This window comes from Maritimibacter sp. HL-12 (assembly GCF_900177545.1).
Classification (GTDB): domain Bacteria; phylum Pseudomonadota; class Alphaproteobacteria; order Rhodobacterales; family Rhodobacteraceae; genus Sinisalibacter.
In genome coordinates, this window is sequence record NZ_FXBQ01000001.1 from 2991562 (window position 1) to 3046393 (window position 54832).

The 54832-nt window shown below is 67.3% G+C and carries 56 protein-coding genes (2 of these 56 running past the window's edge); 39 read left to right on the forward strand and 17 right to left on the reverse strand.

Features of this window, described 5'->3' with window-relative positions:
• Window positions 1-394, reverse strand: the start of a protein-coding gene (locus B9Y97_RS14800; RefSeq protein ID WP_085527467.1) for a M3 family oligoendopeptidase. Its footprint begins 1442 nt before the window's first position; the window shows 394 of its 1836 coding nt (coding positions 1-394); the start codon lies at window positions 392-394; its stop codon lies beyond the left edge, outside the window.
• Window positions 395-709: 315 nt separating this feature from the next.
• Between B9Y97_RS14800 and B9Y97_RS14805 the strand changes: the two genes are divergently transcribed.
• From B9Y97_RS14805 to B9Y97_RS14820, 4 genes are all read left to right on the forward strand, one after another.
• Window positions 710-2386 (forward strand): Tad domain-containing protein, encoded by a 1677-nt coding sequence (locus B9Y97_RS14805; protein WP_217809465.1) that lies wholly within the window; start codon window positions 710-712, stop codon window positions 2384-2386.
• Window positions 2387-2421: 35 nt separating this feature from the next.
• Window positions 2422-2940 carry a TadE/TadG family type IV pilus assembly protein gene (locus tag B9Y97_RS14810; protein WP_176224384.1) on the forward strand — a complete coding sequence of 173 codons (519 nt, stop codon included), beginning with the start codon at window positions 2422-2424 and terminating at the stop codon, window positions 2938-2940.
• Window positions 2941-2951: 11 nt separating this feature from the next.
• Window positions 2952-3569: a TadE/TadG family type IV pilus assembly protein gene (locus tag B9Y97_RS14815; protein ID WP_085527470.1), complete on the forward strand. Its 618-nt coding sequence runs from the start codon at window positions 2952-2954 to the stop codon at window positions 3567-3569.
• Between the two features lie 108 nt (window positions 3570-3677).
• A complete protein-coding gene (locus B9Y97_RS14820; RefSeq protein WP_085527471.1) occupies window positions 3678-4589 on the forward strand; it encodes a pirin family protein in 912 nt (303 codons plus the stop codon).
• A gap of 59 nt (window positions 4590-4648) precedes the next feature.
• Here B9Y97_RS14820 and B9Y97_RS14825 read toward each other — a convergent pair whose 3' ends face one another.
• Both B9Y97_RS14825 and B9Y97_RS14830 read right to left on the reverse strand, forming a co-directional pair.
• Window positions 4649-5593, reverse strand: coding sequence for an alpha/beta fold hydrolase (locus B9Y97_RS14825; RefSeq protein WP_085527472.1), 945 nt, complete (start codon window positions 5591-5593; stop codon window positions 4649-4651).
• 4 nt (window positions 5594-5597) lie between these two features.
• Entirely contained in the window at window positions 5598-5888 is a 291-nt protein-coding gene (locus B9Y97_RS14830; protein WP_085527473.1) for an SCP2 sterol-binding domain-containing protein, read from the reverse strand.
• Window positions 5889-6044: 156 nt separating this feature from the next.
• Between B9Y97_RS14830 and B9Y97_RS14835 the strand changes: the two genes are divergently transcribed.
• The 5 genes from B9Y97_RS14835 (at window position 6045) to B9Y97_RS14855 (ending at window position 11078) form a co-directional block, all read left to right on the forward strand.
• Window positions 6045-6581, forward strand: a complete 537-nt coding sequence (locus B9Y97_RS14835; protein ID WP_085527474.1) for a tetratricopeptide repeat protein — start codon at window positions 6045-6047, stop codon at window positions 6579-6581.
• A gap of 30 nt (window positions 6582-6611) precedes the next feature.
• Window positions 6612-9527: a helicase-related protein gene (locus tag B9Y97_RS14840; RefSeq protein WP_085527475.1), complete on the forward strand. Its 2916-nt coding sequence runs from the start codon at window positions 6612-6614 to the stop codon at window positions 9525-9527.
• Window positions 9528-9911, forward strand: a complete 384-nt coding sequence (locus tag B9Y97_RS14845) for an RNA-binding S4 domain-containing protein (RefSeq protein WP_085527476.1) — start codon at window positions 9528-9530, stop codon at window positions 9909-9911.
• 52 nt (window positions 9912-9963) lie between these two features.
• On the forward strand, window positions 9964-10296 hold the full coding sequence (gene fdxA / locus B9Y97_RS14850) for a ferredoxin FdxA (protein WP_085527477.1): 333 nt from the start codon (window positions 9964-9966) through the stop codon (window positions 10294-10296).
• A 272-nt stretch (window positions 10297-10568) separates the two neighbouring features.
• Window positions 10569-11078 (forward strand): CarD family transcriptional regulator, encoded by a 510-nt coding sequence (locus B9Y97_RS14855; RefSeq protein WP_085527478.1) that lies wholly within the window; start codon window positions 10569-10571, stop codon window positions 11076-11078.
• Window positions 11079-11142: 64 nt separating this feature from the next.
• On the opposite strand, the gene cobS is transcribed toward B9Y97_RS14855, so the two are convergent.
• Entirely contained in the window at window positions 11143-11901 is a 759-nt protein-coding gene (gene cobS, locus B9Y97_RS14860; RefSeq protein WP_085527479.1) for an adenosylcobinamide-GDP ribazoletransferase, read from the reverse strand.
• A gap of 77 nt (window positions 11902-11978) precedes the next feature.
• Here cobS and cobT point away from each other — a divergent pair, with 77 nt between their 5' ends.
• Window positions 11979-12998, forward strand: a complete 1020-nt coding sequence (gene cobT / locus B9Y97_RS14865) for a nicotinate-nucleotide--dimethylbenzimidazole phosphoribosyltransferase (RefSeq protein WP_085527480.1) — start codon at window positions 11979-11981, stop codon at window positions 12996-12998.
• A 72-nt stretch (window positions 12999-13070) separates the two neighbouring features.
• Here the strand turns inward: cobT and B9Y97_RS14870 are convergent, their stop codons facing one another.
• The gene (locus B9Y97_RS14870; protein WP_085527481.1) at window positions 13071-14291 is read right to left on the reverse strand and encodes a PAS domain-containing protein; all 1221 of its coding nucleotides are present in this window, start codon (window positions 14289-14291) and stop codon (window positions 13071-13073) included.
• A gap of 74 nt (window positions 14292-14365) precedes the next feature.
• Window positions 14366-14821: an Lrp/AsnC family transcriptional regulator gene (locus tag B9Y97_RS14875; RefSeq protein WP_085527482.1), complete on the reverse strand. Its 456-nt coding sequence runs from the start codon at window positions 14819-14821 to the stop codon at window positions 14366-14368.
• 132 nt (window positions 14822-14953) lie between these two features.
• Between B9Y97_RS14875 and hppD the strand changes: the two genes are divergently transcribed.
• On the forward strand, window positions 14954-16051 hold the full coding sequence (gene hppD, locus B9Y97_RS14880; protein WP_085527483.1) for a 4-hydroxyphenylpyruvate dioxygenase: 1098 nt from the start codon (window positions 14954-14956) through the stop codon (window positions 16049-16051).
• 11 nt (window positions 16052-16062) lie between these two features.
• Here hppD and B9Y97_RS14885 read toward each other — a convergent pair whose 3' ends face one another.
• Window positions 16063-19173 (reverse strand): hypothetical protein, encoded by a 3111-nt coding sequence (locus B9Y97_RS14885; RefSeq protein ID WP_085527484.1) that lies wholly within the window; start codon window positions 19171-19173, stop codon window positions 16063-16065.
• A gap of 413 nt (window positions 19174-19586) precedes the next feature.
• On the opposite strand from B9Y97_RS14885, the gene B9Y97_RS14890 reads away from it, so the two are divergent.
• The 17 genes from B9Y97_RS14890 (at window position 19587) to B9Y97_RS14970 (ending at window position 33763) form a co-directional block, all read left to right on the forward strand.
• Entirely contained in the window at window positions 19587-19940 is a 354-nt protein-coding gene (locus B9Y97_RS14890; RefSeq protein WP_139828337.1) for a hypothetical protein, read from the forward strand.
• Window positions 19906-21216 carry a DNA-packaging protein gene (locus tag B9Y97_RS14895; RefSeq protein ID WP_139828440.1) on the forward strand — a complete coding sequence of 437 codons (1311 nt, stop codon included), beginning with the start codon at window positions 19906-19908 and terminating at the stop codon, window positions 21214-21216. The genes B9Y97_RS14890 and B9Y97_RS14895 overlap by 35 nt, the downstream gene beginning before the upstream one ends.
• 190 nt (window positions 21217-21406) lie before the next feature.
• On the forward strand, window positions 21407-22591 hold the full coding sequence (locus B9Y97_RS14900) for a phage portal protein (RefSeq protein ID WP_085527486.1): 1185 nt from the start codon (window positions 21407-21409) through the stop codon (window positions 22589-22591).
• Between the two features lie 11 nt (window positions 22592-22602).
• On the forward strand, window positions 22603-23202 hold the full coding sequence (locus tag B9Y97_RS14905; protein WP_085527487.1) for an HK97 family phage prohead protease: 600 nt from the start codon (window positions 22603-22605) through the stop codon (window positions 23200-23202).
• Window positions 23199-24407, forward strand: coding sequence for a phage major capsid protein (locus B9Y97_RS14910; protein ID WP_085527488.1), 1209 nt, complete (start codon window positions 23199-23201; stop codon window positions 24405-24407). Before B9Y97_RS14905 ends, B9Y97_RS14910 begins: the two co-directional genes overlap by 4 nt.
• Window positions 24408-24564: 157 nt before the next feature.
• Window positions 24565-25161 carry a head-tail connector protein gene (locus B9Y97_RS14915; protein WP_085527489.1) on the forward strand — a complete coding sequence of 199 codons (597 nt, stop codon included), beginning with the start codon at window positions 24565-24567 and terminating at the stop codon, window positions 25159-25161.
• A complete protein-coding gene (locus B9Y97_RS14920) occupies window positions 25158-25496 on the forward strand; it encodes a head-tail adaptor protein (protein ID WP_085527490.1) in 339 nt (112 codons plus the stop codon). Before B9Y97_RS14915 ends, B9Y97_RS14920 begins: the two co-directional genes overlap by 4 nt.
• Window positions 25493-25903 carry a DUF3168 domain-containing protein gene (locus B9Y97_RS14925; protein ID WP_085527491.1) on the forward strand — a complete coding sequence of 137 codons (411 nt, stop codon included), beginning with the start codon at window positions 25493-25495 and terminating at the stop codon, window positions 25901-25903. The genes B9Y97_RS14920 and B9Y97_RS14925 overlap by 4 nt, the downstream gene beginning before the upstream one ends.
• Window positions 25904-25931: 28 nt before the next feature.
• A complete protein-coding gene (locus B9Y97_RS14930; protein WP_085527492.1) occupies window positions 25932-26345 on the forward strand; it encodes a phage major tail protein, TP901-1 family in 414 nt (137 codons plus the stop codon).
• Between the two features lie 2 nt (window positions 26346-26347).
• A complete protein-coding gene (locus tag B9Y97_RS14935; RefSeq protein ID WP_085527493.1) occupies window positions 26348-26683 on the forward strand; it encodes a gene transfer agent family protein in 336 nt (111 codons plus the stop codon).
• Complete coding sequence (locus B9Y97_RS14940; RefSeq protein WP_085527494.1) at window positions 26673-26873, forward strand: rcc01693 family protein; 201 nt, start codon at window positions 26673-26675, stop codon at window positions 26871-26873. The genes B9Y97_RS14935 and B9Y97_RS14940 overlap by 11 nt, the downstream gene beginning before the upstream one ends.
• A 6-nt stretch (window positions 26874-26879) precedes the next feature.
• Window positions 26880-27542, forward strand: coding sequence for a phage tail tape measure protein (locus B9Y97_RS14945; RefSeq protein ID WP_085527495.1), 663 nt, complete (start codon window positions 26880-26882; stop codon window positions 27540-27542).
• A gap of 13 nt (window positions 27543-27555) precedes the next feature.
• On the forward strand, window positions 27556-28188 hold the full coding sequence (locus B9Y97_RS14950; protein ID WP_085527496.1) for a DUF2460 domain-containing protein: 633 nt from the start codon (window positions 27556-27558) through the stop codon (window positions 28186-28188).
• Window positions 28188-29078, forward strand: coding sequence for a DUF2163 domain-containing protein (locus B9Y97_RS14955; protein WP_085527497.1), 891 nt, complete (start codon window positions 28188-28190; stop codon window positions 29076-29078). Before B9Y97_RS14950 ends, B9Y97_RS14955 begins: the two co-directional genes overlap by 1 nt.
• The gene (locus B9Y97_RS14960) at window positions 29075-29527 is read left to right on the forward strand and encodes an NlpC/P60 family protein (protein WP_085527498.1); all 453 of its coding nucleotides are present in this window, start codon (window positions 29075-29077) and stop codon (window positions 29525-29527) included. Before B9Y97_RS14955 ends, B9Y97_RS14960 begins: the two co-directional genes overlap by 4 nt.
• A 2-nt stretch (window positions 29528-29529) precedes the next feature.
• A complete protein-coding gene (locus tag B9Y97_RS14965; RefSeq protein WP_085527499.1) occupies window positions 29530-33477 on the forward strand; it encodes a baseplate multidomain protein megatron in 3948 nt (1315 codons plus the stop codon).
• 1 nt (window position 33478) lies between these two features.
• Window positions 33479-33763 (forward strand): DUF7742 family protein, encoded by a 285-nt coding sequence (locus B9Y97_RS14970; protein WP_085527500.1) that lies wholly within the window; start codon window positions 33479-33481, stop codon window positions 33761-33763.
• Window positions 33764-33792: 29 nt separating this feature from the next.
• On the opposite strand, the gene B9Y97_RS18190 is transcribed toward B9Y97_RS14970, so the two are convergent.
• From B9Y97_RS18190 to B9Y97_RS14985, 4 genes are all read right to left on the reverse strand, one after another.
• Window positions 33793-33954 carry a hypothetical protein gene (locus B9Y97_RS18190; RefSeq protein ID WP_176224385.1) on the reverse strand — a complete coding sequence of 54 codons (162 nt, stop codon included), beginning with the start codon at window positions 33952-33954 and terminating at the stop codon, window positions 33793-33795.
• A 38-nt stretch (window positions 33955-33992) separates the two neighbouring features.
• Window positions 33993-35384, reverse strand: coding sequence for a DUF2927 domain-containing protein (locus tag B9Y97_RS14975; RefSeq protein WP_254900934.1), 1392 nt, complete (start codon window positions 35382-35384; stop codon window positions 33993-33995).
• The gene (locus B9Y97_RS14980) at window positions 35381-35776 is read right to left on the reverse strand and encodes a GNAT family N-acetyltransferase (protein ID WP_254900935.1); all 396 of its coding nucleotides are present in this window, start codon (window positions 35774-35776) and stop codon (window positions 35381-35383) included. The genes B9Y97_RS14975 and B9Y97_RS14980 overlap by 4 nt, the downstream gene beginning before the upstream one ends.
• Window positions 35777-36044: 268 nt before the next feature.
• The gene (locus B9Y97_RS14985) at window positions 36045-37355 is read right to left on the reverse strand and encodes an HlyC/CorC family transporter (RefSeq protein ID WP_085527502.1); all 1311 of its coding nucleotides are present in this window, start codon (window positions 37353-37355) and stop codon (window positions 36045-36047) included.
• 68 nt (window positions 37356-37423) lie between these two features.
• Between B9Y97_RS14985 and B9Y97_RS14990 the strand changes: the two genes are divergently transcribed.
• On the forward strand, window positions 37424-38230 hold the full coding sequence (locus B9Y97_RS14990) for a metallophosphoesterase family protein (protein WP_176224386.1): 807 nt from the start codon (window positions 37424-37426) through the stop codon (window positions 38228-38230).
• 68 nt (window positions 38231-38298) lie between these two features.
• The gene (locus B9Y97_RS14995) at window positions 38299-38661 is read left to right on the forward strand and encodes an SH3 domain-containing protein (RefSeq protein WP_176224387.1); all 363 of its coding nucleotides are present in this window, start codon (window positions 38299-38301) and stop codon (window positions 38659-38661) included.
• 96 nt (window positions 38662-38757) lie between these two features.
• Here B9Y97_RS14995 and B9Y97_RS15000 read toward each other — a convergent pair whose 3' ends face one another.
• Genes B9Y97_RS15000 through B9Y97_RS15010 form a run of 3 tightly spaced genes read right to left on the reverse strand, consistent with a single transcriptional unit; the run spans window position 38758 to window position 40867 of the window.
• Window positions 38758-39231, reverse strand: a complete 474-nt coding sequence (locus B9Y97_RS15000; RefSeq protein WP_085527505.1) for a CinA family protein — start codon at window positions 39229-39231, stop codon at window positions 38758-38760.
• Entirely contained in the window at window positions 39228-39740 is a 513-nt protein-coding gene (locus B9Y97_RS15005) for a phosphatidylglycerophosphatase A family protein (protein ID WP_085527506.1), read from the reverse strand. The genes B9Y97_RS15000 and B9Y97_RS15005 overlap by 4 nt, the downstream gene beginning before the upstream one ends.
• Entirely contained in the window at window positions 39737-40867 is a 1131-nt protein-coding gene (locus tag B9Y97_RS15010) for a bifunctional 2-C-methyl-D-erythritol 4-phosphate cytidylyltransferase/2-C-methyl-D-erythritol 2,4-cyclodiphosphate synthase (protein ID WP_085527507.1), read from the reverse strand. Before B9Y97_RS15010 ends, B9Y97_RS15005 begins: the two co-directional genes overlap by 4 nt.
• Window positions 40868-41035: 168 nt before the next feature.
• Between B9Y97_RS15010 and dusB the strand changes: the two genes are divergently transcribed.
• From dusB to B9Y97_RS15035, 5 genes are all read left to right on the forward strand, one after another.
• Window positions 41036-42016, forward strand: coding sequence for a tRNA dihydrouridine synthase DusB (gene dusB / locus B9Y97_RS15015; RefSeq protein WP_085527508.1), 981 nt, complete (start codon window positions 41036-41038; stop codon window positions 42014-42016).
• Complete coding sequence (locus B9Y97_RS15020) at window positions 42016-43089, forward strand: two-component system sensor histidine kinase NtrB (RefSeq protein ID WP_085527509.1); 1074 nt, start codon at window positions 42016-42018, stop codon at window positions 43087-43089. The genes dusB and B9Y97_RS15020 overlap by 1 nt, the downstream gene beginning before the upstream one ends.
• 6 nt (window positions 43090-43095) lie before the next feature.
• On the forward strand, window positions 43096-44469 hold the full coding sequence (locus tag B9Y97_RS15025; protein WP_085527510.1) for a response regulator: 1374 nt from the start codon (window positions 43096-43098) through the stop codon (window positions 44467-44469).
• Between the two features lie 127 nt (window positions 44470-44596).
• Window positions 44597-46813 carry a sensor histidine kinase NtrY-like gene (locus B9Y97_RS15030; protein ID WP_085528291.1) on the forward strand — a complete coding sequence of 739 codons (2217 nt, stop codon included), beginning with the start codon at window positions 44597-44599 and terminating at the stop codon, window positions 46811-46813.
• Window positions 46814-46845: 32 nt separating this feature from the next.
• The gene (locus B9Y97_RS15035; protein WP_085527511.1) at window positions 46846-48258 is read left to right on the forward strand and encodes a nitrogen assimilation response regulator NtrX; all 1413 of its coding nucleotides are present in this window, start codon (window positions 46846-46848) and stop codon (window positions 48256-48258) included.
• A 10-nt stretch (window positions 48259-48268) separates the two neighbouring features.
• Here the strand turns inward: B9Y97_RS15035 and B9Y97_RS15040 are convergent, their stop codons facing one another.
• Together B9Y97_RS15040 and B9Y97_RS15045 are read right to left on the reverse strand one after the other, a co-directional pair.
• Complete coding sequence (locus B9Y97_RS15040) at window positions 48269-49069, reverse strand: glutathione S-transferase family protein (protein ID WP_085527512.1); 801 nt, start codon at window positions 49067-49069, stop codon at window positions 48269-48271.
• A gap of 126 nt (window positions 49070-49195) precedes the next feature.
• Window positions 49196-49516: a hypothetical protein gene (locus B9Y97_RS15045; protein ID WP_085527513.1), complete on the reverse strand. Its 321-nt coding sequence runs from the start codon at window positions 49514-49516 to the stop codon at window positions 49196-49198.
• Window positions 49517-49759: 243 nt separating this feature from the next.
• Here B9Y97_RS15045 and trkA point away from each other — a divergent pair, with 243 nt between their 5' ends.
• The 4 genes from trkA to hflX all read left to right on the forward strand — a co-directional run bounded on the left by trkA (window position 49760) and on the right by hflX (window position 54458).
• Entirely contained in the window at window positions 49760-51136 is a 1377-nt protein-coding gene (gene trkA / locus B9Y97_RS15050; RefSeq protein ID WP_085527514.1) for a Trk system potassium transporter TrkA, read from the forward strand.
• A 15-nt stretch (window positions 51137-51151) separates the two neighbouring features.
• A complete protein-coding gene (locus B9Y97_RS15055; protein WP_085527515.1) occupies window positions 51152-52678 on the forward strand; it encodes a TrkH family potassium uptake protein in 1527 nt (508 codons plus the stop codon).
• Between the two features lie 118 nt (window positions 52679-52796).
• Entirely contained in the window at window positions 52797-53033 is a 237-nt protein-coding gene (gene hfq / locus B9Y97_RS15060; RefSeq protein ID WP_085527516.1) for an RNA chaperone Hfq, read from the forward strand.
• Between the two features lie 129 nt (window positions 53034-53162).
• The gene (gene hflX / locus B9Y97_RS15065) at window positions 53163-54458 is read left to right on the forward strand and encodes a GTPase HflX (protein ID WP_085527517.1); all 1296 of its coding nucleotides are present in this window, start codon (window positions 53163-53165) and stop codon (window positions 54456-54458) included.
• A gap of 162 nt (window positions 54459-54620) precedes the next feature.
• Here the strand turns inward: hflX and B9Y97_RS15070 are convergent, their stop codons facing one another.
• Window positions 54621-54832: the final stretch of a CNNM domain-containing protein gene (locus B9Y97_RS15070; RefSeq protein ID WP_085528292.1), read on the reverse strand. Its footprint extends 835 nt past the window's final position; only the last 212 of its 1047 coding nucleotides appear in the window; the start codon falls outside the window, past its right edge; it ends in the stop codon at window positions 54621-54623.

Genomic DNA, 54832 nt, shown 5'->3' on the forward strand with positions numbered 1-54832 from the left:
GTTCGAGTGTGAAAAAGACAAGATCATTTGTGAAAACCGTGACTTTCTCCTGCAAGTTTTGCAGGAATTGTGCACGTTCGGGGTCGGTCGTGATCTGGTAATAACGCAGGCCGGCGTAGCTCATCAACCGCCCCGCGACCAGGTCGATCTCCTCGTAGGCGCGGACGCAGGCGAGCAGGCCCTCGCTGTCAAGCTCGGAGAGTTTGCCCTCGTAGCGCGCCGCGAAGTCCTTGCAGGCGGTCTCGACGCGGTCCAGGTCGCGCGCCACTTCGGGGGCGTCCGGACTGGTGTAGAGATCGGCCAGATCCCATTCGGGCAGGTCTCCGAAGGCACCGGGGGCAGCGGCTTCGGCGTTGGCGTCACGGACGGGGAAGGGAAGGGCTTTGGCGCGCATGTCGTCTCCTGTTGATCACATCGTCCAGACATAGGCGCGCGGGCGGCAGGCCTCAATCCCCCTCGGCAAGCGGCAACACGCCGCCCGCGACCGGAGGCGACAAAATCTTAACACCTCGCGCGAATCCATGGCGCATTGTTCGCGGTATGGGGGTAATGCGTTGTCCGGGGGTCAACCGTTGGGCGCGCGCGGCCAATCCGCCTCAAATTCCCTTGTTTTGCCGTATTTTAGCCATGCTTTGCGTGTCTAAAAAAGGTTGGTTTTCGGGTTCGGATGCCCGAAGGCCGTCTGATTGCGAGGGAAGGTGTGATCGCCATGGTTCGGCTTGAACGGAAACTGACCAAGCCCTGCGAAGCCCGTCAAGCGGCGCGCACCGGGTTTTTGCGATCCGAGGACGGGTCTTTCATCATCTTCGGCCTGATCCTGTTCGTGATGATGCTCATGGTGGGCGGCATGGCGGTTGACTTCATGCGCTTCGAAGAGCAGCGCACCCGTCTGCAAAGCACGCTCGACCGCGCGGTGCTTGCCGCCGCCAGCCTCGAACAGGATCTCGACGGCAAGGATGTTGTGCTCGACTATTTCCAGAAGGCCGGGCTCGGCGCCCATATCCAGGCCGACGACATCGACGTGACCGAACGGCCGAATTCGCGCAAGGTCGAGGCCAGCGCGAGGATGAAGGTCGATTCGATCTTTCTGAATTTCCTCGGGATTTCCGAGCTTCACGCCCCGGCGGCAGGCGCCGCCGAGGAGGCCACGTCGCTCACCGAGATCTCGCTTGTGGTCGATGTGTCGGGCTCGATGGGCTGGAATTCGTCGTCCGGCAGATCACGGATCTGGGAACTGCGCCGCGCGGCGAAAAAATTCGTCAATATCGTGATGTGCGATCCGTCACGCCCCGATGCGACCACCGATTGCGTGGTCGCACCCGATACCGTCACGGTGTCGCTCGTGCCCTATGCCGAGCAGGCGCTGGTGGGCGAGGATTTTCTGTCGAAGTTCAACGTGAGCGACGAGCACACCTACTCGTCCTGTGTCACTTTCGACGAGGCGGATTTCTCCGATCCCGCGATCACCCCCGACACGCCATTGCAGCGCACCGGTCATTTCGACCCGTGGAATGGCTCCAACAGCACGCCGGGTGGGTGGACCTGTGCAACCAATTCCTGGCGCGCCTTCACGCCGATCAGCGGCAATATTGCCACCCTGCACAGCCGCATCGACGCGCTCGGGGCCTCGGGCAATACCTCTATCGACGTCGGCGCGAAGTGGGGCACAGCGCTTCTCAACCCGGCGCTTCAACCGATCACCGAAGAATTGGTTGTCGATGAAATCATCGAGGAAGCGTTCGAGGATCGCCCGATGCCACCGACGCGGCGCGGATTGCAGAAACTCATGGTTCTGATGACCGACGGCGAAAACACCTCTCAGCACTATCTCTATGACGAGTTCCGGGAAGGGCCCTCGCCGGTCTACCGCGACATCAAGACCGATGGCTCGCTGGGCAACAAGTATTCCGTCCACTACCTCTACAACGGTGTCGACTGGTACTACTGGGACCACGACGGCACCTGGAACGACCACCCTTACGGTGAAGGCACCTACGAGGAGTGCGGTTGGAAAAAGGTCAACGGAAGCTGGAAATACAACTGCAGCGATGTCCCCGAAGGCGACGGTGCTCAGCAGATCGACTACGTCGACCTGTGGCGCTGGAAAACCTGGAGCTGGTACGATCGCTTCTCCTGGCTGCCGTCGCAGGGCTCCTACATCAACCATTCGCCGAAGAACGATCGGCTTCACGCGATCTGCGATGCGGCGAAAGCCGAGGGGATCACGATCTACACGATCGGGTTCGAGACCAGCTACAACTCTGCGAATGTCATGCGCGCCTGTGCCTCAAGCCCGGCACACCACTTCGACGCAAATGGCCTCAACCTTACCGACGCCTTCTCGGCGATCGCCCGCGAAATCGCCAAACTTCGGCTGATTAACTAGAGACAATGGTCATGCTCAGGGCAGGAGCAGAAAAAATGAAAAGCCTGAAAAAGGCGTTCACACGGGAAGACGGGTCGGCGACGATCGAGTTTGTCATCCTGTTTCCGGCGATCATGACGCTGTTCCTGTCGGCGTTCGAGGTCGGGATCTACCTCACCCGGTCGGTGATGCTCGACCGTGCGGTTGATCTCAACGTCCGGCTCCTGCGCCTCGGTGCGCTGGAACCGGCGACGCAGGAAGAGTTGAAGCGTCGGATTTGCGACGATGCCTTGATCTTCAGGGGTTGTCCGGACGCGATCCTGGTGGAACTGCGGGAAATCTCGACCGAGGACTGGCAACTGCCGGAAGCCAACATCGCCTGCGTCGACCGTGATGCCGAGGTGCAACCTTCGGTGGACTTCAACTTCGGCCGTCGCAACGAGGTGATGCTGGTGCGGGCCTGCGCCGTGCTCGATCCGTTTTTTGGCTCGACGCCCTTTGTGATGGAACTGCCGCAGGACGCCACCGGCGCGCACATGATCACCGCGATGTCCACCTTCGTGAACGAACCGTGAGGGGGCGTGTGATGAGCCGTGCCACCGCCTCCGTGAACCACGCGCTGCGCCGGGCAAGCCGCGCCATTGGCCGCTTTGCGATCCGGGAGGATGCCAGCCTGTCGGTCGAGGCGGTTGTGGTGCTGCCGATCCTGCTTTGGGGTTTTCTCGCGATCTTCGTCTTTTTTGACGCTTTTCGGGTCAAGAACCTCGCGCTGAAAGCAAATTACGCGATCTCCGACCTGCTCTCGCGCGAGACCTCCGTGATCGACATGGATTACATCCGCGGCAGCGAGCAGCTCTATGAATTCCTCACCCGCGTGCAAACCGATGCCTGGTTGCGGGTTACGGTGGTGCATTGCACCGACAATTGCGCCGACGCGGATCGGACCCTTGAGGTTGACTGGTCGCGCGGCACCGATGAAGTGCTGAATCTGACGAGCGAAGACATCATGGATGACTACGAGCCGATCGTGCCGTGGATTCCGAATGGCGAACGGGTCATCATGGTGGAATCTTCCCTCCATTACGAGCCGCCGTTCTCCCAGGCGATCACCGGGCTCGCCGCGCGGTCACTCACCAATGTCGTGCTGACGCGGCCGCGCTTCGCACCGCAACTCTGCTTCGAAGGGGTGGGCTGCGGCAGTTGACCGGGGCACGGCTGTGCGCCAGTGCACAGCCCATGCGCCGCTGTTGACCGTTGGCGCGATTGCCCGGACCAGCCTGCGCCCCTACCTTTGGGGCAAAGGAGGCACATCATGTCTGTACGTCCCATCGTTTCCACCAATTCCGCACAACCCACGCTCGAAGGTGCGGGCGTGAAACTGCACCGCGCCTTCGGCTTTCACGAGCCCGAAGCCTACGATCCCTTCCTGCTGTTCGACGACTTTCGCGGCGACCGTCCCGACGATTACATTCGCGGGTTTCCCTGGCACCCGCACCGGGGGATCGAGACGATCACCTATGTGCTGGCCGGCGAGGTCGAGCATGGCGACAGTCTCGGCAACCAGGGCAGGCTCGGCGCGGGCGACGTGCAGTGGATGACTGCCGGGTCTGGCATCATGCACCAGGAAATGCCCACCGGGAATGCCAAGGGCCAGATGCACGGGTTCCAGCTCTGGGCCAACCTGCCGTCGAGCCTGAAGATGACCGCGCCGCGCTACCAGGACATCAAGGGCGGCGAGATCCCCGTGGTCGTCGATGACGACGGCACCGCGGTGCGGGTGATCGTCGGCGAGTTCTGGGGCAAGTCCGGCCCGGTCGACGGCATCGCCGCCGAGCCGCAGTATCTTGATATTTCGGTGCCCGCCGGGGTGCGCAAGACCTTCAAGGTCGATACCTACAAGCACACCTTCGCCTATGTCTTCGAAGGTGCCGCCGCCTTTGCCGATGCCAGCGCCCCCAGTGGCGTTCTTCTGGAAAAGGAAGTCATGGGCGAGGAGGTCAACATCCGCGACATGTCGGGCAACCGCACCATCATCCGCTTTGGCACCGGCGACGAGATCACCGTGCAGGCGGGCGAGGAGGGTGTGCGCTTCCTGCTCGTCTCGGGCGCGCCGATCCGCGAGCCGGTGGCCTGGCACGGGCCGATCGTGATGAACACTCGCCAGGAGATCATGGCGGCGGTGAACGAACTCAGGAACGGCACCTTCATCAAGCCCGCGCACTGACCGGGCGTCAAAGTGCGACAAGGCGGCGGCGGGCTTTTCAGCCGGCCGCCGCGACGCGTTCAGCCATGTTCCGCGAACAGCGCGAGGCTGTCGGCAAAGAAACGGTCGCGGATCTCGGGGCGCTCCATCATGATCTCGTGCTCGGCACCGGGCATCATCTGAAGCCTGCCCCCGGGCCAGTGGCTCATCAGCCGCCGGATCGGCCCGGGCAGCACGATGCGTTCGTGGGTGCCGAGCGCGGTGTAGGCTGGAACCGCGGGCGGTGGCAGGCGGCGCAACACGCGGGTTTCAAACAGCGCCGCGCGCAGCCATCGCAGGGTCGGCCCGCCCAGCGTGAGGTCGGGGTAGGCGTCGATCTGGCGGCGCATGAAGGCCCACATCTCGGGGTCGGTGGTGAGGTCGTTGCCCTCGAAACCGTCGACAAGGAGCGCGTGGTCGAGCGAGGTGCGCGGGGTGAGCCTGCCGCCGAGACCGGGCAGCGGGGCGGCAAGTGCGCTGGCCCAGGCCAGGGGCGGCTCCCACCATTCCATCTGCACCCCCCACATCGGGGCGGAAAAGGCCACCGCGCGCACGTCGAGCCTTTCGTGCAATGCCCGCAACCCGATACAGCCGCCCATTGAATGGGCGACGAGAAACATCGGCTCCGGCAGGTCGAGCCACCCGGCAAGATTGAGCGCGGCGGCAAGATCCTTCTGGTAATCGGCAAAATCGAGCACATGGCCGAGGCGACGGTCGGGAAAGGCGCGCGCCGTCAGCCCCTGGCCGCGCCAGTCGATGGTGAGCACGGCGTATCCCTCGGCGGCATAAACCGCGGCGGCGGGGCCATATTTCTCAACATATTCGGTGCGGCCGGGAAAGATCAGAACCGTGCCACGCACGGAAGTGCCGGTGGCGGCTGGCCAGACGCCCACGCGCACTTCCGCCCCGTCCGGGGTGGCAACCCACCAGGCCTCGCCGCCGGGCGGGGCCTTGGCCACGTCCTCATGGAGCGGCGCGCGCTTCACCGCTTCAGCCGATCAGCCCGCCGAGCCGCATCGCCGCGCCCATGTCGCCATCGACGGCGAGCTTGCCGGACATGAAGGCGGCGGTCGGGTTGAGATCGCCCGAGAGCATCGCCTCGAAGGTGTCGGGAGTGGCGGTGAGGGTGACGTCGGCTTCCTCGTCGCCGGCGCGTGCGCCGGAGCCATCGACCATGATGCTGCCCGCGCCTTCAAGCACGAATTTTGCCACGGCATCGAAGCCGGAACCCGACAGTTTCTCGTTCAGTGCCGCAACTGCCGTCTCGATCACATCGCTCATGTCCGTCTCCAATCTGGGCTGTTCCCTGTTCGCCGCGAGCTTAGCGAAAGCCGGCGCGCGGCAAAACCGGTTTTGCGCATCGTGACGCGGCGGAAATTCGCCCCGCCCACGCGAAGGTGATGGGCAGGGGCGGGCCGGATGGGCTAGATTTGGGTCATGACCCGCGCAGCCTTCCTTTTTGCCCTCCTGCTGGCCGCTTCGCCATTGCGCGCGCAATCGGACGGCCTCGACGATCTCTTCGATGCCCTGCGCCAGCCCGACAGCTCGGGTTGGGAGGCGGTGGAGGATCGGATTTGGGAGGAATGGTCGCAATCGGGGTCGGCGGCGATGGACCTGTTGCTCGAGCGCGGCCGCGAGGCGATCGGCGAGGGCGAGCACGCCACCGCGATCGAGCATCTGACCGCGCTGGTCGAGAATGCGCCGGATTTCGCCGAGGGTTGGAACGCCCGCGCAACGGCCTACTTTCACGTCGATCGCTACGGTCCGGCGCTTGCCGATATCGCGCGCGCGCTGACGCTGGAACCGCGCCATTTCGCGGCGCTGGCCGGTTTGGGGCGCATCTTCGAAGAAACCGGAGACATTGAGGGCGCGCTCGAAGCCTATCGCAGGGCCGCCGCTATACATCCGCGCCGCCCCGATCTAAGAGAGGCGGTGGAACGCCTCGAAGCCGAGCTTCAGGGCAAAAGCGTCTGACGCAGGCGCAGGTCGGGCAGGAGACAGCGCATGTCGCGGATCGCCGCGGTTCTTGGGCCCACCAACACGGGCAAGACCCACTATGCCATCGAGCGCATGCTGGCCTATCGCACCGGGGTGATCGGCCTGCCGCTGCGGCTGCTCGCGCGCGAGGTCTACGACAAGATCGTGGCGCTGCGCGGCCCCTCGGTGGTGGCCCTGGTCACCGGCGAAGAACGGATCGTGCCCGAGCGGGCGCAATACTGGGTCTGCACGGTTGAGGCGATGCCGGTGGGGTTGGGGGCCGATTTTGTCGCGGTCGACGAGATCCAGCTCTGCGCCGACCCCGAGCGCGGCCATGTTTTCACCGACCGTCTGCTGAACGCGCGCGGCCAGCACGAGACCCTGTTCATGGGCGCCGACACGATGCGCGGGGCGATCGCCGGGCTGGTGCCGGGGGTGAGCTTCCTGCACCGCGAGCGGTTCAGCGCGCTGACCTATTCAGGTTCGAAAAAGACAAGCCGGATGCCCCCAAGAAGTGCAATCGTGGGGTTTTCGGTTGAAAATCTCTATGCGATTGCAGAATTGATGCGTCGCCAGAAGGGCGGCGTGGCGGTGGTGATGGGGGCGCTTTCGCCGCGCACGCGCAACGCGCAGGTGGCGATGTACCAGAACGGCGACGTCGATTATCTCGTCGCCACCGATGCCATCGGCATGGGGCTCAACCTCGACGTGGACCACGTTGCCTTCTCGGCGCTGGCCAAGTTTGACGGCCGAAGGATGCGCCAGCTTGCCCCCAACGAACTGGCCCAGATCGCCGGGCGCGCCGGGCGCTATCGCAGCGACGGCACATTCGGCGTTACCGGCGAGGCGCGTCCGCTCGACGACGAGGTGGTGGCGGCGATCACCGAGCACCGCTTCACCCCGATCCGCAAACTCAACTGGCGCAACGCGCGGCTGACGTTCGGATCGGTCGACGCCTTGATCGCCTCGCTGGAAGCCGGCACCGATGACCCGTGGTTGACCCGCGCCCGCGAGGCCGACGACCAGATGGCGCTGAAGGCGCTGGCGGAGGATGCGGTGATCCGCGCCCGGGCCTCGGACGGGGCCTCGGTCAAGCTGTTGTGGGATGTCTGCCGGGTGCCGGATTTTCGCGGCATCAGCCATGCCGAGCACGAAGCGATGCTGTCGGCCATCTTCACCGACCTGCATGAGCACGGGCAGGTGCGCGAGGACTGGTTTGCCCGGCAGGTGGCGCGAATCGACAAGACCCATGGCGATATCGACGCGCTGTCGAAGCGGCTCGCCTTCATCCGAACCTGGACCTACGTGGCGCAGCGTCGCGGCTGGCTGGCTGATGAAGACCATTGGCGTGGCGAGACACGTGCGGTAGAAGATCGCCTGTCGGATGCGCTTCACGCCGCGCTGACACAAAGATTTGTTGACCGGCGCACCTCGGTGCTGTTGCGGCGGTTGAAACAGAAGGAGGGCCTGGTGGCCGAGGTGAACGACAAGGGTGAAGTGACGATCGAGGGCGAATTCGTCGGTCGTCTGGAGGGGTTCCGTTTCCGGCAGGACGCGTCGGCGAGCCCGGAAGAGGCCAAGACCCTGCGTGCCGCGGCGGTGGCCGCGTTGGCACCGCAGTTCTCGCTCAAGGCTGATCGGTTCTACAATGCGCCCGATACCGAGATCGACTACACCGAGCAGGGCGGCTTGATGTGGGGCGAGCATGCCGTCGGCAAGCTGGTGAAGGGTGATGACCCTCTCAAGCCACAGGTGCAGGCTTTCGTCGATGACGAGGCCGGGGCGGAGGTGGCCGAAAAGGTTGCCCGGCGTCTGCAGCACTTCGTCGATCGCAAGGTCGCGGCGCTGTTCGAGCCGCTGATCGGCATTCAGAAAGACGAAAAACTTGCCGGTCTGGCGCGTGGTTTCGGCTTCCGCCTGATCGAGGCGATGGGGATCATCCCGCGCGATCAGATTGCGCGGGAGGTCAAGGAGCTCGATCAGGAGGCGCGCGGGCTTCTGCGCAAGCATGGCGTGCGCTTCGGCCAGTTCACCATTTTCATGCCGGCATTGCTCAAGCCCGCGCCGACGCGGCTCAGGCTGGTGCTTTGGAGCCTCTTGCAGGGGCTTGACGAGTTTCCCGAGGCACCGCCGCCGGGGCTGGTCACGATCCCGGTGGTCGAGGGCGTGGGGCCGGAGGTTTACGCCTTGTCGGGCTACCGACCCGCCGGGGCACGGGCGATCCGCATCGACATGCTGGAGCGTCTTGCCGACCAGTTGCGCGCGCAGGACAGCCGCGGCGGCTTCGAGGCCAACCCGGACATGTTGTCGATCACCGGCATGACGCTGGAGCAGTTCGCCGACCTGATGCAGGGGCTCGGCTATGCCGCAGCGCGGGGCGAGCGGCCGAAAACCCGGCCCGCCGATCACGATGCCAAGTCGTCCGGTTATTCCGAGGTCGAGGCCCAGCCCTGGGCCGACCGTCCGCCCGAGCCGCATCCCGGCGATCACGGCGCAAGCGAGATCGAGGCCATCCCCGAAGCCGATGGCGCGGGCCACTCGCAACATCTGCACATCGACCATCTCGAAGGATCGGGATTTTCCTCGGTCGAGGCGCAACCGGACGTGGATGACGACGACGAGTTCGAGCCGCATCCCGGTGCGGCGGGCGCTTCGGAGACCGATGCGCGCGGGCCAGCCAGCGACGAACCGGACGTGTTCTACACCTTCACCTGGGCCGGTTTTGCCAAGCCTCGTGGTGGTGGCGGCGCCGCACGGCGTCCGAAGGGCGGTGGCGGAGGTGGCGGCAAGCCGAAGGGCGGCAAGCCGCGTGGCAAGGGGCCGAAGGACCAGCCGGATGGCAAGACTCGTTCCTTCGAGGCCAGGCCGCCGAAGAAGGACAAGCCGATCGACCCCGACAACCCCTTCGCCGCTGCGCTGATGGGGCTGCGGGACAAGACCTGAATGTCGGTGCCGGGGCAGCCGCGCGACACCATGCGCGCCGACAAGTGGCTCTGGCACGCGCGTTTCTTCAAAACCCGCGGCCTTGCGGCGAAGGTGATCGCGGGCGGGCACCTGCGAGTCAACGCCGGCAAGGTCCACAAGCCCGCGCAAGCCGTGGGCCCGGGCGACGTGCTCACCTTTCCGCAGGCGCGTCGGGTTCGGGTGGTGAAGATCGTGGCACTTTCGGAGCGCCGAGGCCCGGCCCCGGAAGCCCGCGCGCTCTACGACGACCTCACCCCGCCCGCCGATCCGACCCCGCCCGCACCGCGCTTCGATGGTGGCGGGCGACCAAGCGGGAAAGATCGTCGCAATGCACGGCTTTATGACCGGGGGCAACTTGATTGATCCGCCGAAGCCGGTTAGCTAGACCCGATCACACGGCATTCAGGGTGTACCCATGACCTATATCGTCAACGACAAATGCATCGCCTGCAAATACACCGATTGCGTCGAGGTATGCCCCGTGGACTGTTTCTACGAGGGTGAGAACATGCTGGTGATTCACCCCGACGAATGCATTGATTGCGGCGTCTGCGAGCCGGAATGCCCCGCCGACGCGATCCGCCCGGATACCGAGCCGGAAGCGGAAAAATGGGTCGAGTTCAACCGCAAGTACTCCGAACTCTGGCCGGTGATCGTCTCGAAGAAAGACCCGCTTCCCGAGGCCGAAGAGCGCGACGGCGAAGAGGGCAAGCTCGAGAAATACTTCTCGGAGAAGCCCGGCGGCTGACCCATCAGGGTTTGGCTGTTGCGGGGGTCCGGCCGGGGTAAGGGAAGCCGGGAACGGCCTGTTTCTGCCGTGCCGCATTGCGGCGCTTTGAAATTCGGTGATTCTGCGTTATATTCACGTCTTGGTATGAAACCTGAGGCCCGTGCGCGTTGGATGGGGCTGCATCATGCGCGCGTATGATTTTGTTCAAGGAGACAGCGACGGTGGGCACCTGCTGACCGCGCAAGTTCTTTGTATGTAGGCCAACGGAGACAAAAAGGAAGAAAAAACATATGAGCAAAGCGAAGAAGCCCGATTTCCGTCCGAATGATTTCGTGGTCTACCCGGCGCATGGTGTTGGCAAGATCATCTCGATCGAAGAGCAGGAAATAGCCGGGCTGAGCCTGGAGCTTTTCGTGATCTCCTTCGAAAAGGACAAGATGACGCTGCGGGTGCCGACCAACAAGGCGACCGAAGTCGGCATGCGCGGGTTGTCGAGCCCCGATATCGTCTCCAAGGCGATGGACACGCTCAAGGGCAAGGCCCGGGTGAAGCGGGCGATGTGGTCGCGGCGGGCACAGGAATATGAACAGAAGATCAATTCGGGCGATCTGATCTCGATCGCCGAGGTGGTGCGCGACCTGCACCGCAACGATGAGCAGCGCGAGCAAAGCTATTCCGAGCGCCAGCTCTACGAGGCGGCGCTCGAGCGGTTTACCCGCGAGGTTGCGGCGGTGTCGGACGGCGATGAGTCGGCGGCACAGAAGAAGGTTGACGAGGTGCTGACCTCGCGCGCCGCCTGAACCGCGACACCGGCTGGAATTGCCTCTGCCGCCGTCCTTCGGGGCGGCGGTTTGCGTTTGCGGGCTACAGGCTGGCCGCGAGGGCCGCGAGGGCCGCGATTTCGGCCAGTTGCTGCGCCGCACCGAGAATATCGCCGGTCTGGCCGCCGATCTTGGCCCGGGCAACGGCGGCCAGCGCGATCACGGCGAGCGTGGCCCAGAGGATCGGTGCCAATACGCCCCAGCCAAGCACCAGGGCGGCGACGCCAAGGGCGATGATCACACCGAGGGTGGCCGCATCCTGCCCCGGAGGGCCGATGTCTTGCGCAAGCCCCGTGCCGCGCGCGTTCGGCATCGCCGCCATCAGCACGGCCATCGGCGCGCGCGACAGCACCGCCACGGCGATCAGTGGCGCGAAGAGCCCACCTGCTTCCAGAATCGCGACGAGGGCCCCCCAGCGCAGCCCAAGCGCCAGCACCAGGGCAAGCACGCCGTAGCTGCCGATCCGGCTGTCCTTCATGATTTCGAGACGCCGGGCGCGGGTTTGACCGCCCCAGAAGCCATCGGCCGTGTCGGCCAGCCCATCCTCGTGCAGCGCGCCGGTGGCGGCGATCTGGGTGGCGAGAATCAACCCGGCGGCCAGCATGGTGGGCAGGCCGAGCGCGAGCGCGAGCCAGCCCGCGAGACTGGCGAGCAACGCCACCGCGAGGCCTGCAAGCGGCCAGGCCCAGGCCGCGCGCGCCCCCCGGTGCTCGGATTGCGCGGGCACTGGCAAGCGGGTGAGCAGGGCAAGCGCCTCGGCGATGTCGCCGGGGCGGGCGAGGGGGTCGGATTTGGGTGTCATGGCCGGTCCTCCGGGGCTTTTGCGCGGGTTCCTTCCTCGTTAAGCAGGTCTCCGAAACGTTTCAACAGGAGAGCCCGATGGCCGACGTCCCTTTTTCCACGCTTGACGAATTTCGTGCGCTGCTCGGCGGCCTGCCCGCAGCGGACGGTGCGGCGGCGGAAGCGGCGCGGGCGCGCAACGGCCAGCTCACCAAGCCGCCTGCCTCGCTCGGGCGGCTCGAAGACCTCGCGATTTGGTATGCCGGTTGGCGGGGCACCGCGCGGCCCCGGATCACGGCACCCCAGGTGATCGTGTTTGCCGGCAACCACGGGGTGACGGCGCGGGGGGTTTCGGCCTTTCCGGCGGAGGTGACGGTGCAGATGGTCGCGAACTTCGAGGCGGGCGGCGCGGCGATCAACCAGCTCGCGGCGGAATTCGGCGCACGGATGCGCGTCGTCGCGCTGGACCTCGACCGGCCGACCGCCGATTTCACCGAAGGCCCGGCGATGAGCGAGGCGGAGGCTGTGGCGGCGCTCGCCGCGGGGTGGGCCGCGGTCGATCCGGATGCCGATGTCCTGGTGACCGGGGAGATGGGCATCGGCAACACCACCTCCGCTGCTGCCCTGGCGCATGCGCTCCTTGGCGGCACGCCGCAGGACTGGGTCGGGCGCGGGACCGGGGTGGATGACGCCGGGCTCGCGCTCAAGGGTCAGGTGGTGGCCGCGGGGCTGACGGCCAACCCGGGCGCGACGGGCGATGCGCTGGAAGCCCTGCGCTGCCTTGGCGGGCGCGAGTTGGCAGCGATGGCGGGCGCGATTGCACGGGCAAGGGCCGAGGCGATCCCGGTGATCCTCGACGGATTTATCTGCACCGCCGCCGCGGCGGTGCTGGAACGGGCCGCGCCGGGGGCGCTCGACCACGCGGTGGCAGGGCATGTTTCGGCCGAACATGCGCATGGCCGCTTGCTTGCGGCGCTCGGAAAGGCACCGTTGCTGGCGCTTGACATGCGGCTGGGTGAAGGATCGGGCGCGGCGCTTGCCCTCGCTGTGCTGAAGGGGGCGATCGCCTGTCACTCGGGCATGGCGACCTTCGCGGAGGCGGGAGTTTCGGGGGGCTGACGCGGATCGGACGGTCGCAGGTGGCCAATCGCGCGGTTGGCCCGGGTGCGGCGGGGCGGACGGGGTGTGACGTCAACTCGTCAGCCGAAGGATGGCCGCGCTTTCGGCGGTGATCCTGTCGAGCCGGGTGCCGATGCGAGTCTGGAAATTGCCAAGCTGGTGAATGATGTCGGCCAGGGTTTCGCCGGACCCGGCGGTTCGTGCGCTTTCGATCTTGCTGAGAACGCGGGTGGAAGACAGCCCGAGCACGTGCCGGTGCATGGTTTCGCAGGCGCGGCCGATCCGGTCGACCTCGTCGCGCACCTGGGCGAGGCCGCGTGCCGATTTCTCGCGGTAGGCCGCGTGGTGCCGGGCGAGGAGGTGCCTTTCGTTTGCCAGATCGACCTCGCCGAGCTTGCGGCGTTCCTCGTCGAGCTGAAGGTCGCATTCGCGCAGGATCCGGGCCATCCCATGTAGAAAGACCGAAGCATGGACGGTGCCCTCGATGACCGCGAAGGTGCCGCCGGTGCCGATGACGTTTTCGGTAAACCAATCCGACATCTCGCGCGAGATCGCGCCGTAATTCTGCGACAGGGTGGAGATCGGCCCGCCGGTGGGTTCGAGCCGCGCGGCGATCACCCGCATGTTGTGCGGGATCGTGCGCATGGCGTGAAAATCGGCGACCAGACCCTCGGTTTGCTCGCGCAATCGACCGGCTGCCGCGAGCATGTCGCGGGCGGCGGCGATCCGCGGGTCGGGGGCAGCCTGCAGCCCTTCGTCGCGCGCGACGAGTTCCTTGCTGAGGGCATGCGCGGCGAAATGATCGTAGTCGTTGAAGCCCATGGCGGCGAGGTTTTCGACGAGGGCGCTGGCGCTGTCTTCGGGCGAGACCTTCCCTTCCACTTCGTTGGCGCGAACCGAGGCATACAGGCGTTCGACCTCGGCGCAGAGCGGACTGGTCGGCTTGATCCGCGCCGAAAGGTAGCCGCCGGGCGAGGGGGCAACGATGGCAAAAACCCAGTAGTGCAGCCCGTCCTTGGCCCGGTTCTTGACATAGGCACCGACCGGCTTGCCCTGCTTGAGGTGATCCCACATCAGCCAGAACACCGCGCGGGGCATGTCGGGGTGGCGGATGATCCGGTGCGGCGCGCCGAGCATTTCCGACCAGTCGAAATGCGCCACGCGGCGAAAAACGTAGTTGCCCGCGAGAATGACACCCCGTTCGTCGGTGCGTGAAAAGAAAGTCTCGTTGAGGCTGAACGGTGCCTCGCCGCTCGCCGGGCGGATCTCGTTGCGATGTTCGATGAAGCTCACTGGTCAACCCCGGTACTGGCATGCGGTCCAGCATCAAGGCCTAGCGCAGAACACTTGTCGTCCGGTTAACGCCCTCAGGTCGGCAGGGGGGCGTCGGGTTTGAGCTGGTCCATGACGATCTGGCTGTGCACGCGGGCGACGGCGGGGTGTGGCAGGAGCACCTCGTGAATCAGCCGGTTGAGCCCGGCAAGATCGTCGCAGAACACGCGCAGGAGGTAGTCCGCCTCGCCGGTGAGGGTCCAGGCTGACACGATATCGCGCCGCGTGGCCACGAGACGGGCAAAGGCGCGGGCGGCCTCCGGGTCGTGGCTGGCCATCTGGACCTGCACGAAGCCCTGAACCTGAAGCCCAAGCCGGGCCGGGTCGAGCCGGGCGCGGTAGCCGAGGATATAGCCGTGATCTTCAAGCCGCTGTCGGCGCCGCCCGGCCTGCGAGGCGGAGAGGCCCAGCTTTGCCCCGAGCGCCTCGGCGGTGAGGGTGGCATCGCGCTGGAGGATGTCGAGCAGGCGGGAATCGATCTCGTCGGGCATGCGGAAATCTCGCGTGAAGTTTGGAATTTATGCGCGAAGCAGGCGAAAAATCCGCCCAATCCAGCGCAGTTCGCGTGAAATTCTCGCACCGGGTGCGACAATCTGTCAAGACACTGCGAACAGGAGAATAGCATGGGCCCTTTCCCGCATGACGCCCCGCCCGCCGAGATCTCGCCGGAGAACCCCGCCGGGACCGATGGATTCGAATTTGTCGAGTTTGCCCACCCCGAGCCGGAGGCATTGCGCGATCTCTTCGCGCAGATGGGCTATGCCCATGTCGCCACGCACAAGTCCAAGGCGGTGGAACTGTGGCAGCAAGGCGATATCTCCTACCTGATCAACATGGAGCCGGGCAGCCATGCCGCCGGGTTCGTGGCCGAACACGGGCCTTGTGCGCCGTCGATGGGCTGGCGGGTGGCGGATGCGCGCCACGCCTTCGATCATGCCGTGAAGAACGGCGCGGAGCCTTATGACGGCCCCGGCAAGACGCTTGACGTGCCCGCGATCAAGGGCATCGGCGGTTCGCTGATCTATTTCATTGACGCCTACCGCGAGCAAAGCCCCTACAACGCCGAGTTTGACTGGCTGGACGATGCGCACCCGGCAGGCGTGGGGTTCTACTACCTCGACCACCTCACGCACAACGTGCACAGGGGCAACATGGACCTCTGGTTCGACTTCTACCAGCGCCTGTTCAATTTCCACGAGATCCGCTTTTTCGACATCCAGGGCAAGTTCACCGGCCTCTACAGCCGGGCGCTCACCAGCCCCTGCGGCAAGATCCGCATCCCGATCAACGAGGACCGGGGCGAAGAGGGCCAGATCGTGGCCTACCTGAAGAAATACAACGGCGAGGGCATCCAGCACATCGCCGTTGGCACCGAGGATATCTATGGCTCGGTCGATGCCATCGCGGCGCGCGGGCTGAAGTTCATGCCCGGGCCGAACGACGCCTATTACGAGATGTCGAAAGACCGGGTGAAGGACCACGCCGAGCCGATCGAGCGGATGAAGAAACACGGTATCCTGATCGACGGCGAAGGCGTGCTGGGCGGCGGCGAGACCCGCATCCTGCTTCAGATATTCTCGAAAACCGTGATCGGGCCGATCTTCTTCGAGTTCATCCAGCGCAAGGGCGATGACGGGTTCGGCGAGGGCAACTTCAAGGCGCTGTTCGAATCGATCGAGCGCGAGCAGATCGAGAGCGGCGAGTTGAGCGGCGTGGAGTGAACCGCACCGGCTCAGCCGAGCGGAAGCACTCCGAGCTTGAAGGCGCGATTGCCCTTCTGGTAGGTCAACTCGGTCGCGGTGATCGATGTCACGCGGCCGCCATCGAGCCGGTCGCCGATCTCGACCTTGACGTAGCGGCCGTTCTTCATCCGCACGAGGGCGCGGCGGGCGCTCGACGTGCCGTAAACCCCGACGAGGTTGATTTCCCTCAGGTTGAGCGCGTTTTTCACCGTCGCCTGTGTCGCGACGCTGGCGCTGGTGGGGATCGCGGGCGCGACGCTTGCCGCCGTTGCCACTGTTGCGGTCGCGGCGGGCGCGGCCGCAACCCGGGAACCATCGGAAGCGGCTTCGCGGGCGGCATCCACGATCGAGGCAAAGTTCGAAGGGCGCGCGCTCGGCTTGCGTGAAGTGGCGATCGCAAGCTCGGTTGGATTGACCAGCGCGGCGGCGACGGCGTCGGATACCGCGGCGTCGATCGCGGCGCTGGCGGTGGCGGTGGACACAACCAGATCAGCGGGGCGCGGTGCCGGGCGCGGGGCGGCGGCGAGCGTGGTTGCGATCCCGGAGGCCGCGTCGTCTTCCCCTTCCGGGACGAGCGCGGCATTGTCATCCTCATCGAGTTCCGGCGTTGATTGCGACGGTGCCTCGGATTCGGACCCGGTTTGAGGCGCGCCTTCCGGGTCCGTGCCCGGTGCGGGCACATTGGGGGGTGTGATTGGGTTTTCAGGCGGGACAAAATCGCTTGGGCGCGGTTGCGGGCGCAGGTTGGGCACATCGGGCAGCGCGACGGGCGGCGCGACGTCGGGCAGGTCGCCGGGGCGCGGCGGAGGCACGCGCGCGGGCGGGCCGGCGAAGACCAGAATACCTGTCGGGCTGAGGGCACCTTCCGGGGTGGGCTGGACAAGACCGTTTTCGTCGAGATCGAAGCTCGTGCCCGGCGGCGGGGGCGGTACCGGCGTGGCCAGGAGTGCGTCGCGCGAAGCGCCCGACAGCTCGTTCAGGCTGGGCAGGGCGGGGCGGTCAACAATGGCAGGGGAGAGCTCGGCGAGATCGCGGGTCGAGAGACGGGTCGTCTCGGGCTCGGCCAGGGGCTCGGGCGCGCGCTGCCAGATGCCGGTGGCGGCATAGCGCGCCGCGGCGACCTCGGGTGAAAGCACCGCGGCGGTATCGTCGGCTGGCGGTTCGGCTGGCGGATCGGCAGCGGGCGCGGGAGGTGTCTCGTCTGGCAGGTCGGGGGCGCTGGCAGGTGGCTCGGTTGCGGCGATGCTGTCGGGTTCGGGGTTGAACAGGGTCACATCGCCTTCGTCGATGACATAGCTTGACCAGACCGCCAGCACGGCCATGGCCAGCAAGAGAAGAAGGGTCAGGATCAGGCCGAGATACTTCGGTCTGCCACGGGTGTCTTGCGACTTTCGCGCGCCGAAAACCGTGAGCGCCTCGGCCTCGCGGGCGCGTTGCGATTCCAGCTCGCTCCGCTCCTTCGACTTGACGTTGCGCAACAGGCTGGCAAGCCCCTTGCGCGGGCTTGCGGGTGCGGCCTTGTCCTTCTTGCCGGTCTCTGCGGGGGCTTCGGCGGCGGTATCGTCGCCGGCTTCCTCGCTGGCGGCCCGGCGTGCCTCGGCGCGGGATCTTGCGGTCTTGGCTGCGGATTTCAAGCCGTTGCCCGCCTGCTCCGTCACGCCCCGGGCGGCCCCCAGAAGACCGGCGAACAGCTTGCCCTTTCCTGAAGGCGCCTCACTGGGCTGGTCGGGGCTCGGCAATGGGCGCGACAGCGCTTCGGCCATGCCGGCGCGGGCGTTGACAACGGGCGGCGTGACGGCGGGTGGCAGCGGTATGACTTTGCGGGACGGTTCTTCGGCTGTGCCCTCGGTCGATGCCGCAGGTTCTTCGGAATCGGCCGCGGCGGTCTTGTCCGGCTTGGCGTGGGCACCGTTCTGGGACGTGGCCGCGCGATGCTGCTCGCCGAGGGCAAAGGGTGCCTCCGGGCTGTGCGGCGCGCCGGTTCGGCGTGAATGGAAGGCGGCGGGCGCGCTCTTGGCGTCCGATGGCGCGTTTTCGGACGGCGTGTCTTGCGCTGCATCCGGCGCTTCGGTGCGGGGCGCGGTTGAAGGCGGCGGCGCTTTGTCAGCCGGCGAGAGGGGTTCGGTGGGATCATCGGTGGCTTCGGGCCGCGACCTGGTGGGCGCTTCGAGCTTCGGCCCGGCCGAGCGCGGCACCTTCGACGTTCTTGACACCGGCGCGATGCTGCGCGGCGGAACCTTGGGTGCCGCGGCCAGTTCATCGGGTGTTGGCGGGAATGGGGCGAGCGGGGGAGCCGACACGCGGCCCGCTTCGCCGCGCTCGGCCCGCGGTTTTCGTTTCGGTGGCGGTGCCGGGGCGGTATCGGGGACCGGCGCTTCCGGGGCGAGCGCCGGCGCGTTTTCCGGCTTGGTCTCGTCGGCCTCGGCGCGGCCTTCTGGCGCGGCGGGCTCGGTCGGCAGGGGGGCGGTATGCGGGGCTTCCGCCTCGGGTGCAGGCTTTGCCCCTGCTTCGTCTTCGGAAGCGGCAACCCGCGCTTCGGGGGAAAGTTCGAGCGCCCGGGGATTGCTTGGCAGCGGCGTGGCGTCGGGTTCGAGCCGCGCGCCCGGCGGCAGCAGGCGGGTGGCCGCGCGGGTCTTGCCGAAGAACGGCTCGCCGGAAAACTCGCCGCGGCCGGGGCGGGCGACGAAGCTCACCGGGTTGAACTTGTATTCCGACGCGAAAGTCTCGGCCTCGTCCATGGTTTCGCGCGCGAGCACAGCGACGCGGGCGCGCTCGCCTTCGGCGCGCCAGTCGAACACCAGATCGCCAACGGCGTAGGGCGTGAGCCCGTCGAGCGCGGCACGGATCTGGACCTCGCGCGCGATATCGTCGGGACCGGCGGCATCGACGGTGGTGTAGAGGATCTGCGAATTGGGGATGACCAGCTTGGTGGTGAAACCGCCGCTCTCCAGCATCGCGGCACTGCGGCGCAGATCGTCGAGCCGCGCGCCCATGTCGGGATCGTCGAGCGCAACGCTGCCGACCAGCGTCCACCCCGCCTTGCCGCGATGCAGCAGGTTGATGCCCTCATGGCTGAGATCGAGCGCGAAATTCGGTTTCATATATCAGCGAGCCGTCGTCGTCCCTTCGCACCCGGTTGCCTCCGGACGCCGCTTGGACCCTATCGCAGGAATCGGCGCAAGGAAAGCGAAAGCAAGGCGTTTGCGGGCTGCTGGGCGGGTTCTCTCCGATCACCCCGGAACGGGGCGCAAGCCGCGCCAGAAAAAGGAAGAATCGTGGCCGGGCATGATGCCGGACGCGGCCGGGCGCAGGGGGAAAATGTTGAAAAACTGTTAGCAGGGCGGGCGCAATCATGGCGGGCAAATTTGACATACCGTGCGCTTTAAGGTAGTTTCCTTGTCAAGCTGGAAGACATGAACGAGCGGCCCGGGCGGATGCCCGCGGCCGCCTTTTTCGTGTCGCTCGCACGGGGAGGCAAGCGAGGGCAATCCCACCACAAGAGGCAAGAACAAGAATGAACGAAGAAAGCCCGGGAACAACTGACGGCAGCGAGGGCAACCTGCTGCACCTGGCCGACAAGCAGGTCGAGCGCATCCTGCGCGAACTGGATGTGATCATTGAGGAATTGGCGGCTCGGAGCAGCGGCGCGGATGTGAAGGCGAAGGCCGCGGCCATCGACCTTCGCAAGGCGATTCAAACGGTATTCGAGGAAAGGCATCGCATTGGAAAATTCGACGGAAAAGACGGATCAAACCGGCGTGGAGACGGGCTCGACCTCGATGCCGCCCGCGCTGAAATCGGGTGCCGACTGGCTCGCCTGCGCAAGTCCGCAGATGCAGGCGGAGTTTCTGGAGGGATTGAGGGATGAGGCGCTTCTGGCGCTGCCCTGGCTGTTCGAGTTCTGGGCGCTGCCGCACCAGTTGCCGCCGGAGGGCGACTGGCGATCCTGGGTGATCCTCGGTGGCCGTGGCGCGGGCAAGACCCGCGCCGGGGCCGAATGGGTGCGGATGCGGGTGGAGGGCGCGAAACCGGATGATCCCGGCCGCGCCCGGCGGGTGGCACTGGTGGGCGAGACGCTCGACCAGGTGCGCGAGGTGATGGTATTCGGCGACAGCGGCATTCTCGCCTGCTCGCCGCCTGACCGCCGCCCGACCTGGGAGGCGACCCGCAAGCGGCTGGTCTGGCCTAACGGCGCGGTGGCGCAGGTGTTTTCGGCGCATGAGCCCGAGAGCCTGCGCGGGCCGCAGTTCGACGCGGCATGGGTGGATGAGTTGGCGAAGTGGAAGCGGGCGGAAGAAGCCTGGGACATGCTGCAATTTGCTTTGCGGCTGGGCGAGCATCCGCAACAGGTGGTCACGACCACGCCGCGCAATGTCGGCGTGTTGAAGGCGTTGCTAGCCAATCCGACGACGGTGACGACCCATGCCCCGACCGAGGCGAACCGGGCCAACCTTGCCGCGAGTTTTCTCGAGGAGGTGCGGGCGCGCTATGGCGGAACCCGGCTTGGGCGGCAGGAGCTGGAAGGTATCCTGATCGAGGACAGCGAGGGGGCGCTCTGGACCTCGGCGCGGCTGGAGGCGGGGCGGCTCGACGCACCGCCGGAGAGCTTCAGCCGGGTGGTCGTGGCGGTCGACCCGCCGGTGACCGGCCATGCCGGCAGCGACGAATGCGGGATCGTGGTGGTCGGCGCGGTGACCGTCGGGCCGCCCTCGGCCTGGCGCGCGGTGGTGCTGGAAGATGCCTCGGTGGCGGCAGCGACGCCCACCCGCTGGGCCGAGGCGGCGCTTGATGCGATGGCCCGCCACGGTGCCGACCGGCTGGTAGCAGAGGTGAACCAGGGCGGCGATCTCGTCGCCGAGGTAATCCGCCAGATCGACCCGCTGGCACCGTTTCGCGCGGTGCGGGCGAGCCGGGGGAAAGTGGCGCGTGCCGAGCCGGTGGCGGCGCTCTACGAGCAGGGCCGTGTGGCGCATCTGCGCGGGCTGGCCGAGCTCGAAGAGCAGATGTGCCGGATGACGGCGCGCGGCTACGAGGGCAAGGGCAGCCCCGACCGGGTGGATGCGCTGGTCTGGGCAATCCATGAACTGCTGATTGCCCCCGCGCGCCACGACGGGCACCGGGCGCGGCTGCGCGCGCTGGGTTAAAGGCTTTTTTAACCCCGGCTGCGAGAGTGCCTCCATCGCGACAAGGCAAGGGGCGTGGCCCGCCAGCGACGCGGTTCGAGACAACGACAGATGCGAAGGCGCAAGGGGGCAACCCCGGGCGGCCGGGAAGGGTTTGCCCGGTTTCGGGCTGGCCCCGCGACATGAGACGAGACACGAGGAGCGAGGCGGCATGGCGGTTTTCGATTTTCTGAAACGGGCGGAGGCGCAGCCCCCCGAGGTCAAGGCTTCGGCCACCGGCCCGGTGATTGCCTACCACGGCTCGGGCCGGGTGGCCTGGAGCCCGCGCGACTCGGTGAGCCTCACCCGCACCGGCTTTGCCGGCAACCCGGTGGGCTTTCGCGCAGTCAAGCTGATCGCCGAGGCCGCCGCCGCGCTGCCGTTGGTGCTTCAGGATGCGAATTGCCGGTTCGAGAGCCACCCGGTTCTGGATCTCATCACCCGCCCCAACCCGTTGCAGGGCAGGGCGGAATTGTTCGAGGCGCTCTATGGCCAGCTTCTGCTCACCGGCAATGCCTATGTCGAAGCGGTCAGCGACGGCGAGGGCAAGCCGGTGGAGCTGCATGTGCTGCGCTCGGACCGGATGAGCCTGGTGCCCGGCGCGGATGGCTGGCCGGTGGCCTATGACTACACCGTGGGCGCAAAGAAACACCGCTTTCACGTCGGTGAGGGCGCGTCGCCGATCTGCCACCTGCGCAGCTTTCACCCGCAGGACGACCATTATGGCCTGTCGGCCTTGCAGGCCGCGGCGAGCGCGCTCGACGTGCACAACGCCGCCTCGGCCTGGTCGAAGGCGCTGCTCGACAATGCGGCAAGGCCTTCGGGGGCGATCGTCTACCGCGGCGCCGATGGCGAGGGCACGCTGAGCCCGGAACAATACGACCGGCTGCTGACCGAGATGGAAGCCTATCACATGGGTGCGCGCAATGCCGGGCGGCCGATGTTGCTGGAGGGCGGGCTGGACTGGAAGCAGATGGGGTTCAGCCCCTCCGACATGGAATTTCACAAGACCAAGGAATCGGCGGCGCGCGAGATCGCCACCGCCTTCGGGGTGCCGCCGATGCTGCTTGGGGTGCCCGGCGAGGCGACCTATGCCAATTACCAGGAGGCCAACCGCGCCTTCTACCGGCTCACGGTGCTGCCGATGGTAGGCAAGGTGACGGCTGCGCTGGGGCACTGGCTCTCAAGCCATTCCGGCGCGGCGGTGACGCTGAAACCCGACCTCGACCAGGTGCCGGCGCTGGCGGCTGAACGCGACCAGCAGTGGCGGCGCGTGGCGGAAGCCGATTTCCTGACGCCGGGCGAGAAACGCACGCTGCTCGGCCTGCCGAAACTTTCCGATGACACCGCCGAATGAGGACCGACAGGATGAACGAGACGCACACCCCTTTGGGGCTTGAACACAAGTTCGTGGCGCTGGGCGCCACCGAGGCGGTCGAGGGCGGGCTGCGGATCGAGGGCTATGCCAGCTATTTCGGCGAGGCCGACCGGGGCGGCGACGTGGTGCAGCGCGGAGCCTATGCCGCCTCGCTCGCCGCGCTTGCGGCAAAGGGCGGCCAGGTGAAAATGCTCTGGCAGCATGACCCGGCGCAGCCGATCGGCGTCTGGGACGAGGTGCGAGAGGATGCGCGCGGGCTGCACGTGAAGGGCCGCATCCTTGCCGATGTCGCGCGCGGCCGCGAGGCCGCGGCGCTGATCGCGGCAGGTGCCATCGACGGGCTTTCGATCGGCTATCGCACGGTGAAAGCCACCAAGGACGACAAGGGCCAGCGGCTCTTGACCGAGCTGGAGCTTTGGGAGGTGTCGCTCGTGACTTTCCCGATGCTGCCCAGTGCGCGGGTGGGGGCCAAGGGCGACAGCCCCGACGGTGCCGCCTTGCGCGAAATGGCGCGCGTCATCGACGATGCCCGCCATCTGCTGGCCCGCGACCGAGCCAGATCCGAACCCTCAAGACAGGACATTCCATGAGCAAGACAGAGACCAAAGCTCAGGGCCGTGCGGGCGCATCCGCGGGCCTGTCTCCGACCGAGGAGGTGAAGACCGCCCTTGCCGGTTTCGTGAGTGATATCAAGTCATTTCAAGACGACATTGCAACAAGACTTCAACAACAAGAAGAGCGACTGACCATGCTGGACCGGAAATCCCACACCACCGCTGGCGCGCGCCCCGTGCTCGCCTCCCATGTCGACACCGGCGCGCCGCACAAGAAGGCCTTCGAGGCTTACGTGCGCAGCGGCGACGATGACGGGCTGCGCGGCCTCGTGCTCGAAGGCAAGGCGCTGAACACCGCGGTGGCCTCGGACGGCGGCTACCTTGTCGATCCCGAGACCGCGGCCAGCATTGCCAGCGTGCTCGCCTCGACCGCCTCGATCCGTGCGGTCGCCAACGTGGTGCAGGTGGAAGCCACCTCCTATGACGTGTTGATCGACCACGGCGACGTGGGGTCTGGCTGGGCCAGCGAGACCGGCGCGCAGGGCGAGACCGCGACGCCTTCGATCGAGCGCATCACCATCCCGCTGCACGAGCTTTCGGCGCTGCCGAAGGCCAGCCAGCGCCTGCTCGACGACAGCGCCTTCGATATCGAGGGCTGGCTCGCGGGCCGGATCGCCGACAAGTTCGCCCGCGCCGAGGCCGATGCCTTCATCAACGGCGACGGGGTCGACAAGCCCACCGGCTTCCTCACCCACCCGACGGTCGACAACGACGCCTGGACCTGGGGCGCGCTCGGCTACATCGCCACCGGCACCTCGGGCGGCTTCGACCCGATTGATCCCGCCGATGCCCTGATCGACCTCGCCTATGCGCTCGATGCCGAGTATCGCGCCGGCGCGAGCTTCGTGATGAACTCGAAGACGGCGGGCGCGGTGCGCAAGATGAAGGATGCCGACGGCCGCTTCCTGTGGTCCGACAGCCTCGCGGCGGGAGACCCGGCGCGGCTGCTGGGCTACCCGGTGCTGATCGCCGAGGACATGCCCGAGATCGGTGCCGATGCGACCGCGATCGCCTTTGGCAATTTCGCCGCCGGCTACACCGTGGCGGAACGCCCCGATACCCGGATCCTGCGCGATCCGTTCTCGGCCAAGCCGCATGTGCTGTTCTACGCGACCAAGCGCGTGGGCGGCGACGTGAGCGATTTCGCGGCGATCAAGCTGCTGAAGTTCTCGGCATTCTGATCCGGTGACCGGCTCCGCGCCCGCCGTTGGCGGGGGCGGAACGTGGGCGCGCGCCTTCTGGTTCTGCGTTGTCTAGCTGCTCCCCCTCCGTCCGAGCGACGCAGGCGGCGCGCGCCCACTCCTGCGATGCGAGGGGCCCGAATTTCGGAGAAGTTCCATGATGTTAGTCGAGCAGACCTCAGTGCCGGGCGCGGCCCTGCCGGTCGCGGATTTCAAAGACCATTTGCGGCTGGGCACCGGGTTTGCCGATGACGGGGTGCAGGACGCGGTGCTGGAAGCCTATCTGCGCGCGGCGATCGCGGCGATCGAGGCACGCACCGGCAAGGCGCTGATCGCGCGCGCCTTTGCCTGGACCCTGACCGCCTGGCGCGACCTTGGCGCGCAGGCCCTGCCGGTGGCACCGGTGAGCGCGATCACCGCGCTCACCATCACCGACCGGCTTGGCGGCGAAGAGGTGGTCGATGCCGGCCGCTACTGGCTGGAGGCCGACATGCAGCGCCCCCGCCTTGTTGCGACCGGCCTGACCTTGCCGGTGATCCCGGTCGGTGGCAGTGCGGTGATCGGCTTCGAGGCCGGGTTCGGCCCGGACTGGGGCGATGTGCCCGCCGATCTGGCGCAGGCGGTGTTCCTGCTTGCGGCGCGCTACTATGAAGACCGTGGAGCCGGTGCCGGCGAGGCGACGATGCCCGCAGGCGTGGAGGCGCTGATCGCGCGCTATCGCCCGATGCGGCTGTTTGGCGGGGGTGCGCTGTGAAACCGCCCCTGTTGAACCGCAAGCTCATTCTCGAGACGCCCGAGCGACTGGCCGATGGGGCCGGGGGCTACACCGTCACATGGGTGCCCCTCGGCGAACACTGGGCCGAGATTCGGCCCGGCACCGGGCGCGAGCGGGCGCTGGAAACCCTGACCGTTGCCAATGTGCCGCTGCGCATCACCCTGCGCGCTTCCCCGGAAGGTGCGCCTTCGCGACCCCGGCCCGAACAGCGCTTTCGCGATGGCAATCGGATCCTGCGCATTCTCGCGGTGACCGAGGCCGACGGGGGCACCCGGTACCTGACCTGCTTCGCGCATGAGGAGGTGAGCCAATGACCTATGGCGTGGCGGCGGCGCTGCAAGCGGCGGTCTACCAGCATCTTCAGGCCGACGCGTCCCTTGCCGCGCTGGTGGGCGGCGCGATCTACGACGCGGTGCCGCCCGGCCTGGTGGCGGGCACCTACGTGAGCCTCGGCCCCGAAGATGTGCGCGAGGCCTCCGACAAGACCGGCCACGGCGCGTTGCACGAGATCACTGTGAGCGTGGTGACCGACGCGGCCGGGTTTAGCGCCGCCAAGGCGGTGGCAACAGCGATTTCCGATGCGTTGGTGGATGCCGATCTGGCGCTCGCGCGCGGCGCGCTGGTCTATCTCAACTTCCACCGGGCGCGGGCGCGCCGGGTGCAGGACGCCGACATGCGGCGGATTGATCTCGTGTTCCGCGCACGCGTGCAGGACGACTGACAACCCCTTTATATCACGGAGATATCCCATGGTTGCCCAGAACGGCAAGGACCTTCTCATCAAGCTCGACATGGACAATGCGGGCTCTTTCGAAACCATCGCGGGGCTGCGCGCCACGCGGATCAGCTTCAACGCCGAAACCGTCGATGTGACCTCGCTGGAAAGCCAGGGCGGATGGCGCGAATTGCTCGGCGGTGCCGGGGTGAAATCGGCGGCGATCTCGGGCTCGGGCGTGTTCAAGGACGCGGCCACCGATGCGCGCGCGCGGCAGATCTTCTTCGACGGCGAGGTGCCGGGCTTCCAGGTCATCGTGCCCGATTTCGGCATCATCGAGGGGCCGTTCATGGTGACCGCGCTGGAATACGCGGGCAGCCACAACGGCGAGGCGAGCTACGAGATCAGCATGGCCTCGGCGGGCGCGCTCCTGTTCACGGCACTTTGAGCATGGCGAACCCCTGGACCGGCGAAGTCGCGCTGACCATCGACGGCGAGCGCCACCTGCTCAAGCTCACGCTCGGGGCGCTGGCGGAGCTGGAAGACAGCCTCGGCGCGGATTCGCTGGTGGCGCTGGTGGAACGCTTCGAGAGCGAGGCGTTTTCCACCCGTGACGTTCTGGCGCTGATCGTGGCGGGTCTGCGCGGCGGCGGCTGGCGCGGGCGCGCGGCCGATCTGGTTTCGGCCGAGATCTCCGGCGGGCCGGTTGAGGCGGCGCGCGCGGCGGGCCGGCTTCTGGCGCGCGCCTTCGCGGTGCCGGGCGAGGGCGAGGGCGATGAAGTTTGATTGGGCCGGGTTGATGCGTCTGGGGTTCCGGGGCCTTGGACTGACCCCGGCCCAGTTCTGGGCGCTGACCCCGGCGGAACTGATGCTGATGCTGGGGGTGGATGGTGCCGCGGCGCGGTTCGGGCGGTCTCGGCTTGAAGAATTGGCACGGGCATTTCCCGACCGCGTGTCGGGGCAGGAAACGGAGTGACGAGATATGGCTGATCTGGACAGGATCGACGGGTTCGATGATCAACTGGCGGCGCTGGAGGGCAGCCTGCAGAGTGCCAGCGTGTTGACCGCGAGTTTTCGCGGCGAACTGGATCGGATGGGGGCGAGTGTTGACCGCCTTTCAACCGATGTGGGCGTGCTTTCGGGCGGGTTCAGCCGAGGTCTCAAGAACGCTCTCGACGGCTTGGTTTTCGGGTCGATGACGCTGTCGGACGCCTTCCGGTCGCTGCGCCAGACGATGATCGACACGGTCTATGACGCCTCTGTGCGGCCGGTGACCAACCATGCCGGCGGTCTTCTGGCCGAGGCTGTGGGAGGGATGATGAACGCGCTCCTGCCCTATGCCAAGGGCGGTGCCTTCAGCCAGGGCCGGGTGATGCCGTTTGCGCGCGGGGGCGTGGTGTCGGGCCCGGTTGCCTTTCCGATGCGCGGCGGCAGTGGGCTGATGGGCGAAGCCGGCCCGGAGGCGATCATGCCGCTTGCGCGCGGTGCCAACGGCAAGCTCGGCGTGCAGCTTGAAGGCGGCGGCCGGCCGGTCAATGTCACGATGCATATCTCGACCCCCGATGTGATGGGGTTCCGGCGCTCGCAGGGGCAGATCGCAGCGCAGGTGAGCCGCGCCATCGCGCGTGGAAATCGCTTCAGTTGAGGGGAATAACATCATGAATTTTCACGAGATAAGATTTCCGGCGAACCTGAGTTTCGGCTCGGTGGGCGGGCCGGAGCGGCGCACCGAGGTAGTGACGCTGGCCAATGGCTACGAGGAACGCAACACGCCCTGGGCGCATTCGCGCCGCCGCTACGACGCCGGTGTGAGCATGCGCTCGCTCGACGATCTGGAAACCCTGATCGCCTTTTTCGAGGCGCGGCGCGGCCAATTGTTCGGCTTTCGCTGGAAGGACTGGGCCGATTTCAAATCCTGCGCGCCGTCGCAGGAGGTGGACTATCGCGACCAGCTCATCGCCACGGGCGACGGCAGCACCACGGCGTTTCAAATGGTCAAGACCTATCGCTCTGGCGAGTTCAGCTATACCCGCCCGATCCAGAAGCCGGTGACGGGCAGCGTGAAGCTCGGGCTGCACGGCGACGCCCAGATCGAGACGGTGCATTACGAGGTCGATACCGCGACCGGGATCGTCACCTTCATGAGCCCCCCGGCGGCGGGGGCGGAGGTGACGGCGGGGTTCGAGTTCGACGTGCCGGTGCGCTTTGCCACCGACCGGATCGAATCCTCGGTGGCCTCGTTCAAGGCGGGCGACGTGCCGAGCGTGCCGGTTGTGGAGGTGCGGGTCTGATGGCGATGGCGGCGGATTTCGGCGCGCATCTGGCCAGCGGCGTGACCACGCTCGCCCGGTGCTGGGCGCTGACGCGGCGCGACGGGCTGGTGCTGGGGTTTACCGATCACGACCGCGATATCGGCTTCGAGGGGATCACCTTCCGGGCCGACACCGGGCTGAGTGCGCGGGCCTTGCAACAGACCACCGGGCTTTCGATCGACAACACCGAGGCGCTCGGCGCGCTCTCGGATCTGGCGGTGACCGAGGCCGATATTCGCGCCGGGCGTTACGACGGGGCCGCGGTGCTTGCCTGGCTGGTGAACTGGGCCGATCCGGATCAGCGGCAGGTGTTGTTCCGTGGCCAGCTTGGCGAGATCACGCGCGGCGGCGGGGCGTTCCGGGCCGAGCTCGTGGGGCTCTCCGAGGGGCTGAACCGGGCCCAGGGCCGGGTTTACCAGGTGCCCTGTGCGGCGGTTCTGGGCGATGCGGGATGCAAGGTCGATCTCTCCGACCCGGCCTATTCGGGCGTTGGCGTCGTGCTCGCCGACGCGGCGCAGAAGCGGTTTCGGGTGTCGGGTCTTTCAGGGTTTGCCGAGGGCTGGTTTGCGCGCGGGCGGCTGGTCGTGCTGAGCGGGTCTGCCGCGGGGCTGGTGGCGACGGTCAAGGTCGACCGGCTGGCCGACGGTTTGCGCAACATCGAGCTGTGGCAAAGCCTGCGCGCGGATATCGCGCCGGGTGACGAGGTGCGGCTGGAGGCAGGCTGCGACAAGCGCCCGACGACGTGCAAGGACAAGTTCGCCAATTTCATCAACTATCGGGGCTTTCCCGATATTCCCGGCGAAGACCAGGCGATCAACATCCGGGTGCGGGACGTATCGACGACCGGATCGCAAGGGCGTGGCAAATGAGGGCGCCTTCGGGGCAGGGCGCGCGGATCGTCGCCACCGCGCGCGGCTGGATCGGCACGCCTTACGTTCATCAGGCCTCCTGCAAGGGAGCGGGGGCGGATTGCCTCGGGCTGGTGCGCGGGGTCTGGCGCGACGTGATCGGGCGCGAGCCGGTCGAGGTGCCGCCCTATACGCCGGACTGGGCCGAGGCGCGTGGCGAGGAAGCCCTGCTGAACGGGGCGGCGGCGCTGCTGCGGCGGGTCGGGGCCGATGCCGCGCGCCCGGGTGATCTGCTTGTTTTCCGGATGCGCCGGAGCGCCGTGGCCAAGCATCTCGGCATTCTCGCCGAGACCGGCGCGGCCCCGAGCTTCATTCACGCCTATTCGGGGCACGCGGTGCTGGAAAGCCCGCTCACGCCGCCTTGGGCGCGCCGCATCGTGGCGTATTTTCGTTTTCCTGAAAGGGGTTAGAGATGGCGACAATCGTTCTTTCGGCGGTCGGCGCGGCGGTTGGCGCCTCGGTGGGCGGTGGCGTTCTGGGCTTGAGCTCGGTGGTGATCGGGCGCGCCGTGGGGGCGATTGCCGGCTCGCTCATCGACCAGGCGATCATGGGCGGCGGGTCGGACACCGTCGAAACCAGCCAGGTTGACCGGTTCCGCCTGACCGGCGTTTCCGAGGGCGCGGTGGTTCGGCGGGTTTTCGGAGCAATGCGGATCGGCGGCCAGGTGATCTGGACATCCCCGGTACGCGAACATGCGATCGTCACGGAAGAAGGGTCGGGTGGCTCGGGCAAGGGCGGTATGTTCGGTGGCGGCAGCGGGGCCGGCACCACCGCGCGCACCACCGAATACCGCCACAGCTTGAGCATTGCGATTGCGCTGTGCGAAGGCGAGATCACCCGCGTTGGCCGGGTCTGGGCCGATGGCGAGGAAGTGGCCGCGGAGAACCTGGGCATCCGCGTCTACACCGGCACCGAGACGCAAGGGCCCGATCCGAAGATCGAGGCGGTGGAGGGGACGGGCAACGTGCCGGGTTATCGCGGCACGGCTTACGTGGTGATCGAGGATCTCGACATTACCGCGTTCGGCAACCGGGTGCCGGTGTTCAACTTCGAGGTGTTCCGGCCCGAGGGGCCGGATCAGCCGGCCGAGATCGCGCGCGGCACCCGGGCGGTGGCAATCATCCCCGGCACCGGCGAATATGCGCTGGCCACCAGCCGGGTGCATTACGGCGACAGGTTCGGTGAAAAGCGCCCGGCCAACGAGAACACGCCGCTCGGCAAGACCGATTTCGCCGCCTCGCTCGACATGCTCACCGGCGAACTGCCCAACCTCGAATCCGGCTCGCTGGTGGTGAGCTGGTTCGGCGACGATTTGCGCTGCGGGCAGTGCGAGGTTGCGCCGAAGGTGGAAAAGCACGTCGAGGACGGCCACGAGATGCCATGGCGCGTGGCCGGGATCACGCGTTCAGCCGCCAGTCTGGTGCCGCTTGAGAGCGGCCGTCCGGTCTATGGCGGCACGCCGACGGACCAATCGGTGATCGAGGCGATCACGGCGCTGAAGGGCGCGGGCAAGGCGGTGACCTTCTACCCGTTCATCCTGATGACGCAGATGGCGGGCAATGGGCTTGCCGATCCCTGGACCGGCGCGGCCGGACAGCCGGCCTTGCCTTGGCGCGGGCGGATCACGCTTTCGGCGGCTCCGGGCCGCGATGGCTCGCCCGACGGAACGGCGGCGGCAACGGCACAGGTCGCGGCGTTTTTCGGCAGCGCGCAGCCGGGCGATTTTTCGCTGCAGGGCGACACGATCAGTTACCACGGACCGGACGAATGGTCGTATCGGCGGTTCATCCTGCATTATGCCCATCTTTGCAAGGCGGCAGGCGGGGTCGAGGCCTTCCTGATCGGCTCCGAGATGCGCGGGCTCACGCAGATCCGGGGGCCGGGCGGGAGCTTTCCCGCCGTCGACCGGCTGGTGCAGCTTGCGGCGGATGTGCGCGCGGTGCTGGGGCCTGAGGTGAAGATCTCCTACGCCGCCGACTGGTCGGAGTATTTCGGCTACCACCCGCAGGACGGCTCGGGTGATCTGCGCTTTCACCTCGACAAGCTCTGGGGTGACGATAACATCGACTTCATCGGCATCGACAATTACATGCCGCTGTCGGACTGGCGCGATGGCCCCGACCATGCGGACGCGCATTGGGGCTCGATCTACAACCTCGATTACCTCAAGGCCAATATCCTCGGCGGCGAGGGCTACGACTGGTTCTATCACGCGCCCGAGGCCGAGGCGCTCCAGCGCCGCACGCCGATTACCGACGGGGACCACGACGAGCCCTGGGTCTGGCGTTACAAGGATCTGCCGAACTGGTGGCGCAATGCCCATCACGAGCGGATCGGCGGGGTGCGCCAGACCGAGCCGACCGACTGGGTGCCGGGCTCCAAGCCGATCTGGTTCACCGAGATCGGCTGCGCCGCGATCGACAAGGGCACCAACCAGCCCAACAAGTTTCTCGACCCGAAAAGCTCCGAATCGAAGCTGCCAAAGTATTCCAGCGGCCAGCGCGACGATTTCATCCAGATGCAATACCTGCGTGCGCTGAACGAGTTCTGGGCCGATCCGGCGAACAACCCGACCGACCTCGAGACCGGGGTTCAGATGCTCGACATGAGCCGCGCCCATATCTGGGCGTGGGACGCCCGGCCGTTTCCGTGGTTTCCGCGCAGCGGCGCGCTTTGGTCGGATGGCGGAAATTACGCGCGCGGGCACTGGCTGAACGGGCGCGCGACAAACCGCTCGCTCGCCTCGGTGGTGCAAGAGGTCTGCGCGGCGTCCGGGCTGGCCCCGGTGGATACTGCGCGACTCTACGGGCTGGTGCGCGGCTACGTGATCGACGCCGTCACCGGCGGGCGCAACGCGCTCCAGCCGCTGATGCTGGCCTATGGTTTCGAGGCCGCCGAGCGCGAAGGGATGTTGCGGTTTTTCTCGCGCACCGGCCTTGCCGACCGGGTGATCGACCGTGACAGGCTGGCGCTCCATGACGAGATCGAAGGCGCGGTGGAGTACAGCCGTGCGCCCGAGGCCGAGGTGGCCGGGCGGGTCCGGCTGAATTTTGTCGAGGCCGGGCGCGATTATGGGGTGCGCGCGGCGGAAGCGATCCATCCCGAGGAGCCGACGCTCGCCGTCTCGACCAGCGAAATGCCCTTGCTTCTGACCACCGGCGAGGGCCGGGCGATCACCGAGCGCTGGCTTGCCGAAGCGCGGGTCGCGCGCGACGGCGCACGTTTTGCGCTGCCGCCCTCGGGGCTTGGTAACATGGCGGGCGATGTCGTCGAACTCGATCTGCCGGAGGGGGCGGGGAATTTCCGCCTCGATCACGTCGAACAGGGCGAGGTTGCGCTGGTGCAGGCGGTGCGGGTCGAACCGAGCGTGTTCGAGCCGGTCGAGGCGCTCGATCTGGAGGCCGACATGCCGGCCTTCACGCCGCCGGTGCCGGTTCTGCCCCTGTTTCTTGATCTTCCCCTGCTGCGCGGGGACGAGATCGCCCACGCCCCCTATCTCGCGGTGACCGCGCTGCCCTGGCCCGGGCCGGTCGCGGTCTACCGCGCGGCCGAGGACGACGGCTACGGTTTTGTCACGCGTCTCGGTGCCCCGGCGCGCGTGGGGGTGACCGAGACGGTGCTCGCCCGGGCCCGTCCCGGCGTGATCGACCGTGGCCCGGTTCTGCGGGTTCGGATGACGACGGGCGACCTCGCCTCGGCCTCTCTTGAGCGGGTCCTGAACGGCGCGAACGCGGCGGTGATCGGCGATGGCGCGCCGGACAACTGGGAGGTGTTCCAGTTCACCACCGCGGAGCTTGTGGGGGAGGGGCTGTGGGAGATCAGTGGTCGTTTGCGCGGGCAGGCGGGTTGCGATGCAACCATGCCGGAGGTCTGGCCGGTCGGGTCATACGTGGTGCTGCTCGACAGCGCGGTGGCGCAACTGCCCCAGGCGCTCGGCCAACGCGGACTTGAGCGGCATTATCGCATCGGTCCGGCCGCGCGCGGCTATGACGACGCGACTTATGTGCATGAGGTTCATGCCTTTTCCGGTGTCGGGCTGCGCCCCTACGCGCCGGTGCATCTGAGGGCGGGCTGGAGCGGTGGCGATCTGGAGGTAAGCTGGCTACGTCGGACCCGGATCGACGGCGACAGCTGGTTTGCCGAAGAGGTGCCGCTGGGCGAAACCCAGGAACGCTACCGGGTCCGGGTGATGGCCGGGCTCGACGTCTTGCGTGAGGCCACGGTGACTGCGCCGGCATGGAGCTACAGCGCCGCGATGCAGGCCGCCGATGGCGTGGAACTGCCCTTCGCGGTGGAGGTGGCGCAGGTCTCGGAGGTCTGGGGTGCCGGGCCGTTCCGCCGTATCGAGATCGCAGCGTGAGATGCGGCGGGTGTTGCACGGCGATGTAAGCACCGCGGCCCGCGCCCTGCTGGCCGCAACACCCGGGTCCCGCGCGGCGCTCGTTGCACGGTTGTTGCGCGAGGCCGAGGCTGCCGATCGCTTTCGCGGTGCCAGCGGGCGAGCGCACCCGCTCTGGGGCAACGGCAGCCTGATGTCGGCGGCAATGGCCTATCCGCGGGCGCGCGAACCCTACCTCGACGACCGCGAATATGCGGCCTGCCTGGTCATGGTTCTGGAAGGCTTGATCGCCCGGGCGGAGGTTTGACGGGGTGATCGCCCGGGCTGCGCTGACCCTCAGCCGCGCACCAGGAAAACGGTGATGAACAGCCCGATAATCGCGAAGGCGAGGGAATAGGAGGCGGCATATTGCGCGATGTCGAGCGCCTTGCCGCCCCGGGACCGGGCGGTGTAGCCGCCGATCAGGGCGCCGAGCAGAGCGAACGCGAGAATGATCATGCCGGACCCCCTTGGCCAAGGGGGCCTGGCCCCCGGTGTCAGATGCTGCCGCTCGGTGCGATGGCGGCGATCTCGTCGAGGCGGGCACCAACCGCCGCCTCCGAGCCGAAGCCATAACGTGCCCATCCGAGGCTGTCGAGACGGACAAGCTGCGCCTCTGGGTCGCGGCCCTGGAATTCGAGCGCCTGCGCCTTGATCATCATCAGCGTCGAAAGGAGGACCGCGTTCTCTGCCCTGGTCACGGCACCGAGATAGCTGTCCGCGATGCGAATCGCGGTCTCGGCATTGCCGAGGGAAAGCGCATGGGCGGCGATCTGCACGCCCATGTGCGCCGCGTGCAGCGCAGTGGCCGGCGAGGTGCGGTAGATTGCCTCGGCGTCGCGGAAAGCTGCCAGCGCGATATCGGAATTCACCCCGAGGTGGAGCCGGCCAAGCGCGTAGAGCGAGAAGGCAAGCCGGTGGTCGCGCCAGTTGTGGACCCGGGCGAGATCGACGGCGCGGCGGGCTGCATCGCGGCGGGCCTGTGGGCCCGCGGTGCCGCCGAGCGCCTCCTCGATCGCGTGTTTCCATGCCGCCGGGGTGGCCGCAATCGGGCGCGGGGTGCCGTCGCCGCCGGCGGGATTGAGGCGGGCGAGCAGGCCGGGCAGGCGCGCGGCAACCTCGTCGCGGGACATCCCCGAGCGCAGGTCCGGCGCGTAGTAGGCGCGCAGGATCAGCATGTCGAAGCCGGTGAGCACGTTGTGGAAATTGTCGTCGTTGAAGACGCTGTCGGGCAGCCGGTAGAGATCGTTGACCGGCCCGAGCGCCTGGGCGACCTCTTCGTGCAGGCAATCGCGGATCTCCTGCGGGCTCACGTCGCCGGGAATGAATACCGCCATCCGGCTGCGTTCGGTGAGCGAGGCCCAGTCGGTTTGCGCAGTGCGACGCGCCGCCTTGTATTCCGCCCAGCTCGACACGTTGGGGGCGACGAAACAGGCGGCGCTGGGCACCAGCCGCTGCAGCTCGCGCTTGGTGATCATCTCGACGGTGATGTCGCCCTGATCGCCGGAAACCTGGCGGATCTCGATCCCGGCCTCGATGCGCAGCCGGGTCAGCAGCCGGTCGATATCGGTTTGCAGGCTGGCGGGCGCGCGGCCGGTCACGGCAAAGGTGACGGGCCCCTCGAATCGGGTGAACACCGGCAATGCGCGGCCACTCTCGAGGCGGAAGGACAGATCGAGGAAATCGGCGGCGATCTCGCTGTTGGGCCGCATCGGCCGTTCGATCCCGGAGCTGGCGAAGGCTTTCATCGGCGGCATCTGCGCCGGCACTTCGATCTGCCGTGACGTCACCTGTCGGGCCGTCACTTCCCCTTGCGGCAGCTCGGCGGCACAGCCCGCCAGCCCCAGGACCATGATCGCCCCCACGATCATCCCGCGTTTCAAGGTCATTGTATCGCCCCCCGTTGATACTTGATGAACGGTGTTTCCTCGCCGATCCGGTCGTAGAGCTTGCGCGCGGTGGTGTTGAAGCTCTGCGTCATCCAGTAGACCGAGGGCGCGCCCCTTGCGTCGGCGGCGGCATAGACCGCCTCGATCAGCGCCCGGCCCACGCCTTGTCCGCGGTGCGCGGGGTCGGCGTAGAGGTCTTGCAGATAGCAGACGTCCTCGATCTTCCAGTTGTGGCGATGGAAGATGTAGTGCACGAGCCCCACCGGCACGCCGCCGGTTTGCGCGATCAGGCCGAACTGCGGCTCCTCCTCCGAAAGCAGGCGGGCAAAGGTGGTGGCATAGACCTCCTCGCTCACGTCCGCCTCGTAGAACGCCAGGTAGGCCGACCACAACCGGCACCAATCGGGCTCGTCAGCGCGCGTCAGCGAGCGGACGGCAGGAATTGTATTGTCTCCCAAGGCAATACGCTTTCACCGTTATCGCCCCCCCAGGCCCATTCAGGGGTAGGTGGCCAACCGATTCGGCGGAAGGGAAAAATGGCGGAAATCGGGCGGAAAACGGGCTGTTTCCGGACGGGAAACAGGAGCGTCGCAAAATCTAGTGGTTGCGCATGGCCCCGCCACAAGCCGGCCGCGGCAATACGGCGAAAATGGGGCGGGGTCAGAGCGGCCGGATGCGCAAGGTCGCGATCCGGTTCTCGGCGCGTTCCAATACCTCGAAGCGGAAACCGTGAAACGAGAAGGTCTGGCCCTCGTTCGGGATCATCTGGGCTTCGTGAATGACCAGCCCCGCGACCGTATTTGCCTCTTCATCGGGCAGCGACCAGTCGAGCGCGCGGTTGAGGTCGCGGATCGTCATCGCGCCATCGACGATGACGCTGCCGTCCTCCTGCCGCGCGACGCCGGATTCGGCGGCGAAGGTGTCGAACTCGTCGGTGATCTCGCCGACGATCTCCTCGAGAATGTCCTCCAGCGTGATCAGCCCCTGCAGCGCGCCGTATTCGTCCACCACCAGCGCGAAATGGGTGTGGCGCTTGAGGAAGTTGCGCATCTGGTCGTTCAAGGTGGTGGTGTCGGGCACGAAATAGGGTGCCATCGCCACCTCCATGATGTCGAACTTGTCGAAGGTGGCCCCGTCGGCGGCCTCGCGCGCGGCATACATCGCCCGGCTGAGATCCTTGGCGTGGATCACGCCGACGATGTTCTCGGGCTCGCCGCGATAGACCGGCAGCCGGGTATGCGCCGAGGCCAGCGCCTGTTTCAGCACCTCCTCGGGGGGCAGGTCGGCGTCGATCATCTCGATCTGGCTGCGGTGCAGCATGATCTCGTCCACGGTGCGGTCGATCAGGTCGAGCGCGCCGAGGATTCGGTCTCGGTCTTCCTTGTGCACCGTGCCCTCGGAATGGCCGAGGGTGAGCGCGCCCGCGATCTCGTCGCGCACCGCGAGAAGGTGGGCATTGGGATCCGTCTTCACCCCGAACAGGATCAGCAGCCCCCGGGTGAGCGCGCGCACGGCGGAGACGACGGGCGAGAACAGCAGCACCACTACCCGGATCGGCGCCGAGACCAGCGCGGCGGCGGATTCAGGCCGGGTGATGGCGTAGGTCTTGGGCAGCACCTCGGCGAAGATCAGCACCAAGAGCGTCATCACCAGCGTCGCCAGCGCCACCCCTTCGGCCCCGAACAGCCGGGTGAGCAGCGCGGTGGCGAGCGAGGTCGCGAGGATGTTAACGAGGTTGTTGCCGAGCAGCACCGAGCCGATCAGCCGCTCGTTGTCCTCGGTGATCGCGAGCGCCCGTTCGGCACCACGGTCGCCCTTGTCGGCCCGCGCCCGCAGCTTGCCGCGCGAGGAGGCGGTGAGCGCGGTTTCCGAGCCCGAGAAGAAGGCCGACAGAACCAGCAGCACGAGAATGGCGGCGGCGGTCAGCCAGGAGGCGGTGTCGAGAAAGGGGGTGGCGGCGTCGGGCGTCATCGGTGTTGTCTTTCTGGTGAGGTTGCCTCTCTATGGCCTTGCAGGGGCCGTGTTTCAAGGGAGGGGGCATGAGGATCGCCGATCTGGGCACCTTTCGCGGGCCGGTCATCGCCTATGGCGGTGCCTTGGCCAACCTTTCCGCGCTCGGAGCCTTGCTGCGCGAAGCCGGGCGCGCGGGGGTGCCGGGGGCGCAGGTGATCTGCACCGGCGACATCGCCGGGATCGGCGCGCAACCCGCCGAGTGCATCGCCGCCACCCGCGCTTATGGACACAGGCTGGTGGCCGGCAATATCGAGCGTCAGCTCTCGGCAAGCGCGGCCGACAGCGGCTCGGGCTATCCACCGGGAAGCGTGGCGAGGCGGATCGCGGCGAAGTGGTGGCAGCACACCGATGCGGCGGTAACCGCCGAGGCGCGCGACTGGATGGAGACCTTGCCCGATGTCGCGGTTTTCGCCCACGAGGGGCGGCGCTACGCGGTGGTGCATGGGGCCGGCACCTCCGCGTCGCGTTTCCTCTGGCCCTCGACGCCCGCGGCGGTGTTTGGCCGCGAAATCGAGGCGATCGCCGCCGCCGCTGGACCGGTCGACGCGGTGATCGCAGGCCATGCCGGGATCGCTTTCATGCGCGACATCGCCGGGGTGCTCTGGATCAACGCCGGGATCATCGGCCAGCCGCCGCACGACGGGCGGCGCGGCGGGCGCTACCTGCGGCTCGACGCCGACGGCGCGCGCATCCTCAGGCTCGACTACGACCCGGCCCCGGCCTTCGCCGCGATGGTGGCGGCAGGCCTGACCCAAGGCTGGGATCTGGCGCTGATGACCGGGCGCTGGCCCTGCACCGAGATGCTGCCCGAAACGCTGCGGCGGGGCTGTTGACGCAGGTCATGGCGGCATCCGGGCAACCGGGCCAGACTGCCAGTGGATTGTCGGGGGAGGGCTCTGCCATGAAACCTGTCAAACGCGCCGTCACCTTCGCCGCGCTGGTTGCGGCGACTGCCCTGATGGCCTGCACCGCTCCCGCCCACGCGGGCGATTGCACCGGCTACGTCGTCGGGGTTCAGCCGGTGTCGAAATACAACCACGCTACAGGTACGGGGTTCCTCGCGGTGCGGTCGGGGCCGGGGTCGACTTACGCCCAGCGCGGCGAGGTGTACCTCGGCGACGAGATCTCGGTCTGGGACCGCAACGGCAACTGGTATTACGTTTCCTGCATGTCGGGGCGCTGCACCCAGCCCTACTGGGGCCAGCCCACGCCACAGGGCTGGGTCTACGGCAAGTATCTCAGCATCGGCGGGGTCTGCCCCTAGGCCGGTCGCCCCGGGCGGGGGCGAAATCCGCGGCGGATTTCGGAGCGGAAAACGTACGTTTTCCGGCCCGTTTTCCGTATCGGAAAACGGGCCCTCTCAGGCGTCGCGCGCCGCAGCGGCGAGGAGGGCCAGCGCGTGGGCGGTGGCCGCGGCGCGCACCCGGGCGCGGCCGAGCGCGCCGAAGTCCACCGTTTCGGTCCGGCTGCCCGCCGTCGTGGCCAGCCCGAAACACACGCGCCCCTCGGGCTTGCGCTCCGACCCTCCGGGGCCCGCGATCCCGGTGACGGAAACCGCGATATCCACCGGCGCGCGGGCCAGAAGCCCCTCGGCCATCTCGCGCGCCACCGCCTCCGACACCGCGCCGTGATCCTGGAGCGTGGCTTCCGACACGCCCAGGAGCGCCACCTTGGCGGCGTTGGAATAGGTGATCACGCCGCGCTCGAACACGTCCGACGAACCGGCGATATCGGTGAGCGCGGCGCCGATCATCCCGCCGGTGCAGCTTTCGGCGCTGGCGAGCCGCAGCCCCTTGTCGCGGCACAGATCGAGCAGGGCGGCGGCGTCGGTCATGCCATCAGCCAGAGGTGCGAAAGCGCCGCCAGTGCCACGGTAAGCACGCCCGCGACGATCCCCGCCAGCACGTCGTCGAGCATCACGCCCATGGCGTCGCCGCGCCGGTCGGCCCAGCCGATCGGGCCGGGTTTCCAGACGTCGAAGGCGCGGAACAGGAAGAAGGCGGCGATCCAGCCCGGATAGAGCGCGCCGATCTCGATATTCATCATCGCCGCACCGAACGAGACCGGCAACATCGCCAGCCACATGCCCACGACCTCGTCGATCACCACTTCGGAGGGATCTTCGCGGCCGCTTTCGGCGACCACGGCGGGGGTGGCCCAAAGCCCGGCCACGAAGGCCGCGAGCGTGGCAAGGCCAAGCAGAACCGGCCCGCCGAACGGGTGGGCGATACTGCCGAGCACATGCAGCGCCCAGACGAAGGGCAGGGCGGCGAGCGAGCCCCAGGTGCCGGAGGCCGGGCGCAGGTAGCCGACGTAGAGAAAGGTGGCGAGGATCCGTTTCATGCCCGCACCAGCGTCGCCACGGCTTGCGCGGCGATCCCTTCTTCGCGGCCGGTGAAGCCGAGGCGTTCCGAGGTGGTGGCCTTGACGCTCACCCGGTCGGTATCGACCGCCATGATCCGCGCCAGTTCCGCCCGCATCGCCCCGGCGTGTGGGCCGATCTTCGGGCGTTCGCAGATCAGGGTAACGTCGACGTTGCCGATCTCGAAGCCGTTTTCGCGCGCCAGCCCCACCGCATGGGCGAGGAAAACGTGGCTCTCGGTCCCCTTCCACTGCGGATCGGAGGGCGGGAAGTGCTGGCCGATATCGCCCATCGCGAGCGCGCCATAGATCGCATCGGTGAGCGCGTGCATGCCCACGTCGGCATCGGAATGGCCCTTGAGTTTCTGGTCATGCGGCACCGCGACGCCGCACAGAATGCAGGCCTCGCCCGCCTCGAAGGCGTGCACGTCGAAGCCTTGCCCGATCCTGATATCCATCGCCGCTCCCATCAATTGCTCGGCCCGGGCAAAATCGTCGGGCCCGGTGATTTTCAGGTTTGCCTCCTCGCCCGCGACGATGGCGACGTCAAGCCCGGCCGCGCGGGCCACTTCCACGTCGTCGGCGGCCCCGCCCGGGTGCTTCCGGTGGGCATCAAGTATGGCAGTGAAACGAAAGCCCTGCGGCGTTTGCGCGCGGTAGAGCGCGGCACGGTCCTGCGTGCCCGCAACCTTGCCCCCGGCCCCGCGCCAGAGCGCATCGGTGACGGCGAGCGCCGGGGCGGCACCTGCGCTTTCCACCAGCGCCGCGATCACCCGGTCGATCACTTCGGCGCTCACCAGCGGGCGGGCAACATCGTGGATCAGAACGATATCGGGCGGGTCGCCCGCGAGCGCCTCCAGCCCGGCGCGCACGCTGGCGTCGCGGGTCGCGCCGCCGGTGGCGATGATCACCTCGTCGAAGCCCTCGGCCTGGCCGAGATCGTCGGGATGCAGCACCAGCACCACCCGGTCCACGCGGGGATGGGTGGTGAAGGCGGCCACGCTCCAGTCGGCCACCCGGCGGCCGTTGAGGCTGCGCCACTGCTTGGGCACGTCTCCACCCGCCCTGGTGCCGCGTCCGGCGGCGACGATGATGCTCGCGATATCCATGGGCACTGTTTATGCCCTGCCGATTTCAAGGACAATGGCCCCGCGTCAGGGGTGGTAGTTGATTAATTATTGTGCAGAGGCGAAATAACGCCCATGGAATGAGCGCGGGATTTTGCGGCCCCGTCGCACCGCCGCTATATGACAGGCATCTGCTCAAGGATTAGGCACATGGCCGTGAGGCTTGGCGATATCACCCTCGACCCCCCGGTTTTCCTCGCGCCGATGGCGGGGATCACCGACCTGCCGTTCCGCAACCTCGTGCAGAGCTTCGGTGCCGGGCTCGTGGTGAGCGAGATGGTGGCGAGCCAGGAGATGGTGCAGGCCAAGCCCGGGGTGCGCGAGCGCGCCGAGCTCGGCTTCGGCCTCGCCGGAACCGCGGTGCAACTGGCAGGGCGCGATCCCTGGTGGATCGGGGAGGCGGCGCGGATGGTCGAGGCGAACGGCGCGGCGATCATCGACATCAACATGGGCTGCCCGGCCAAGAAGGTGGTCGGCGGGCTGTCCGGCTCGGCGCTGATGAAAACGCCCGAACACGCGTTGAGGCTGATCGAGGCGGTGGTAGGCGCCGTGTCCGTGCCGGTAACGCTGAAAACCCGGCTGGGCTGGGACGATGACATGCTCAACGCCCCCGAGATCGCCCGGCAAGCCGAGGCGGCGGGGGTGGCGATGATCACGATCCACGGCCGCACCCGCTGCCAGTTCTACAAGGGCCGGGCCGACTGGGCGGCGATCGCCGCGACGAAACAGGCGGTGGCGATCCCGGTGATCGCCAACGGCGATATCGGCTCGGTCGCAGATGCCCGGCAGGCGCTCGCGCAATCGGGGGCCGACGGCGTGATGGTGGGCCGCGCAAGCGGCGGCAAGCCCTGGCTCATCGCCGAGATCGGCGCGGCGCTCGCGGGCAGGCCAGGACCGCAGGTGCCCGAAGGCGCTGCGCTGGTGGAGATGGTGGCGGGGCACTACGACGCCTCGCTGGCCTTCTACGGCCGCGATCTCGGCAAGCGGGTGATCCGCAAGCATCTTGGCTGGTACATGGACGAGGCCGGCACGCCCGCGCCTTTGCGCCGCGAGGTGCTGGCCTCGCCCGACCCCGACCGGGTGCGCGACCTGCTCGCCGACGCGCTCGCGCCGCGGCAGGAGGCCGCCTGATGGAAAACGATGCGCTCTGGACCGCGTTGCCGGTGCCTGCGATCCTGATCGGCCCGGATGACGCGATCCGCGAGGTCAACCCGGCGGGAGAATTGTTCCTCAACGCCTCGACGAAATCGCTGCTCGGCAAGCCGGTGCTCGACCGTCTCGCCATCGACGCCGATATCGACGACGCCTTCGAGCGCGTCCGCCGCGACCAGGGGCCGCTCTTCATCAACAACGTCGATGTCGGCGCGGGCCATGCCCCGCCGGTGGAATGCAACGTCCAGATTGCCCCGGTGCAGGGCGGCGAGAACGTGCTGATCCTGCTGCACCCGCGAAACCTCGCGGTGCGTCTCGGCAAGTCGATGGGGGTGAAATCGGCGGCGCGCTCGGCGATCGGCATGGCCGAAATGCTGGCGCACGAGATCAAGAACCCGCTGGCGGGGATCACCGGCGCGGCGCAGTTGCTGTCGATGGGGCTCAGCGGCGACGACCTGGAACTGACTGACCTGATCGTGGTCGAGAGCCGCCGGATCGTCGCGTTGCTCGACCAGGTCGAGCAATTCGGCAACCTGCGCCCGCCCGAGCGCAAGGTGGTCAATATCCACGACCTGCTCGACCGGGCACAGAAATCGGCGGAAGTGGGCTTTGCCGCGAAGATGCGGCTGGTGGAGGATTACGACCCCTCGCTGCCGCCCACCTTCGTCGATCCCGACCAGTTCATGCAGGTCTTCCTGAACCTGCTCAAGAACGCCGCCGAGGCCGCCGGTGGCGGCGGCGGCACGATCCGCATTCACACCTTCTACGACCACGCGCTGAGGCTGCGCCGCCCCGATGGCAGCGGGGCGGGCCTGCCGCTTCAGGTGGAAATCTGCGACGACGGTCCGGGCTTGCCGCCCGAGATCGCGGGCCAGGTGTTCGAGCCCTTCGTTTCGGGCCGCGAGAACGGCACCGGGCTCGGCCTCGCGCTCGTCTCCAAGATCATCTCGGACCATGACGGCTGGATTTCCGTCGACAGCGTGCCGGGCAGGACGCGGTTTCGGATCTCGCTGCCGGTCGCCCCGAAAGATGCCCCGAAGGACAAGGAGTAACCCCCGATGGATGGCACCGTTCTCGTTGCCGACGACGACCGCACGATCCGCACCGTGCTGACCCAGGCGCTCACCCGCGCCGGCTGCCGGGTGCATGCCACCTCGTCGCTCGTCACCCTCAAGCGCTGGGTCGAGGAGGGGCGCGGCGACCTGGTGATCTCCGACGTGGTGATGCCCGACGGCAACGGGCTCGACGCGCTGCCCGAGATCGCCCATATGCGGCCCGATCTGCCGGTGATCGTGATCTCGGCGCAGAACACCATCATGACCGCGATCCAGGCCGCCGAGAAGGAGGCCTTCGACTACCTGCCGAAGCCCTTCGACCTGCCCGACCTGATGAAGCGCGCGGCCCGGGCGCTGGAACAGAAGCGCCGGATGCCGCCGCCGAAACGAACCGACGGTGCCGAGGCCGAGGGCCGGGGCGACGATCTGCCGCTGGTCGGGCGCACCCCGGCGATGCAGGCGCTCTACCGGCTGGTGGCGCGGGTGATGAACACCGAACTGCCGGTGCTGATCACCGGCGAGAGCGGCACCGGCAAGAGCCTGATCGCGCGCGCGCTGCATGATTTCTCCGATCGCCGCGCCTTGCCCTTCGTGGTCGCCACGCCCGACGACCTGGTGCCGATGGAAGGACCGGCGAAGCTGCTGGCCAAGGTCGGCCAGGGCACGCTCCTGTTCGACGAGATCGGCGATCTCGACGCCGACGCGCAGGCCCGCATCACCCGGATGCTCGACAGTCTCACCGACCACGCCCCGCGCATTCTTGCCACATCGCAGGGCGATCTCGCCCGGCGGCTGAAGTCGGGCGCGTTCCGGCAGGATCTGTATTACCGGCTTGGCGGCGTCACCATTCCGGTGCCGTCCTTGCGCGAGCGGATCGAGGATATCCCGGCGCTGGCCGAGCACTTCCTCGCCCGTGCCGAGCGCGAGGGGATGACGCCGCGCCGGCTTGCGCCCGCCGCGGCGGATGTTTTGCGGGCCTATCCATGGCCGGGCAACGTGCGCCAGCTCGAAAACACCATCCAGCGGCTGATGGTCACCGGTGCCGAAGCCGAGATTTCGCGCGCCGAGGTCGAGGCGACGCTGGGGGCGCCCACGGGCGGGCCGATGGTGACGCTGGACGAGGCCGAAAACCTCTCGGTGTCGGTTGCGCGCCACCTCAAGCGCTATTTCGATCTGCACGGCGGGTCGCTGCCGCCACCCGGCGTCTACCAGCGTGTCTTGCGCGAAATCGAGGTGCCGCTGATCGAGATTGCGCTGGATGCCACCGGCGGCAACCAGGCCCGATGTGCCGATCTGCTCGGGATCAACCGAAATACCCTGCGAAAGAAGATCACCGAGCTTGGAATCGAGGTGACACGCCGCCGCAAGTTGATGTAAAAGAGCCACAGTCGTGGCACAAGCGCCGCATCGCGGCAGGCGGGCCAATCGCGGTGGTCTTGGGGGAAACGTGGCGCAAAGCGAATCGCAGCGGTGGACGTGGGACCGCCTCGCGCGGCTGAGGCGGATGCGTCAGGTCCGCGCCGTTGTCACCTTCGGCGTGGTCGTGCTCGGCCCCTTGCTGGCGGTGCTCACCTACCTTGTGCTCGGCCCGCTCGATCAGGACGTGGAATCGAATGCCCTGCGCCTCGTGCTGCTGGCGGATTTCGTCTACGTGCTGATCGTGGCCGCGCTGGTGCTGATCGGGCTGGTGCGCATGGTGGGCGCGCGGCGGGCACGGTCGGCGGGATCGCGGCTGCACCTGCGCCTCACCGGGGCTTTCGCCCTGCTGGCGCTGTTGCCGACGGTGCTGGTCGCGGTCTTCGCGGTGCTCACCGTGAACGTCGGTCTCGAAGGCTGGTTCTCCGACCGGGTGAGCCGGGTGGTGGGCAATTCGCTCGCAGCAGCGCAGGCCTATGAAGAAGAACACCGCGTCGGGCTCGAACAGGACGCCGAAGCGGTCGCCGCCTTCCTCGACCTGGCCAAGCAGTCCAACGTCTTCATTTCCGACGCGCAACTCAGGCAGGCGCTGGCGCAGGCGCAGGGGCGCATCCAGCGCGGGCTGCGCGAGGCCTATATCATCGACAGTGACGGCGAGATCAGGTTGCGCGGCGATCGCTCCTACCTGTTCGACTTCGAGCGCCCGCCGGAAGAGGCGATCGAGACCGCGCTCCTGGATGAAACCGTCATCATCGAGGATTGGGACAACAACGAGTTCCGTGCCTTGGTGAAGCTCAACGCCTACGGCGACCACTTCCTCTATGTCTCGCGCGACGTCGACGGCGAGATCCTCAACCTGCTTGATGAGACCCGCGAAACCGTGCGTTTCTACCAGCAGCTTGAAAGCCAGCGCGGGCAGGTTCTGTTCGAGTTCGGGCTGATCTACCTCGGCTTCGCCGCGATCCTGATCCTTGCCGCGACATGGCTGGGGATGTGGTTCGCCGAACGCCTTGCGCGGCCGGTGGGTCGGCTTGCCTCGGCCGCAGAGCGGGTCGGGGCGGGCGATCTCGACGTGCAGGTGATCGAGGAGGAAACCGGCGACGAGATCGAGCAGCTATCGGGGTTGTTTAACCGGATGACCCGCCAGCTCAAGGGCCAGCGCGACCGACTGCTGGAAAACACCGATCAGATCGAGCGCCGTCGGCGTTTGTTCGACTCGGTGCTCGCCTCGGTCACGGCGGGGGTGATCGGGCTCGATGCCGATGGCCGGATCACCTTTCTCAACCGCGCCGCGCAGGTGATGATGGGGCTTGAGCCGGGCGAGCCGGAGCATACCGATCTTGGCCTCGTGGTGCCCGAGTTCGCGCCGCTGCTCGACCGGCTCACCGAAAGTGGCGGCGAGCGGGTTCAGGCCGAACTGGGGCTGAGCCGCATGGGGCGGCAGGAGCGCCTGCTCGTGCGCATGGCCCCACGGTTTTCCGACACCGGCGCGATCGAGGGCTACGTGATCGCCTTCGACGACGTGACCGACCTTGTCACCGCGCAGCGGATGGCAGCCTGGGGCGACGTGGCGCGGCGGATCGCGCACGAAATCAAGAACCCGCTCACCCCGATCCAGCTTTCGGCCGAACGCATCAAGCGCAAGTTCACCCGCAAGATGGACGAGGCCGATGCCGAAGACCTCGAAAACCTCACCGGCGTGATCGTGCGCCAGACCGAGGATCTGCGCCGGATCGTCGACGAGTTCTCCAAATTCGCCCGGATGCCCGAGCCCGACCGCAAGCCCGCCGACCTCAATGCGCTGGTGCGCAGCGCGGTGACGCTGCAGCAGGCCGGGCAGGAGGGCGTGACCATAGAGGCCGATCTGCCGCCGGGCGAGATGCTTGCCGAGCTGGATGAAACCATGATCGGCCAAGCGCTCACAAACCTGATCAAGAACGCTGGCGAAGCGATTGAAAGCCTTCAGGAAAAGGGCCAAGCGCCAACAGGGCATAAACCCGAGATCCGGGTTCGTCTGACGCTCGAGGCAGACGAGGACGACTGCGCCGGGGTGATCGAGATTTCCGACAACGGCATCGGCCTGCCGGACGACCGCGCGCGGCTTTTCGAGCCTTACGTGACCACACGCGACAAGGGCACCGGGTTGGGGCTGGCGATCGTGAAGAAGATCATCGAGGAGCACGGCGGCAGCCTTCAGCTTCTCGATGCCGAGATGTTCGGCGGCACCGACCGGCCCGGCGCGCGCGCCGTGGTCCGCCTGCCGGTGCGGCCGCTGGAGGTGGCAGCGCAGGACGCGGCCGAGTGACGTAGCGAGAAAGACGGGAAACGGGGAACCAGATGGCAGATATCCTGATTGTCGATGACGAGCGCGACATCCGCGAGCTGATCTCGGATATCCTCGAAGACGAGGGCTATACAACCCGTCTCGCGGGCACCTCCGACGAGGCGGTTGCGCAGGTGAAGAAGGAACTGCCCGCGCTGATGATCCTCGATATCTGGCTCAAGGATTCGGCCATGGACGGGATCGACATCCTCAAGATGGTCAAGCGCGAGCACCCGCAGGTGCCAGTGGTGATCATCTCCGGCCACGGCAATATCGAGATCGCGGTGGCCGCGATCAAGCAGGGGGCCTACGACTTCATCGAAAAGCCCTTCAACATCGACCAGCTCATGGTCGTGATCGCCCGCGCGATGGAAACCTCGCGGCTCAGGCGCGAGAACGTCGAGTTGAGGCGCAAGGATCAGGGGCCGGTGGAGATGATCGGCACCTCCGCCGCGTTCAAGACGCTGCGCTCCAATCTCGAAAAGGTCATGCGCTCGAATGGCCGTGTGATGCTCACCGGGCCCGCGGGCTCGGGCAAGGAGCTTGCGGCGCGGATCATCCACGGCGGCAGCGACCGCGCGGACGGGCCTTTCGTGGTGGTCAATTCCGCCGCTGTCGAACCTGACCGGATGGAGCAGGTCCTGTTCGGCCGCGAGGGGGCCGAGCGCGGCATCGAGCCGGGATTGCTGGAGGAGGCCCACGGCGGCGTGCTCTACTTCGATGAAGTCGCCGACATGCCGCTGGGCACCCAGTCGAAGATCCTGCGGGTGCTGGTGGAGCAAAGCTTCACCCGGGTTGGCGGGGCCGACCGGGTCAACGTCGACGTGCGGGTGATCTCCTCGACCACGCGCGACCTCACCGCCGCGATCGCCGCTCGGCAATTCCGTGAAGAACTCTACCACCGGCTCAACGTGGTGCCGATCCATGTGCCGCCGCTGGCCGACCGCCGGGAGGATATTCCCGAGCTCGCCGCGCATTTCATCCGCCTGTTCAACGCCACCCAGGGCCTGCCGCTGCGCGCGCTGTCGGACGAGGCGCGCGCGATGCTGCAAAGCATGCACTGGCCGGGCAACGTGCGTCAGCTCAAGAACGTGATCGAACGGGTGCTGATCCTCGGTGACGGCGCAGGCGAGATCGTGGCGGCAGAGCTTGTCGAGGTCGATGCCGGCGGCGACGGCGGCGAGGGCGGTTCGGTGGTCCTGCCCGCGGCGCTGGCGACGCTGCCCCTGCGCGAGGCGCGCGAAGCCTTCGAGCGCGAATACCTGCTGACCCAGATCAACCGGTTCGGCGGCAATATCAGCCGCACCGCAAGTTTCGTCGGCATGGAGCGCTCGGCGCTGCACCGCAAGCTGAAGTCGCTCGGCGTGGTCACCGGCACCAAGTCGGGCGCACGGGTGGCCTGGGTGGCGGAGGGCGACGAGGGGTAGGGGCCGGGGCCTAGCTCGCGAGGCCGAGGGCTTCGTCCGTTGGGCTGGTGTCATACTTGTCGCGTGGCGGCCAGGGCCTCTTGCTCCAGTGCGGATCGAAGACGAAGCTCGATCTCTTGCGTCCCGCCACGAGCGCGCCATTGCCGGCACCCAGGGCGTAGTCGTAGTAGAGCTTGACGATTTCTTCCTCGCAGACCTGATCGGCGGCGGGCTCGGCCATGCAGGCATCGCGCCACCTGCGGACCCGCGTGAAAGCGTCGTCGTCGGGCAGGGCAAAGCCTTCATAATAGTCGAGAAACCAGAACCGCTGGAATATCGGCGTGAACACCGCCTCGGCCAACCTGAACCGCTCGAACAGGAAAGGGCCGTCGGGGCTGTGGTCGCACAGGAATTCGTCGATTTCGCGGTAAAGCCGCAGCAGCTTTTCCCGGTGCGCCTCGCGCGCCTCGCGATCCTGGTTCATCACGAACAAATAGCCCGCCATGGTAAAGGGCCCTTCCTTCGCCACCAGCATCGATTCCACCGCGTGTTCGGCCGGATCGGTCCGGCGCAGCGGGCCGCCGGGCAAGCTTTCGTCGAGATAGCGCAGGATGACGAGGCTTTCCTTCAGCACGCCGCCGCCCGGGTCAACAATCACCGGCAGCGCCGTGGTGCCGCGGGTCAGGGCAAGCAGGTCGGGGTCGCGCGGCCGGGTGATGTCGACAACGCGGAATTCCACCGCGTCCGGTATCCCGCGCAGTGCCAGCAGGATCTCCAGCCGTTGCGAGAACGGGCAGACGGGAATGTGATAAACGATCGGGCGCGATGCCATCGGGGCTCCTCCTCTCCGGGTGCGACCAAGGGCGGCCGAAGCCGCCCCGCGCGCGCAGGGTAAGGTGCCAGGGCATCCCTGACAACGCGCGCGACCGCTCGCGCCGGGGCTGTCAGGGCCTGGGCGTCAGCCCTGCCGGCGCCCGAGCTTGCCGAACTCGCTGTCGAGCAGCGCGCGCAGCTTCTTCGCCCCGCCGCGCAGGGCCGCTTCGACGTTGGCATCGGCATGGGTGACCGTCTGCGGCTGCATTCCCTCCGGGCGCGCCTCGATGGTGCAGATGATGTCATCCGCGCCGCCCTTGCCCGCGTTGGCATCGGCAAGGTGCACCTCGATCCGGGTCAAATGGCTGGCGAGATGCCCAAGCCCGGCGGATACGAGGGTTTCAGCGATTTCGGCCAAGCGGTCATCGCCCTGGATATGTGCGTCGGAGTTGAGTTGGAATTGCATGTCGGTCCTTGTGGGTTCGAGAAGTTGCCCTGATCCCTGTTACATGGTCGGCGGCCGGGATGACGCCAAGGGCGCGACACGATATTTCCCGCGTATGGCGGCACCGCGCCGCAGCATCGCCCCTCGACCGCCGGCGCGCCCCTCGCATTTGGCAACTGGCATCAACCTGCCGCGCAACCGCGCCACGTTGACCAATCCGGCCCTTTCTGCCAATCCTGCCCCGGTGGCATTCAGGAGACAGCCATGAAGGTCATCATCTGTGGGGCCGGTCAGGTCGGCTGGCAGATCGCGCGCCATCTGGCGAGCGAGAAAAACGACGTGACGGTGGTCGACAACAACCCCGATCTCGTTGCCCGCGCGACCGAAACGCTTGACGTTCAGGGCGTCACCGGCTTTGCCTCCTATCCCGACATCCTCGCCCGCGCCGGTGCGCGCGATGCCGACATGCTGGTGGCCGCCACCCACTCCGACGAGGTCAACATGGTCACCTGCCAGGTGGCGCATTCGATCTTCGCGGTGCCGCGCAAGATCGCCCGGCTGCGCGCCCAGAGCTATCTCGACGCGATCTATTCCGATCTCTACCGACAGGAACACCTGCCGATCGACGTGGTGATCAGCCCCGAGCGCGAGGTGGCCGACGCCGCGCTGCGCCGCCTCACCGCGCCCTCCGCCTTCGATGTCGAAACCTTCTTCGAAGGCCGCGCCACCTTGCTGGGCCTGCAGATCGAAGACGATTGCCCGGTGGTCAACACGCCCTTGCGCCAACTCACCGACCTGTTCTCGACCCTCAAGGCGCTTGTGGTCGGCGTGCGGCGCGACGGCACGCTGTTCGTGCCCGAGGCCTCCGACCAGCTTTTCCCCGGCGATCAGGTCTATGTCTGCTCCGAAACCGATGACGTGAACCGCACGCTGGAAATCTTCGGCAAGGAGATCAAGCGACAGGACCGCGTCGTGATCATCGGCGGCGGCAATGTCGGCCTGGCCGTGGCCGAGGCCCTGGAGGCGCGCCGGACCGGCACCCGGGCCAAGGTGATCGAGCTCGACCGCGGCGTGGCCGAGCGGGCCGCCGACGCGCTCGAACGCACGGTGGTGCTGCACGGCAACGGCATGGATATCGAGTTGCTCAAGGAGGCCGGCATCACCCGCGCCGACGCGGTGCTCGCGGTCACCGATGACGACAAGGTCAACATGCTCGCCGCAGTGCGCGCCAAGGCCGCCGGCTGCCCGATGGCGATCTGCCTGATCAACGACACCTCGCTGATCCCCTTGATGGAGCCGTTGCAGATCGACGCCCATATCAACCCGCGCGCCACCACCGTGAGCTCGATCCTGCGCCACATTCGGCACGGACGCGTGCGCAACGTCTACTCCGTGGGCGATGCCGAGGCGGAGGTGATCGAGGCGCAGGTTCTCTCGACCTCGCCGATCTCGGGGCACGAGATCCGCGACATCGAATTTCCCGAAGGCGTGCTGGTGGGGGCGGTGCTGAAAAAGGACAAGGTCGTGCGGCCCACCGGCGGGACCAGGATCGAGGAGGGCGACGTCGTGGTGATCTTCGCCATGGCTGCGGATGTGCCCGAGGTCGAGCGCCTGCTCCAGGTCTCGATCGACTTCTTCTGACCGCGGCCCGGACCGATGTTCGCCCTGATCGCCCGCCTGCCGCTTCTCGTCACCCTGATCGGGGTTGGCGGCGTGGCGATGTTCATCCCGGCGGCCCATGCGGCGGCCACCGGCGAAGCGGTGATCGCCGAGGTGTTTTTCTACTTCGGCGCATTGAGCCTGCTGATCGCGCTGCTGATCGGTATCGCGATGTCGGGCCGGGCGCGGACCGAACACCCGCGCCGCCACCTCGCGGCTCTTGCCCTGCTGTTCGTGGCGCTGCCCTTCCTGTTCGCGCTGCCGTTCCACCAGGCGGTGGGCAACACCACCTTCGTTAACGCCTATGTCGAAATGGTCTCGTCGCTCACCACCACCGGGGCAACGATGTTCGAGCGCCCCGGCCGCCTCGCGCCCCCGCTTCATACCTGGCGCGCGACGGTGGGCTGGCTCGGCGGGCTGTTTATCTGGGTCGGCGCGATCGCGGTGCTCGCACCGATGGCGCTTGGCGGCTTCGAGGTGCGCCGCCGCGCTCCGACCGAGGAGGTCGTGGCGCTTGGCTACATCCAGATCACCGAGCGCGCCGATCTTTCGCACCGGGTGCGGGTGCATGCGGCGCAGCTCCTGCCGATCTATGCCGGGCTGACGCTCCTGCTCTGGATCGGGTTGATCGTGGCCGGGAGCCCGCCCGCGATGGCGCTGTCCCATGCCATGGCAACCCTTTCCACCTCCGGCATCTCGCCGGTGGGCGGGCTTGGCGGCGGCGGCGCGGGCTGGCTCGGTGAAGCGATGGTGGCGGTCTTCCTCGTCTTCGCGCTGTCGCGCGCGACCTTCGCGCCCGCCACCCGCGGCCAGGGCATCGCGGCGCGCGGCCGCGACCAGGAGATCCGGCTGGCGCTGAGTCTCGTGATTCTGCTGCCGGTTCTGCTGTTTGCCCGCCATCTCATCGGTGCCTACGAGATCGAGGCGCCCGAGATGAGCCTCGTCGACGGCATCGCTACGCTCTGGGGCTCGGCCTTCACCGTGCTGTCCTTCCTCACCACCACGGGGTTCGAGAGCGCGGGCTGGGAGCAGGCGCAGGTCTGGTCGGGGATGGGAACGTCGGGGATCATCCTGATCGGTCTTGCGCTGGTCGGCGGCGGGGTGGCGACGACGGCGGGCGGGGCCAAGCTCCTGCGGGTCATCGCGCTCTACCGGCACGGGCGACGCGAGATGGAGCGGCTGGTGCACCCGCATTCGGTCGGCGGTGCCGGCAGCGAGGCGCGGCACCTGCGGCGCGGCGGTGCCTACATGGCATGGCTGTTCTTCATGTTGATGACGCTCTCGGTGGCGCTGGTCTGGGCCGGGTTCGCGATCACCGGCCTCGGCTTCGAACCCTCGCTGGTGCTGGCGGTCTCGGCGCTGACCACAACCGGCCCGCTTGCCGGGATCGCGCTGCCCGAGCCGGTGCTCTATTCGGGGCTGAGCAGTGCCGGCAAGGTGGTTCTGACGGTGGCAATGATCATCGGGCGACTTGAAACCCTCGCCGTCGTCGCGCTGTTCTCGCCCGAGCTGTGGCGGCGCTGAGCCGAGTGAAAAAAACCTCCGAATTTGGGGGTGGAAACTTGGGCGCGGCCATTACATACTGCGTTCACAGGGATTTCTGCCGGTTACCGGCAGCACGAGACAACAAGGGCAAGAAGCGATGGCTGCCGACAAGCAAAACCTACAGGACGCTTTCCTGAACCATGTCCGCAAGGCCAAGGTTCCGGTGACGATTTTCCTGATCAACGGTGTGAAGCTGCAGGGCGTGATTTCGTGGTTCGACAATTTCTGCGTCTTGCTCAAGCGCGACGGCCAGAGCCAGCTTGTCTACAAGCACGCGATCTCGACGATCATGCCGTCGCAGCCGATCAATCTCTACGACGGCGACGAGACCTGATCTTCCGCCGCGACCGTTCCGGCTTGACGATGCCGCGTGCCGTTGCGCGCGGCGAAAGGGCGTTTCGCAACGCCGTGCCACGCGGCCGCAGGACGGCGTGCCGCCCGTGGATGCCAAGAGGCTCATGACATGACCACCGATCCCACCTCGCGCGAAGCCCAGCCCACCCGGGCCTGGGTGATCCATCCCGAGCTCACCGCCGACCGTGCCCGCCGCGACGCGGAGGCGGCGCTGGAGGAGGGCGTGGCGCTTGCCGAGGCGCTGCCGGGGCTCGAAGTGCAAGGCGAGGAGATCGTTCGCCTCGCGCGTCCGCATCCCGGCCACCTGTTCGGCACCGGCAAGATCGAGGAGATCAAGGCCCGGCTGACCGCCCACGAGATCGACCTCGTGCTGATCGACGGTCCGGTGAGCCCGGTGCAGCAGCGCAACCTCGAGAAGGCGTGGAAGGTCAAGATCCTCGACCGCACCGGGCTGATCCTCGAGATCTTCTCCGATCGGGCGCGCACCCGCGAAGGCGTGCTGCAGGTCGAGATGGCCGCGCTCAGCTACCAGCGCACCCGCCTCGTGCGGGCCTGGACCCACCTTGAACGCCAGCGCGGCGGGCTTGGCTTCGTCGGTGGTCCCGGCGAAACCCAGATCGAGGCCGACCGGCGCGCGATCGACGAACAGCTCACCCGGCTGCGCAAGCAGTTGTCCAAGGTGGTCAAGACCCGCGAGTTGCACCGCGCCGCGCGCGCCAAGGTGCCATTCGAGGTGGTGGCGCTGGTGGGCTACACCAACGCCGGCAAGTCGACGCTGTTCAACCGCATGACCGGGGCCACGGTGTTGGCCAAGGACATGCTTTTTGCCACCCTCGACCCGACGATGCGCGGGCTCGAAATGCCCTCCGGGCGCAAGGTGATCCTGTCCGACACCGTGGGTTTCATCTCGGATCTGCCGACCCAGCTTGTCGCCGCCTTCCGCGCCACGCTGGAAGAGGTGCTGGGGGCCGACGTGATCCTGCATGTCCGCGACATTTCCGCAGAGGAAACCGAAGCGCAGGCGCGGGATGTGGAAACCATCCTCGCCGAGCTTGGGGTGGCGGAAGAGATCCCGCGGATCGAGGTCTGGAACAAGATCGACCTGCTCGATCCGGAGGTGCGCGCGGCGCGCGAGACCGAGGCCGAACGCCGCGAGGGCGTGGTGGCGATCTCGGCGCTTTCCGGTGCCGGGCTCGACCGGCTCACCGACGCGATCGAGGCGCAACTGGCCGAGGAACGCCGCCGCGATCATGTCCGGCTGAAGTTCTCGCAAGGCAAGGCCCGGGCCTGGCTGCACGACGCGCATGTGGTGGTCGAGGAACGGCAGGACGAGACCGGCTGGGTGCTCGCGGTCGACTGGACCGCGCGTCAGAAGGCGGCGTTCGAGAAGATCAACGGCGCGTAGGCGATGCCTGAGCAAAGGCTCCCGATTTCGCCCGGTGGCGAGGTCGGTGGCATAAGCGCAGGATCGGGCGTCAGGGGGTGCGACAGGGGGTGCGACGGCGGCGACGTTCGCCGCGGCGCGGCAATGCACCCGCCGCCGTGAGCGATGCCATCCTGCCGGGTATCATTCACCAGCCTTCGCGCGCGCTTCCTTGTGGCGGATCGCCCGTGCCCGGGCGACGCTCTGCAAATCCTCGGCTTCATCGTGTTCGTCGACGATTTCCGCGCCGAGCAAGGTCTCCATGACGTCTTCCATCGTCACAAGGCCCGCAGTGCCGCCATATTCGTCTTCGACCAGCGCAATATGCGCCTCGTTTTCCATCAGGAGATCGAACA

What these genes read in the sequence shown, in the direction of transcription:
- B9Y97_RS15035 (WP_085527511.1), top strand. Translation starts at nt 46,846, where the DNA reads ATGGCAGATATCCTGATTGTCGATGACGAGCGCGACATCCGCGAGCTG.
- B9Y97_RS15010 (WP_085527507.1), bottom strand. Translation starts at nt 40,867, where the DNA reads ATGGATATCGCGAGCATCATCGTCGCCGCCGGACGCGGCACCAGGGCG.
- cobT (WP_085527480.1), top strand. Translation starts at nt 11,979, where the DNA reads ATGGCCGACGTCCCTTTTTCCACGCTTGACGAATTTCGTGCGCTGCTC.
- B9Y97_RS14845 (WP_085527476.1), top strand. Translation starts at nt 9,528, where the DNA reads ATGTCGGTGCCGGGGCAGCCGCGCGACACCATGCGCGCCGACAAGTGG.
- B9Y97_RS15025 (WP_085527510.1), top strand. Translation starts at nt 43,096, where the DNA reads ATGGATGGCACCGTTCTCGTTGCCGACGACGACCGCACGATCCGCACC.
- B9Y97_RS14855 (WP_085527478.1), top strand. Translation starts at nt 10,569, where the DNA reads ATGAGCAAAGCGAAGAAGCCCGATTTCCGTCCGAATGATTTCGTGGTC.
- B9Y97_RS14950 (WP_085527496.1), top strand. Translation starts at nt 27,556, where the DNA reads ATGAATTTTCACGAGATAAGATTTCCGGCGAACCTGAGTTTCGGCTCG.
- B9Y97_RS14945 (WP_085527495.1), top strand. Translation starts at nt 26,880, where the DNA reads ATGGCTGATCTGGACAGGATCGACGGGTTCGATGATCAACTGGCGGCG.
- B9Y97_RS14970 (WP_085527500.1), top strand. Translation starts at nt 33,479, where the DNA reads ATGCGGCGGGTGTTGCACGGCGATGTAAGCACCGCGGCCCGCGCCCTG.
- B9Y97_RS14890 (WP_139828337.1), top strand. Translation starts at nt 19,587, where the DNA reads ATGAACGAAGAAAGCCCGGGAACAACTGACGGCAGCGAGGGCAACCTG.
- B9Y97_RS14895 (WP_139828440.1), top strand. Translation starts at nt 19,906, where the DNA reads ATGCAGGCGGAGTTTCTGGAGGGATTGAGGGATGAGGCGCTTCTGGCG.
- B9Y97_RS14810 (WP_176224384.1), top strand. Translation starts at nt 2,422, where the DNA reads ATGAAAAGCCTGAAAAAGGCGTTCACACGGGAAGACGGGTCGGCGACG.
- B9Y97_RS15055 (WP_085527515.1), top strand. Translation starts at nt 51,152, where the DNA reads ATGTTCGCCCTGATCGCCCGCCTGCCGCTTCTCGTCACCCTGATCGGG.
- B9Y97_RS14885 (WP_085527484.1), bottom strand. Translation starts at nt 19,173, where the DNA reads ATGAAACCGAATTTCGCGCTCGATCTCAGCCATGAGGGCATCAACCTG.
- B9Y97_RS14975 (WP_254900934.1), bottom strand. Translation starts at nt 35,384, where the DNA reads ATGACCTTGAAACGCGGGATGATCGTGGGGGCGATCATGGTCCTGGGG.
- B9Y97_RS15045 (WP_085527513.1), bottom strand. Translation starts at nt 49,516, where the DNA reads ATGCAATTCCAACTCAACTCCGACGCACATATCCAGGGCGATGACCGC.
- B9Y97_RS14965 (WP_085527499.1), top strand. Translation starts at nt 29,530, where the DNA reads ATGGCGACAATCGTTCTTTCGGCGGTCGGCGCGGCGGTTGGCGCCTCG.
- B9Y97_RS14985 (WP_085527502.1), bottom strand. Translation starts at nt 37,355, where the DNA reads ATGACGCCCGACGCCGCCACCCCCTTTCTCGACACCGCCTCCTGGCTG.
- hppD (WP_085527483.1), top strand. Translation starts at nt 14,954, where the DNA reads ATGGGCCCTTTCCCGCATGACGCCCCGCCCGCCGAGATCTCGCCGGAG.
- B9Y97_RS15000 (WP_085527505.1), bottom strand. Translation starts at nt 39,231, where the DNA reads ATGACCGACGCCGCCGCCCTGCTCGATCTGTGCCGCGACAAGGGGCTG.
- hflX (WP_085527517.1), top strand. Translation starts at nt 53,163, where the DNA reads ATGACCACCGATCCCACCTCGCGCGAAGCCCAGCCCACCCGGGCCTGG.
- B9Y97_RS14940 (WP_085527494.1), top strand. Translation starts at nt 26,673, where the DNA reads ATGAAGTTTGATTGGGCCGGGTTGATGCGTCTGGGGTTCCGGGGCCTT.
- B9Y97_RS15020 (WP_085527509.1), top strand. Translation starts at nt 42,016, where the DNA reads ATGGAAAACGATGCGCTCTGGACCGCGTTGCCGGTGCCTGCGATCCTG.
- B9Y97_RS14905 (WP_085527487.1), top strand. Translation starts at nt 22,603, where the DNA reads ATGAACGAGACGCACACCCCTTTGGGGCTTGAACACAAGTTCGTGGCG.
- trkA (WP_085527514.1), top strand. Translation starts at nt 49,760, where the DNA reads ATGAAGGTCATCATCTGTGGGGCCGGTCAGGTCGGCTGGCAGATCGCG.
- B9Y97_RS14915 (WP_085527489.1), top strand. Translation starts at nt 24,565, where the DNA reads ATGATGTTAGTCGAGCAGACCTCAGTGCCGGGCGCGGCCCTGCCGGTC.
- B9Y97_RS14840 (WP_085527475.1), top strand. Translation starts at nt 6,612, where the DNA reads ATGTCGCGGATCGCCGCGGTTCTTGGGCCCACCAACACGGGCAAGACC.
- B9Y97_RS14955 (WP_085527497.1), top strand. Translation starts at nt 28,188, where the DNA reads ATGGCGATGGCGGCGGATTTCGGCGCGCATCTGGCCAGCGGCGTGACC.
- cobS (WP_085527479.1), bottom strand. Translation starts at nt 11,901, where the DNA reads ATGACACCCAAATCCGACCCCCTCGCCCGCCCCGGCGACATCGCCGAG.
- B9Y97_RS14900 (WP_085527486.1), top strand. Translation starts at nt 21,407, where the DNA reads ATGGCGGTTTTCGATTTTCTGAAACGGGCGGAGGCGCAGCCCCCCGAG.
- B9Y97_RS14930 (WP_085527492.1), top strand. Translation starts at nt 25,932, where the DNA reads ATGGTTGCCCAGAACGGCAAGGACCTTCTCATCAAGCTCGACATGGAC.
- dusB (WP_085527508.1), top strand. Translation starts at nt 41,036, where the DNA reads ATGGCCGTGAGGCTTGGCGATATCACCCTCGACCCCCCGGTTTTCCTC.
- hfq (WP_085527516.1), top strand. Translation starts at nt 52,797, where the DNA reads ATGGCTGCCGACAAGCAAAACCTACAGGACGCTTTCCTGAACCATGTC.
- B9Y97_RS14995 (WP_176224387.1), top strand. Translation starts at nt 38,299, where the DNA reads ATGAAACCTGTCAAACGCGCCGTCACCTTCGCCGCGCTGGTTGCGGCG.
- B9Y97_RS15005 (WP_085527506.1), bottom strand. Translation starts at nt 39,740, where the DNA reads ATGAAACGGATCCTCGCCACCTTTCTCTACGTCGGCTACCTGCGCCCG.
- B9Y97_RS14925 (WP_085527491.1), top strand. Translation starts at nt 25,493, where the DNA reads ATGACCTATGGCGTGGCGGCGGCGCTGCAAGCGGCGGTCTACCAGCAT.
- fdxA (WP_085527477.1), top strand. Translation starts at nt 9,964, where the DNA reads ATGACCTATATCGTCAACGACAAATGCATCGCCTGCAAATACACCGAT.
- B9Y97_RS14875 (WP_085527482.1), bottom strand. Translation starts at nt 14,821, where the DNA reads ATGCCCGACGAGATCGATTCCCGCCTGCTCGACATCCTCCAGCGCGAT.
- B9Y97_RS14910 (WP_085527488.1), top strand. Translation starts at nt 23,199, where the DNA reads ATGAGCAAGACAGAGACCAAAGCTCAGGGCCGTGCGGGCGCATCCGCG.
- B9Y97_RS18190 (WP_176224385.1), bottom strand. Translation starts at nt 33,954, where the DNA reads ATGATCATTCTCGCGTTCGCTCTGCTCGGCGCCCTGATCGGCGGCTAC.
- B9Y97_RS14990 (WP_176224386.1), top strand. Translation starts at nt 37,424, where the DNA reads ATGAGGATCGCCGATCTGGGCACCTTTCGCGGGCCGGTCATCGCCTAT.
- B9Y97_RS15040 (WP_085527512.1), bottom strand. Translation starts at nt 49,069, where the DNA reads ATGGCATCGCGCCCGATCGTTTATCACATTCCCGTCTGCCCGTTCTCG.
- B9Y97_RS14820 (WP_085527471.1), top strand. Translation starts at nt 3,678, where the DNA reads ATGTCTGTACGTCCCATCGTTTCCACCAATTCCGCACAACCCACGCTC.
- B9Y97_RS15030 (WP_085528291.1), top strand. Translation starts at nt 44,597, where the DNA reads ATGCGTCAGGTCCGCGCCGTTGTCACCTTCGGCGTGGTCGTGCTCGGC.
- B9Y97_RS14805 (WP_217809465.1), top strand. Translation starts at nt 710, where the DNA reads ATGGTTCGGCTTGAACGGAAACTGACCAAGCCCTGCGAAGCCCGTCAA.
- B9Y97_RS14835 (WP_085527474.1), top strand. Translation starts at nt 6,045, where the DNA reads ATGACCCGCGCAGCCTTCCTTTTTGCCCTCCTGCTGGCCGCTTCGCCA.
- B9Y97_RS14830 (WP_085527473.1), bottom strand. Translation starts at nt 5,888, where the DNA reads ATGAGCGATGTGATCGAGACGGCAGTTGCGGCACTGAACGAGAAACTG.
- B9Y97_RS14935 (WP_085527493.1), top strand. Translation starts at nt 26,348, where the DNA reads ATGGCGAACCCCTGGACCGGCGAAGTCGCGCTGACCATCGACGGCGAG.
- B9Y97_RS14960 (WP_085527498.1), top strand. Translation starts at nt 29,075, where the DNA reads ATGAGGGCGCCTTCGGGGCAGGGCGCGCGGATCGTCGCCACCGCGCGC.
- B9Y97_RS14815 (WP_085527470.1), top strand. Translation starts at nt 2,952, where the DNA reads ATGAGCCGTGCCACCGCCTCCGTGAACCACGCGCTGCGCCGGGCAAGC.